The organism is Billgrantia bachuensis (genome assembly GCF_011742165.1).
In the GTDB taxonomy this organism is placed as follows: domain Bacteria; phylum Pseudomonadota; class Gammaproteobacteria; order Pseudomonadales; family Halomonadaceae; genus Halomonas; species Halomonas bachuensis.
The window spans coordinates 1-41,738 of sequence record NZ_JAAQTO010000041.1 but is presented as its reverse complement, the minus strand read 5'-3'; the positions used below and the strand labels follow the sequence as shown (position 1 = coordinate 41,738).

Annotated in this window: 33 protein-coding genes; 21 read left to right on the top strand and 12 right to left on the bottom strand. The window is 63.8% G+C overall.

What is annotated here, in order from left to right:
• Positions 1 to 391 precede the first annotated feature (391 nt).
• Positions 392 to 1,003 carry a superoxide dismutase gene (locus HBJ55_RS14945; RefSeq protein WP_167116523.1) on the top strand — a complete coding sequence of 204 codons (612 nt, stop codon included), beginning with the start codon at positions 392 to 394 and terminating at the stop codon, positions 1,001 to 1,003.
• A 72-nt stretch (positions 1,004 to 1,075) separates the two neighbouring features.
• On the opposite strand, the gene HBJ55_RS14940 is transcribed toward HBJ55_RS14945, so the two are convergent.
• Positions 1,076 to 1,843, bottom strand: coding sequence for an ATP-binding cassette domain-containing protein (locus tag HBJ55_RS14940; protein WP_167116520.1), 768 nt, complete (start codon positions 1,841 to 1,843; stop codon positions 1,076 to 1,078).
• An 86-nt stretch (positions 1,844 to 1,929) separates the two neighbouring features.
• A complete protein-coding gene (locus tag HBJ55_RS14935; RefSeq protein WP_240936138.1) occupies positions 1,930 to 2,208 on the bottom strand; it encodes a hypothetical protein in 279 nt (92 codons plus the stop codon).
• A gap of 345 nt (positions 2,209 to 2,553) precedes the next feature.
• On the opposite strand from HBJ55_RS14935, the gene fhuB reads away from it, so the two are divergent.
• Positions 2,554 to 4,539 carry a Fe(3+)-hydroxamate ABC transporter permease FhuB gene (gene fhuB, locus HBJ55_RS14930; protein WP_206022661.1) on the top strand — a complete coding sequence of 662 codons (1,986 nt, stop codon included), beginning with the start codon at positions 2,554 to 2,556 and terminating at the stop codon, positions 4,537 to 4,539.
• A 31-nt stretch (positions 4,540 to 4,570) separates the two neighbouring features.
• Here the strand turns inward: fhuB and HBJ55_RS14925 are convergent, their stop codons facing one another.
• The 3 genes from HBJ55_RS14925 to HBJ55_RS14915 are packed head-to-tail and all read right to left on the bottom strand — an operon-like array spanning position 4,571 to position 7,243.
• On the bottom strand, positions 4,571 to 5,446 hold the full coding sequence (locus HBJ55_RS14925; protein ID WP_167116512.1) for an ABC transporter substrate-binding protein: 876 nt from the start codon (positions 5,444 to 5,446) through the stop codon (positions 4,571 to 4,573).
• Between the two features lie 22 nt (positions 5,447 to 5,468).
• Positions 5,469 to 6,404, bottom strand: coding sequence for a ferredoxin family protein (locus HBJ55_RS14920; RefSeq protein ID WP_167116509.1), 936 nt, complete (start codon positions 6,402 to 6,404; stop codon positions 5,469 to 5,471).
• Positions 6,401 to 7,243, bottom strand: a complete 843-nt coding sequence (locus tag HBJ55_RS14915) for an ABC transporter ATP-binding protein (RefSeq protein WP_167116506.1) — start codon at positions 7,241 to 7,243, stop codon at positions 6,401 to 6,403. Before HBJ55_RS14915 ends, HBJ55_RS14920 begins: the two co-directional genes overlap by 4 nt.
• A gap of 184 nt (positions 7,244 to 7,427) precedes the next feature.
• On the opposite strand from HBJ55_RS14915, the gene HBJ55_RS14910 reads away from it, so the two are divergent.
• Genes HBJ55_RS14910 through HBJ55_RS14865 form a run of 10 tightly spaced genes read left to right on the top strand, consistent with a single transcriptional unit; the run spans position 7,428 to position 20,187 of the window.
• Entirely contained in the window at positions 7,428 to 8,870 is a 1,443-nt protein-coding gene (locus HBJ55_RS14910; protein ID WP_167116503.1) for a DHA2 family efflux MFS transporter permease subunit, read from the top strand.
• Between the two features lie 22 nt (positions 8,871 to 8,892).
• Positions 8,893 to 10,653 carry an IucA/IucC family protein gene (locus HBJ55_RS14905; protein ID WP_167116500.1) on the top strand — a complete coding sequence of 587 codons (1,761 nt, stop codon included), beginning with the start codon at positions 8,893 to 8,895 and terminating at the stop codon, positions 10,651 to 10,653.
• Between the two features lie 4 nt (positions 10,654 to 10,657).
• Positions 10,658 to 12,493, top strand: a complete 1,836-nt coding sequence (locus HBJ55_RS14900; protein WP_167116497.1) for an IucA/IucC family protein — start codon at positions 10,658 to 10,660, stop codon at positions 12,491 to 12,493.
• Positions 12,494 to 12,502: 9 nt separating this feature from the next.
• A complete protein-coding gene (locus HBJ55_RS14895; RefSeq protein ID WP_167116494.1) occupies positions 12,503 to 13,279 on the top strand; it encodes an aldolase/citrate lyase family protein in 777 nt (258 codons plus the stop codon).
• Positions 13,276 to 14,550 carry a type III PLP-dependent enzyme gene (locus HBJ55_RS14890; protein ID WP_167116491.1) on the top strand — a complete coding sequence of 425 codons (1,275 nt, stop codon included), beginning with the start codon at positions 13,276 to 13,278 and terminating at the stop codon, positions 14,548 to 14,550. The genes HBJ55_RS14895 and HBJ55_RS14890 overlap by 4 nt, the downstream gene beginning before the upstream one ends.
• Positions 14,547 to 16,508: an IucA/IucC family protein gene (locus HBJ55_RS14885; protein ID WP_167116488.1), complete on the top strand. Its 1,962-nt coding sequence runs from the start codon at positions 14,547 to 14,549 to the stop codon at positions 16,506 to 16,508. Before HBJ55_RS14890 ends, HBJ55_RS14885 begins: the two co-directional genes overlap by 4 nt.
• A gap of 31 nt (positions 16,509 to 16,539) precedes the next feature.
• Entirely contained in the window at positions 16,540 to 17,502 is a 963-nt protein-coding gene (locus tag HBJ55_RS14880) for an ABC transporter substrate-binding protein (RefSeq protein ID WP_167116485.1), read from the top strand.
• The gene (locus HBJ55_RS14875) at positions 17,496 to 18,500 is read left to right on the top strand and encodes a FecCD family ABC transporter permease (protein ID WP_167116482.1); all 1,005 of its coding nucleotides are present in this window, start codon (positions 17,496 to 17,498) and stop codon (positions 18,498 to 18,500) included. The genes HBJ55_RS14880 and HBJ55_RS14875 overlap by 7 nt, the downstream gene beginning before the upstream one ends.
• Positions 18,497 to 19,531, top strand: coding sequence for a FecCD family ABC transporter permease (locus HBJ55_RS14870; protein ID WP_167116479.1), 1,035 nt, complete (start codon positions 18,497 to 18,499; stop codon positions 19,529 to 19,531). The genes HBJ55_RS14875 and HBJ55_RS14870 overlap by 4 nt, the downstream gene beginning before the upstream one ends.
• Positions 19,532 to 19,563: 32 nt before the next feature.
• Positions 19,564 to 20,187 (top strand): RraA family protein, encoded by a 624-nt coding sequence (locus HBJ55_RS14865; RefSeq protein ID WP_167116476.1) that lies wholly within the window; start codon positions 19,564 to 19,566, stop codon positions 20,185 to 20,187.
• An 81-nt stretch (positions 20,188 to 20,268) separates the two neighbouring features.
• Here HBJ55_RS14865 and HBJ55_RS14860 read toward each other — a convergent pair whose 3' ends face one another.
• Complete coding sequence (locus tag HBJ55_RS14860) at positions 20,269 to 22,416, bottom strand: TonB-dependent receptor (protein WP_167116473.1); 2,148 nt, start codon at positions 22,414 to 22,416, stop codon at positions 20,269 to 20,271.
• Positions 22,417 to 22,638: 222 nt separating this feature from the next.
• Between HBJ55_RS14860 and HBJ55_RS14855 the strand changes: the two genes are divergently transcribed.
• A complete protein-coding gene (locus tag HBJ55_RS14855) occupies positions 22,639 to 24,702 on the top strand; it encodes a TonB-dependent siderophore receptor (protein ID WP_167116471.1) in 2,064 nt (687 codons plus the stop codon).
• An 85-nt stretch (positions 24,703 to 24,787) separates the two neighbouring features.
• On the opposite strand, the gene HBJ55_RS14850 is transcribed toward HBJ55_RS14855, so the two are convergent.
• The 4 genes from HBJ55_RS14850 to HBJ55_RS14835 form a co-directional block, all read right to left on the bottom strand.
• Positions 24,788 to 26,890 (bottom strand): TonB-dependent siderophore receptor, encoded by a 2,103-nt coding sequence (locus HBJ55_RS14850; RefSeq protein WP_167116468.1) that lies wholly within the window; start codon positions 26,888 to 26,890, stop codon positions 24,788 to 24,790.
• Positions 26,891 to 26,992: 102 nt separating this feature from the next.
• Entirely contained in the window at positions 26,993 to 27,931 is a 939-nt protein-coding gene (locus HBJ55_RS14845; RefSeq protein ID WP_167116465.1) for a helix-turn-helix transcriptional regulator, read from the bottom strand.
• Between the two features lie 136 nt (positions 27,932 to 28,067).
• A complete protein-coding gene (locus HBJ55_RS14840) occupies positions 28,068 to 30,179 on the bottom strand; it encodes a TonB-dependent receptor (protein ID WP_167116463.1) in 2,112 nt (703 codons plus the stop codon).
• Between the two features lie 221 nt (positions 30,180 to 30,400).
• The gene (locus tag HBJ55_RS14835; RefSeq protein ID WP_167116460.1) at positions 30,401 to 33,454 is read right to left on the bottom strand and encodes a cellulose binding domain-containing protein; all 3,054 of its coding nucleotides are present in this window, start codon (positions 33,452 to 33,454) and stop codon (positions 30,401 to 30,403) included.
• A gap of 380 nt (positions 33,455 to 33,834) precedes the next feature.
• Between HBJ55_RS14835 and HBJ55_RS14830 the strand changes: the two genes are divergently transcribed.
• From HBJ55_RS14830 to HBJ55_RS14805, 6 genes are read left to right on the top strand one after another with little or no spacing between them, the layout of a single operon-like run.
• Positions 33,835 to 34,602 carry a DUF3450 domain-containing protein gene (locus HBJ55_RS14830; protein ID WP_338072029.1) on the top strand — a complete coding sequence of 256 codons (768 nt, stop codon included), beginning with the start codon at positions 33,835 to 33,837 and terminating at the stop codon, positions 34,600 to 34,602.
• The gene (locus HBJ55_RS14825; protein ID WP_167116457.1) at positions 34,599 to 35,981 is read left to right on the top strand and encodes a MotA/TolQ/ExbB proton channel family protein; all 1,383 of its coding nucleotides are present in this window, start codon (positions 34,599 to 34,601) and stop codon (positions 35,979 to 35,981) included. The genes HBJ55_RS14830 and HBJ55_RS14825 overlap by 4 nt, the downstream gene beginning before the upstream one ends.
• Positions 35,929 to 36,498 carry a MotA/TolQ/ExbB proton channel family protein gene (locus HBJ55_RS14820; RefSeq protein WP_167116455.1) on the top strand — a complete coding sequence of 190 codons (570 nt, stop codon included), beginning with the start codon at positions 35,929 to 35,931 and terminating at the stop codon, positions 36,496 to 36,498. The genes HBJ55_RS14825 and HBJ55_RS14820 overlap by 53 nt, the downstream gene beginning before the upstream one ends.
• Positions 36,491 to 36,898: an ExbD/TolR family protein gene (locus HBJ55_RS14815; RefSeq protein WP_167116452.1), complete on the top strand. Its 408-nt coding sequence runs from the start codon at positions 36,491 to 36,493 to the stop codon at positions 36,896 to 36,898. Before HBJ55_RS14820 ends, HBJ55_RS14815 begins: the two co-directional genes overlap by 8 nt.
• Complete coding sequence (locus HBJ55_RS14810; protein WP_167116449.1) at positions 36,895 to 37,650, top strand: TonB family protein; 756 nt, start codon at positions 36,895 to 36,897, stop codon at positions 37,648 to 37,650. Before HBJ55_RS14815 ends, HBJ55_RS14810 begins: the two co-directional genes overlap by 4 nt.
• 4 nt (positions 37,651 to 37,654) lie before the next feature.
• Complete coding sequence (locus HBJ55_RS14805) at positions 37,655 to 38,734, top strand: tetratricopeptide repeat protein (protein ID WP_167116446.1); 1,080 nt, start codon at positions 37,655 to 37,657, stop codon at positions 38,732 to 38,734.
• Between the two features lie 35 nt (positions 38,735 to 38,769).
• Here HBJ55_RS14805 and xthA read toward each other — a convergent pair whose 3' ends face one another.
• Together xthA and HBJ55_RS14795 are read right to left on the bottom strand one after the other, a co-directional pair.
• On the bottom strand, positions 38,770 to 39,600 hold the full coding sequence (xthA, locus tag HBJ55_RS14800) for an exodeoxyribonuclease III (RefSeq protein WP_167116526.1): 831 nt from the start codon (positions 39,598 to 39,600) through the stop codon (positions 38,770 to 38,772).
• Positions 39,600 to 39,848: a hypothetical protein gene (locus tag HBJ55_RS14795; RefSeq protein ID WP_167116444.1), complete on the bottom strand. Its 249-nt coding sequence runs from the start codon at positions 39,846 to 39,848 to the stop codon at positions 39,600 to 39,602. The genes xthA and HBJ55_RS14795 overlap by 1 nt, the downstream gene beginning before the upstream one ends.
• A gap of 227 nt (positions 39,849 to 40,075) precedes the next feature.
• On the opposite strand from HBJ55_RS14795, the gene rhlB reads away from it, so the two are divergent.
• On the top strand, positions 40,076 to 41,350 hold the full coding sequence (rhlB, locus tag HBJ55_RS14790) for an ATP-dependent RNA helicase RhlB (protein ID WP_167116441.1): 1,275 nt from the start codon (positions 40,076 to 40,078) through the stop codon (positions 41,348 to 41,350).
• A 5-nt stretch (positions 41,351 to 41,355) separates the two neighbouring features.
• The coding region (locus tag HBJ55_RS14785) for a DEAD/DEAH box helicase (protein ID WP_167116438.1) at positions 41,356 to 41,738 on the top strand (383 nt) is incomplete at its 3' end.

Sequence of the window (41,738 nt, the reverse complement as noted above, 5' to 3'; positions counted from 1 at the left end):
ACAAGGACGAGGAGGCGCCGATCTTCCAGGTGGCCGATTACGGCCTGGTGGGCGACCTGTTCGAGATCCTGCCGGAGTTGGAAAGCAAGTTGTAAAGAAGATCTCGATCTCCCAGGTAGCGCTCCCGATAGTCAGCGGCCTGGTGGGTGATCTGCTCGAGATCCTGCCGGCGCTGGAAAGCAAGCTGTAAGCTCTGTGCTAGCGCATTGAAAGCCGGCCCTAGGTGGCCGGCTTTCGACATGTTGACGCCCGCCACCTGCGGTTCATTAGGCTTGGCTATATCGAAATTTCAAATTCGCTATTAGCGTCAAGCGCCAGCTTTTGCCATGCTAGATGGTTGAAGTCGTGGACGAACGTCCCTGAACTCAATCGCCTTCATGGAGGAGCGAATATGCCGCATACACTGCCCGAGCTTCCTTACGCCTATGACGCGCTCGAGCCACACATCGACGCTATGACCATGGAAATCCATCACTCGCGTCACCACAAGACCTACGTCGACAAGCTCAATGCCGCCCTGGAGGGCACCGGACTGGAAGACTTGCCGGTAGACGAGCTGATGGCCAGCATCGATCGGGTGCCTGAAGCGAAGCGGCAGGAAGTCATCAACAATGGAGGCGGCCATTCCAACCACTCGAAGTTCTGGCAGATGATGTCGCCGAACGGTGGCGGACAGCCCCAAGGTAAGGTGGCTCAAGCCATCGACAGCGAGCTGGGCGGCTTCGATGCCTTCAAGGAGGCCTTGACCAAGGCGGCCTTGGGCCGCTTCGGCAGTGGCTGGGCCTGGCTGAGCGTGACGCCTGAGAAGAAGCTGGTGGTCGAGAACACCCTGAACCAGGACAGCCCGCACATGCACGGCAACACCCCGGTACTGGGTCTGGACGTTTGGGAGCACGCCTACTACCTGAAGTATCAGAACAAGCGCCCCGACTACGTGAACGCCTTCTTCAACGTGATCAACTGGGAGGACGTGGAACGCCGCTACCAGCAGGCCACTTCATGACCTGAACGCAACGGTATTGTTCCGAATCGCCGCAGCCCTTGGCTGCGGCGAGTTTCGTTTGGAGTTTCTGACTCAGCATGCCACGGCGATTCGATGTTCACCGCTGGGGTGGGGCATGACCTGCATGGGCAGGCCGTAGATGGCTTCCAGTGTGGCGTCGGTCATCATCTCGTCGGGCGAGCCGTGGGCCAGCAATCGGCCGCTATGCAGCGCGAGCAGCTCATCGCAATAGCGCGAGGCCATGTTGATGTCGTGAAGCACGATGATCACGCATAGCTTCAGTTCGTCGCACAGCTTGCGAATCAGTGCCAGCACCTCCATCTGGTGGGCGATATCAAGTGCCGCCAACGGCTCATCCAGCAGCAGGAAACGACTCTCCTGGGCCAGCAGCATGGCCAGCCATACGCGCTGGCGCTCGCCGCCGGAGAGAGTATCCACTAGGCGGTCGGCAAAGGCCTCGGTGTGGCTGAGTTCGATGGCCCGCTCGATCGCTGCCTTGTCCGCGGCCGTATGTCGCCCCAGCAGGCCATGCCAGGGGTAGCGGCCGAAGGCGATCAATTCGCGACCGGTCAAGTTCTCCGCACTGGGCAAATGCTGGGGCAGGTAGGCGACACGTCGGGCAAATTCGCGCTGACCCCAGTCGCTCAAGAGCCGTTCGTCGAGCCGAATTTCGCCTTGGCTCACTGGTTGCTGCTGGGCAAGCAGCTTGACCAGCGTCGATTTGCCCGAGCCGTTATGGCCGATCAAACCGTAGACCTTGCTCTCCACAAAGCAGTGTTCGACGGGCTTCAGTAGCAGTTTGCCATCGATTTCGAAGGTGGCGCCCTTGACTTCGAACATGCTGGATTCCTTGATGGGTTTCGATCTATACAGGGTAAACGAGAATCGTTGCCCTTATCTACCGGGTAAATCAAGCTCGGCTGTGCTTACCATCCCAGCCAGCTACGCAGCCGTCGCGCGGGTGATGCTGAATGACTCGCAGAGGTGCGCTTGGCACTGCCCGAAAGTTGCACCGTGGCTTGCTTCAGCGGTGCCATGATGGCTTCCAGGTGATGCTGGCAGAGCTGGCGGTCGAGGGCGGCCGGGCATTGCGCCATGAGCAGGCCACAGTGGTAGGTGGCGGTATCCAGCAACTGGCAAGCCTCCTTGAACGGGGCGGCTTCCCATCGGCAGCGCTGCAGCTCACTGAGGAGCATGCGAAGCATCTGTGCATCCAACCAGCATGGGGTTTCGTCTAGCTTGGCGGAGGTAGCCACCGTGTTCTGGATAGCCTGGAAGGAGACGTGCAGAAAGACGCAGGTGTAATAAAGCTGGGAGCGTTCTGCGGCCATAAGGAACCCCAAAAGATCTCAATGAGATTTATTTGCATTTTTATCGGTGGGCGTGATGCTGTCAACCAATGAAACGATGCAGTTTAACTGATAATCGTTTTCAGATAAGATCTCGTCCAGCGATACATCTTCAAGAGAAAGAGCCGGAAGCATGACCGATGAAAGCATGCTGCAGAGAATGAGGCCGAAGCCAAGTGGCTGTCGGCATGGATGGTGGGGATGACGGGAAATACGATACGTGCCGTTTCGCCGGCGCTGACCTGCTGGCTGTTGAGCCTGCCGCTGCTGGTGCTGTTCTGGCTTGGCCTCGAGGCCCAGGGAGGGCTGGCGCTGGGTCTGAAGTCCCTGCTATTTCCGTCGTACGAGGAAGTCGACCAACTGCTATTGCACTATGCCTGGTGGCCGAGGCTCTCCATCGCACTGTTGGCGGGTGGTGGCCTGGCGCTGGCGGGCGTGCTGATGCAACAGGTGCTGCGTAATCCCCTGGCTTCGCCGACTACACTGGGCGTGGCATCGGGCGCCAACCTGGCGCTGATGGCGGCGACCTTGTTGGCCCCGGGACTACTGGACATTGGTCGCGAGTGGGTGGCGCTGGCCGGTGGCGGGCTGGCGATGGGGCTGGTGTTCATGCTGGCCTGGCGACGTGGGCTGGCGCCCATCGTGGTGGTGCTGGCTGGGCTGGTGGTCAACCTCTATCTGGGGGCATTGGCCACGGCCTTGTTATTGTTCAATCATGAGGCACTGTCGGGCTTATTGATCTGGGGGGCTGGATCGCTGGCCCAGAGCGGCTGGGACGGCGTGGCGACCTTATGGCCGCGATTAGCCATCGGTACCGTGGTTGCCTGGTTCCTGTTGCGTCCAATGGCGGTGCTGGAGCTGGATGACGCCAGCGCCAAGAGCCTGGGCGTATCGCTCAAGTATCTGCGCTTTGCCGGGATGGGACTGGCGGTCTTCATTACCGCCAGCGTCGTCAGCGTAGTGGGGGTCATCGGTTTCATCGGCCTGGCGGCACCCAATATCGTGCGCATGGCCGGGGCGCGGCGTCTTTACCAGCGCTTGTTGTGGGGCACGCTGCTGGGCGCGGTGCTGCTGGCCACCACCGATCTGCTGTTGCAGAGCTTCACCGGTGTGCTGCCGACGTTGATTCCCACCGGTGCGGTGACCGGTGCCCTGGGAGCGCCGCTGATGATGTGGCTGATCCCGCGCTTGAAGCTGCAGGGTGATCGGGCGCCGCAGCCGGCAGCCGTGCTGGTGAACCGACATCCCGCCCCCGGGCGTCTGGCTGTTCGTCTGGCCATTGGCTTGCTGCTGGCCATCGGCTTGGGGTTGCTGCTGGGGCAGGGGGTGAATGGCTGGTACTGGCTGTCGCCGGACAATTGGAGCGTCATGCAGTGGCGCATGCCCCGGGTGGTGGCGGCGGCGGCCAGCGGCTTGATGCTGGCGGTGGCCGGCACGCTGCTGCAGCGCCTCTCCGCCAACCCAATGGCCAGCCCGGAGGTGCTGGGGATCAGCGGTGGCTGTGCCATCGCCTTGATTCTGGGTATTTTCCTGCTCCCTGCTCCAACCAGTGGGATGCTGGTCGGAATCGGCACCCTGGGTGCCTTTGCCACCTTGCTGGTTCTGGTGATGCTCAATCGGCGCAGCGGTTTCGTGCCCGAGCGCCTACTGCTCACCGGGGTGGCGGTCACTGCGCTGTTCGATGCCGTGCGCAGCGTGATGCTGGCAGGTGGCGATCCGCGCGGGCAGCAGGTCATCGCCTGGCTGGCCGGTTCGACCTATTATGTCGACCTTACTAGCGCCCTGGCGGTTGGAACACTGGCGGCACTGCTGACGTTGTGTACTCTGTCGCTCACTCGCTGGCTGGACATCCTGCCATTGGGTGCCTCCACCACACAGGCGTTGGGTATCGCGCTCAATCGCGCCCGTTTGCTGTTGCTGCTGGTGGTGGCCCTGTTGACGGCATGCGCCACCCTGGTGGTAGGTCCGCTCTCTTTCATCGGGCTGCTGGCGCCGCACATGGCCAGGCTGCTGGGTCTGTCGCGGGCGCGACAGCATCTGCTGGGGGCGGCACTGGTGGGAATGTTGCTAATGGTGCTGGCCGATTGGGTGGGTCGCCAGATCATCTTCCCCTACGAGATACCAGCCGGCCTGGTTGCCTCGCTGATCGGTGGCGCCTACTTCATGTGGGGGCTGAGGAGACTTTGAACAAGGCCCGTCAGCAGTCGATGTCAGGCTTTCAGGCATCGGGGGAGCGAACCAGCGCGGCTACCAGCAGCTCGGCGAAGCGCTGCGCCGAGGGCAGGGCGCCGAAGCTCCATACTGGCGGCAGGGTGATCAAGTTGCCATCGCGAACGCTGGGGTGGTGCTGCCAGAGGGCGCTATCGGCAATTTTCTCCTCGGCGCCGACGGGGTAGGGTTCCACAACCACCAAGCGTGCCTCCAACTCGAGCAGTTCTTCCAGACCGACCAGCGAGAACCCCCAATAGTTGGTTTCCCCCTGCCAGGCGTTCTCCAGGCCCAGGCGATCCATCACGGCCTGGAACAGGCCATGTTCGCCGAAGGCCCGCACATGCCGCTCATCCATGAACTGCACGATCAGCAAGGGGGGCGCTTCTTCCGGCAGCGCTTGACGCAGTGACTCGAAACGCGCTTCGGTAGCCGCTATCAGCGCTTCGGCTTCATCGCGGCGATCGCTTGCCATGCCAAGTTCTCGGGTCAGGGTGAGTATCTGATTCCAGGTATCTCCCTGCGGCGTGTAGATCTCCCGGGTATCGACCGCTCCGATCCGCTCCAGGCGAGGCGCCAGATGCCCGAACATGGGGGATATTAGAATGGTTTCCGGATCGAGGTGCGCAAGCAGCTCGACATTGGGCTGCGAGCGAAGCCCGATATCCAGGACATTACCAGGCAGCGGGGGCTCGCCGACCCAGTTGTGATAATCCTCTACCTGGGCGACGGCGTCAGGGGCAGCGTCCAGGGCCACCAGCGTTTCCGCCAGGGTCCAGTCGAGCGTGGCCAGGCCGTTGCTGCTGGCCAAGGATGGCGTGGCTGCCAGGCATAGCCAGCCGATTATCCCGGCCAGTCGGGGCAAAAGAGAGAACGATTTGTGCATGGTGTGACTCGAGACATAGAGTTCAAGAAGGCGGTTTTGCCATTTCAATGGCCTCGACCTGTGTCGCTACCCACACTTGGCTTGCCGAGGGTGGAGCTTCAGTCAAGTCGGCACAGGTATCGTAGCGGCGCAGCATTCTCGGCCCGCAGCTGACCGCGAGCCGTCCCGAGGCGTTGGTGCTGCGCCAATCCACCTCCAGCCGCCAATGGCTCGCCGCCTCGCCGCTTGGCTGCTCGACCGACACGTTGCCATGGATGCCTCTGGCTGCCAGCCACTCCATCGCGGCGACCTGGGCGCACTGTTGCATGGGGCTGAGGCGCGAGTCACCGCGGTAGCAGGGCAAGTAGGGGCGACCCGCTATCTCGCTTTCGAGCAGCGGCAGAACGTCCTCCTCGTTGATGCGGCCATACTTGCGCAGGGCAGGAAAGACCACGGCACTGGCTGCCAACCGGCAGCCGCCCAGATGGGTGCTCTCCCATACCTCGAAGGGCAGGGCACGCTCCGCTACCGCTGCGTCCAGCGCCTTGTAGGTGGCATAGCCGAACTTGGCGCAGCACTTGTCCTTTTTGCCATGGGTGCAGCAGAGCAGCAACGGGCCGGCAGGAGGGGACGCTTCCCAGCTTGTTAACGGCTCGTCTCGCCCCAGCGCGTCCAGAAAGACGGGCAGCTCCTCGCGTGTTACCTCGAAACGGCGATTCTCGGGCATCAAGTAGAGGCAGTGGCGTTCGCTGGGCTGGTCGCGCCGATGAATCAAGTTGACCCGCCGCCCCGCCTCGGCGATGGCTTCCAGCCGAGTCATCACCGCGTCGGACATGTCGCTGGCCTGGCGCAGGCTGCGCTGCCATTTCGCCCGCGGCCAGCTGAGCAGCAGGTTGCGCTCGGCGTGGGCGGCGCTGCCTGCCAGGGGGTCGCCCAGCGCGAGGCTTTCCAGAGCACAGAAACGATGGGTGGCACTCATGCCGGCAGCTCCTCCTGGCGCCTGGTCGGGGAGGCGGCGCTGCCCAGAGCCGGGATGCAGACCGGCCGGCCGGTACTGGAAGCATGGATCACTTCGGCATCGAGATCGAAGACTCGCTTCAGGTTCGCCGCGGTGAAGACCGCCTCTGGGGGGCCGCTATGCTCGATGCGGCCGTCACGCATCATCACCAGCACATCGGCATGGGCGGCGGCCAGGTTGAGGTCGTGAAGTACTACCAGCAGGGTTCGGCCACGTTCGTGGGCCAGCCGTACGAGCAGCTCCAGCAGGTCGACCTGGACCTTGAGATCAAGAAAGGTGGTCGGCTCGTCAAGCAGGATAAGATCGGTGTCTTGTGCCAGCACCATGGCGATCCAGCAACGTTGGCGCTGGCCGCCGGAAAGGGCATCGACCTGCCGCTCGGCAAAGTCTGCGACCCGGGCCACGGCCATGGCCTCCGCGACTGCCCTTTCGTCCTGCTTCGACCACTGGCGCCACAGTCGCTGGTGGGGGAAACGCCCCATCCCGACAAGCTCGCGTACCGTCATGCCTTCGGGTGCCGTGGGGCTCTGGGGCAGGACGCCCAAGCGATGGGCGATGTCCCGAGTGCGATAGCGGTGTATCTCCTGACCGTCGAGCAGCACGCGACCTCGCTGTGGCGTCAGCGTGCGGGCCAGGGTCTTGAGCAGCGTGGACTTACCGCTGCCGTTGGGGCCTAGCAGCACCGTGAGGCGGCCCTCGGCGACGCGAAAATCGACGTTCTCGAGAACGCGACGATCCTGGTAGCCGGCGGTCAGGCCTTCGCTCAGTAGGCGGCAAGCTTGGGAGCGAGAAGTGTTCATCGGCGTCATCACAGCTTGAATACAGACGACGAGTATAAGCGTTTCTCATTTCCGATGCGACGTATTACATATAATTACCAAATGCTTTTGATAACTATTTGTATTTAAGCATCAGCTGTGCCAGCCTTGCGGCATCGTCAAGGTTCGTCCCCATTCAACCGCATGGGGCTAGGGAAGAAAGGATATGTCATCCAGGGATAATGCCGCGCGTCGAGTGCTTGTCACCGTGCTGCTGGGAGCCTTTACCGTCAGTCTCAATAACAGCGCCTTGAATCTGGCGATTCCCGAACTCATGCGGGTGTTCAATGCCACTGCCATCCAGGTGAGCTGGGTCATGACCCTGTTCCTGGTAGCCATGGGCATGACCATGCCGCTGACCGGCTTTCTCTCCAAGCGCTGGGGGATGCGGCGCTTTTACCTGCTGGGGCTGTGGCTGTTCCTGTTGGCTTCGCTGCTGGGTGCGCTGGCCACGAGCCTGGCCTGGATATTGGCGGCACGCGCCCTCCAGGGCGTCGCCGCCGGCCTGATGATTCCGCTCTCTCTGCCGCTGATCTTCGCCGCCTGGCCCGCCGGACGGCGTGGGCGAGTCACCGGAATCTGGGGCCTTGCGGTAATGATTGCGCCAGCAATCGGGCCAGGCGTTGGCGGGCTGCTGCTGGAAATGAGTTCCTGGCAGGCCCTGTTCCTGATGAACCTTCCCGTTGCCATCCTGGCGCTGGCAAGCGGTCATCTCTGCCTCGAGGAGGGTGAACGCGACCGCGAACATCGCTTCGATCTACTTGGTTTCGTGCTGGTGACCCTGGGCGTGGGCGGGGTGCTTGCCGCCCTGGGCGACATGAACTCGCCTGCCGACCTGCTCGAGGCTGCGCACTGGGTGCCGCTGGGCCTTGGGTTTACGCTGTTGATCGTCTTCGTCCGGGTCGAGCATCGCGTTTCGCATCCGCTACTCGAGCTCCGCCTGTTCGCCATCCCCCCCTTCCGTGCCAGTGTGCTCATCGCCTGCGCCCAGGCCGTCGCCACCTTCGGTTGTCTGCTGCTGATTCCGATCTGGATGCAGCGTGTCCAGGGCTACGACGCCCTCACGACCGGACTGTCGTTCCTGCCCACCGCGCTGATGGCGGCTATCTGCTCACCTTGGGCAGGGCGTCTTGCCGACGGCCGCTGGGCGCGGCATGCGGTGGCGGGGGGCTTGGTGGTATCGGCAATGGCATTGATAGGTCTGGCTGCGCTGGGACATCAAGCCCCCCTGTGGCTGATCGGCATATTGATGGCCTCGCGCGGGGTCGGGCTTGGCTTCGGCTACCTGCCGGCGACCACGATCGGTCTCAACGCCGTGGGAGATGCGCGTGTCGCCCAGGCCTCGGCAATGAACAATCTGGGCCGTCGGCTCGCTTCGGCGCTGGGCGTCGCCATGCTGGCCCTGCACCACGATCTGCGTACGTCGCACCTCGCCGCCGGGGGGGTAGGTCCCGAAGCGGCCGCCCTGGCGGCATTGAGCGAGTCCTTTCTCGTCCTGGCTGCCCTGATTCTCGTGGCAACGCCGCTGGCGTTGTCGCTTCCTTCCAACCGCCGTGAGGTAACGCCAGCCCATGATTCACATCGAGCTACCCAGATTTCCCGCAAGTGAGCGGGAGGCCAGTCAGGCCGCGATGCCGACTCCGCGCGCGAGCTGTCCCTCCTATGCCAGTCATCTGCAGGCCAAGGAGACCACCCTGCGCGCATTGCTCAACAGTTACCTGCGCGAGACGGGATGCCACGATCCGCGTCATGCCGAGACCGGCCTGGTGGCGTCGCTACTCGATGTCGGCGATCCTTTTCGCCTGCAATTATCCGCAGGCGAGCTGGTCGGCACACTACGTGACTTCTCCCTGTCGGGGCAGCATCGCTATGGTGCGGCCTTCTACCTGCGCGACGGCCAAGGGCGAGTGACACCTCTCGACATGCAGGACATTATCCAGCGGCTGCTGGAATCTTTGAGTGAGCCGGCAACCGACAATACCCACGAGCTACGGCTGTGGGACATGCGCGACAAGATCAACAACAGTTTTACCCGCATGGCGGCGCATATCGATGACTTCCACCACCATCGTGGCACCGCACCGGAAGCGGCGTTGGACTTCATCGCTGCCGAGCAGTCGCTCTACCTCGGGCATCCGTTCCATCCCTTCCCCAAATGCTCCCAGGGTGTGGAACGACGCGCCTTCGACGACTACAGCCCCGAGCGCGGTGCCTGCTTCCAACTGCATTACCTGGCCGTGCGCCGCGACTTGCTGGTGGAGGCGTGGCTCGATGGGCCTGAAGACAGCCTGGCTGACGCCGTGCATGAGGTGGCTCGGCAATGGCTCGGCGAACGCTACGCCCACTATGCCTTGCTACCTATCCATCCCTGGCAGGCGGGTTACCTGCTGAGTCAGCCGGACATTCTCCTGCTGCTGGAGGAGGGGCTGCTCGTCGATCTTGGCGCTCAGGGACCGCTGGCCTATCCCACTTCCTCGGTGCGCTCGGTATGGCTGCCGGAAACCGGCCAGGGCTACAAACTGCCGCTGCAGGTACGCATCACCAATCTGATTCGTGAGAACACAATCGAGCAGTCGCGCCGTACGCTGGACGCCGCACGGCTCATTCATCGGCTTCGCGGTGAGCTGGAGAGCGACGCCTTCCAGGTGGTGATGGAGACCGGCTATCGCACCCTGGACCCTGAGCACCCGGCGCTTGACAGCCATCGCGCTGCTGCCTTCACGGTGATCTATCGACCCATGCCGGTGGAGGCACAGGATGCCTGCGTACTCGCCTCGCTGCTGGAACCCTATCCCGGCGAGGTGGAGCCCAAGCTGATTGCCGCGATTCGCCATGGTGCAGGCGGCGAGGTGGACCTGGATCGCTGGTTCGCGGCCTATCTGGAGGTCTCGCTGGTACCGATTCTCGAGATTCTGGCGCGCACCGGTGTCAGCTTCGAGGCCCATCTGCAGAACAGCCTGTTGCGTCTGGAACGGGGCTGGCCCTCCACGCTCTACGTGCGCGATCTGGAGGGTGTGAGCCTGGACCGCGAGCGGGTAACCCGCCTGGCGGCGTGGCCTTCGCTTGGCATCGCGGCGGATAGCCCGCTGCTCTACTCGCCGGAGGTCGCCTGGCGGCGCACGCAGTACTACTTCTTCGTCAATCACCTTGGAGGCGTGGTAAACGCCTTGGCTACTCACCTCGGCGTCGACGAGGGGCGCTTCTGGCGCCAGGTGGGCAATTGCCTGGAGCGACTGCATGAAGCGGGGGACTCACGCCTTACGGCCTATGCCGAAGACCTGCTGCAGGCAGATCACTGGCCGGCCAAGGCCAATCTGCTCAGCTGCTTCCGACAGCGAGGTGCAAGTCCGTTGTTCGTCGATATCGTCAACCCCATCAAGCGAGTTGGATGACCCCATGGAAGCGACCCTACGATCCCCGCAAACGAGCGTCGACCTCGGGCAACTACCGTCGTCGCCGGAGTACTTACGCGTGCAGCAGCGGGTGCTGCGCCAGTTCATCCAAGGCCTGCTGTTCGAAGCGGTCCTGCCTGTCGTCGAGGAGGCGTCTGGGCCGGGTGAGCAGCGCGCGTTCTCGCTGACGGGGCGTGACGTTCAAGGGCGTGAGGTGAGCTATACCGCCTGGGGCGCACGCAAGGTGAGCTTCGGTCGGATCCGGCTAGCGACCCGACCCGTTCAGCGCCGCGATGCGAACGGCCATCAGCGCGAGGCGACCCTGGTCGGCTTCATGGCCGAAGTGGTGGGCGCAGTGGTCCCCGCAGAACGCTTGCCTTTCCTGATGGAAGAGCTGCAGCAGACCCTGCTCAAGGATGCCCAGTCGCGGATATTGAGCGGCATGCCGACCTCCCCGGACCTTACGTGGGACCATGATGCCTGGGAAGGGTGGTTGCAGGAGGGCCATCCCTATCACCCGAGCTACAAGTCACGGCTCGGCTTCACTCTTGACGATAACGCGGCCTATGGCCCCGAGTTCCGCCGGGACGTCCGGCCGGTCTGGCTGGCTGTGGCTCATGAGCATTGCCGGGTCTCACTGTCGGCTTCGCTGAGCCTGGCTGCCTTCCTGCGCGAGGAACTGGGCGAGGCGACGCTGGCACGCTTCCGGCGCCTGCTCGTCGCGGCGGCACGGCGCCCGCAGGAATACGTATTCCTGCCGGTTCATCCCTGGCAGTGGAGTCACGTCATCCTACCCACCTTCCAGGCCGAGCTGGCCGATGGGCGGCTCTGTTACCTGGGCACTGGCGACGACGCCTACCTGGCTCAGCAGTCGATCCGCACCCTGGCCAATGCCAGCCGGCCCCGACGGGCCAACCTCAAGCTGGCGTTGAGCATCGTCAACACATCCACCAGCCGCATCCTGGCTGCCCATACCGTGGAGAACAGTGCGCGCATCAGCGACTGGCTGCATGATCTGGTGACGCGTGACGAAGCGGCGCGCGAGTGCGGGGTCATCATCCTGCGTGAGGTGCTGGGAGTGGCCTATGACGCCTCGCGCCTGGCCGAGCCGCAGTGCAGTCTGGCCTACGGCACCCTGGGCGCCGTATGGCGCGAGAGCCTGCACCGTTACCTGCATCCGGGCGAACGCGCGCTGGCCTTCAACGGCCTGACCCAACTGGCCGCCACGGGGGTGCCGATGCTCGACGGCTGGGTGCGGCACCATGGAGTGGCGGCCTGGACCCGGCGCCTGCTCGAGGTCACGGTGACGCCGCTGATTCACCTACTCTACGCTCACGGCATCGGCCTGGAATCACATGGCCAGAACATCCTGCTGATCCATTGCGACGGCTGGCCTGAACGCATCGCGCTCAAGGACTTCCATGATGGGGTGCGCTACAGCCCGGCGCTGCTGGCCGAGCCCGAGCGCGCGCCCTGCCTGGTACCTGAGCCGGCCAGCCACGCTGCCGTCAATCGCAACTCCTATATCCAGACAGAAAGTGCCGACGAGGTGCGCGACTTCACCTACGACGCCTTCGTCTTCATAGCCCTCACCGAGCTCTGCCTGTGCCTGGAGCAGCACTACGACCTGTCGGAGGAAAGCTTCTGGGCGATGACCGCGGAAGTCATCCGGGCTTACCAGGCGGAGCATCCTGCGCTGAAGCCGCGTTTCGCACTGTTCGATCTCTTCGCGCCGACGGTGAGCATCGAGGAGCTGACCAAGCGACGGCTATTCGGTGATGCCGAGAAGCGCTTCGCCACACGTGACAACCCCCTGCATCCCTATCGGCCAGGCGCCTGAGGAGAGCCAGTGTTGACGCCCAATGAACTCAAGCGCCGATTGGCGCGAGGCGAGACGGCGCTTGGCCTATTCGCCTCGATTCCTACGGCTGTAACCGTCGAGATGATCGGTCAGGCCGGCTTCGACTTCGTCATCCTCGATACCGAGCACACCTTGGTGAACCCCGAGACCCTGGAGCACATGCTGCGTGCCGCAGAGCTCGCCGGGCTCACGGCGCTGGTGCGGGTGTCGCGCCCCGACCCGGCCATCGTGGTACCGCTGCTCGATGGCGGTGCCCGGGGCATCGTTCTTGCCGACGTGCGCGGCCCCGAGCCCCTGCAGGCGCTAAACGAATGCCTGCGCTTCCATCCACTGGGGCGGCGCGGCATGAACAGCGGCCGCCCCGGGCGCTTCGGGGCCGACGATCTGGTCGACTACCTGCAACGCGCCAACGACGAGCTCATGCTGGTGCCGATGATCGAGAGCCAGGAAGGGGTGGAGAACCTCCCGGCCATCCTGGGCGTGCCCGGTGTGGACATGCTGCTCGAGGGTGCCGCTGACCTGTCGCAGTCGCTGGGCTTGCCCTGGCAGACTGAGGCGCCGGAGGTGCACGAGGCGCTGGAGCGTATCCATGCTGCTTGCCAGATTGCCGAGGTGCCGTTCTGCGCGATCCCTCGCAGCGCCGCTCTGCGCGACTACTGGCGCGAGAAGGGCGTGCATGCCTTCGTGCTGGGCGATGAGCGCGGCACTGCCTTTCGTGCCCTGCAAGCGAAGCTGATCCCCTATCGCGAGGAGGCGAGACCATGACCAGCGCCGCGGCCAAGATTCTGGCTCAGGCGCCCTGGAGCCTGCCCTCCGAGGCGATCAGGCGTTGCCTGGCAGCTCTCGCCGAACCGGCTCCCGACGGTACGCGCGAGCCGGTCTGTGCCTTTCTCTACGATCTGGCGGCGCTGCGCGAGCACGTCAGCGCCATGCTGGCGGGGCTGCCGCAGCCCTGCCGGCTCTATTACGCCGTCAAGGCCAACCCCGACCGACGCCTGATCACGACCCTGTTGCCCCTGGTGGCCGGGTTCGAAGCCGCCTCGATCGGAGAGATTCGCCGTATCCGCGAGGTCAGCGACTCGGCACCGGTGATCTTCGGCGGCCCCGGCAAGAAGGATGCCGAACTCGAGGAGGCGCTCGCCCTCGGCGTGGAGCGCATTCACGTCGAGAGCTTGCACGAACTGCGCCGGCTCAACCTGATTGCCGAGCGCCGTGGCAGGGTAGTGCCGATCCTGCTGCGGGTGAACCTGCACGATACCTTGCCCGAAGCCACCGTCACCATGGCCGGGCGGGCCACCCAGTTCGGCATCGATGAGCCGCAGGTGGAAGAAGCCATTGAAGAGGCCCGGTGCAGCCCGGCACTGCGGCTTGACGGATTCCACATGCACTCGATCTCCAACAACCTCGATGCGCGCCTGCATGCTCGGCTGGTAGCCACCTACCTGGCGCGGGTGCGGGGCTGGGCCGAGCGCTTCGACCTTGAGATCCGCTGCGTCGATGCCGGCGGCGGCTTTGGCGTCTCCTACGACGAGCGCCCGGACTTCGACTGGGGACTCTTCGTCGAGGCACTGCGGCCACTGCTCGCCGCCGACCCGCTGCCCGGGGCGGAACTGCTGTTCGAACCGGGACGCTACATTGCCGCCTTCTGCGGCTACTACGTTGCCGAGGTCATCGACCTCAAGCAAAGCCATGGGCGACACTTTGCCATCCTGCGCGGCGGTACTCATCACTTCCGTCTGCCCGCTTCCTGGCAGCACGACCATCCCTTCGAGGTGGCGCCATGCCACCACTGGCCCTATCCCTTTCCGCGCCCTGCGCTCGAGGGCCAACGCGTGACTCTGGCCGGCGAGCTTTGTACGCCCAAGGACGTGCTGGCCCGGGAAGTGACCGTGGCAAGGCTGAGGGTCGCCGATCTGGTGCTCTTCCATCGTGCCGGCGCCTACGGCTGGACCATCTCGCATCATGATTTCCTGGGCCATGCCCATCCCCGGCACCTCTACCTCGACTGCCACGACGACAAGGAGCTTGTTCGATGATTGCATTTTCTTCAGCGACCGATTCGGATCCTGCCGAAGCAGGGCGCCTCGCCGAGGCGCGGCTGCTGGGCGATCTCGTCGACACGCTGCTGGCCGAAGGTTTTCTCGACGACCAGCCCGTCGACTGGCCGCCGCCGGATACGCTGCCTGCCACTCAGGCCTGGCCACCGGAGACACAGTGGCTGCGTTGGTGGACGGAGCGCCAGAAGGGAGAGGCGGTGTTGATTCCGCTGCGCAGTGCGATATTGCCGTCGCACCGGCATATCGCGGCAGCCGGCGTGTTCGCGGCGAGCTACCGCGACGATGGCACCCTTGCCACCTGGAGGCGCCTGGCGCCGGCCGAGCTGCTCGAGTTCGTGGTGAAGCACTGCCTGGACGACGCTCAGCGTCAGCAGCCGGGCGTGGCCAATGTGCGTCGCCTGTTGAACACGACCCTGTGGCAGACCCGCCAGTCCATCGCCGAGGCGGCGCCATTGGACATGCCGCCGGCGCATTCCGCGGCGGCGAGCCTGCGTGTCCTGGAGCGTCGTGCCGCTCTGCGCGACCGGCCTTTTCATCCCCTGGCCAAGGCCAAGGAAGGGCTCGACGAGGCGAGCCATCGGTGCCATGCGGCGGAGTTCGCAAAAACTATCCGCATGCGCTGGCTGGCCATGCGGCGAGACTGCCTGACGGGCGGCAGTGGAGCGGCGCCGGGGGCGTCCGAGCCGGCGGATCTGCTGCTGGATGATACCGCGCGCAGCAAGCTCGAAGAGGAGATGGTGCGGCGCGGCCTGAACCCACGCAGCTACCTGGCGCTGCCGGTGCATCCCTGGCAGTTCGAACACGGCTTGCCGCGCTATCTTGCTGCCATGTTGGCGGCAGAGGAGGGGGTGGCACTAGAGATAGCTGCCGGCGACTTCACGGCGACTTCCTCGCTGCGCTCGCTGGCCCCGCTGAACGAGGGCCGCTTCCACCTCAAGCTGCCGATGGCGGTATTCTCGCTGGGTGCCGCGCGCTACCTGCCGGCGGTCAAGCTGCTCAACGGCGAGCGTGGCCAGACGTTGCTCGAGCAGGCCAGGGCGCGGGATCCGGAACTCCAGGCACGGTTGTACCTGTGCGACGAGCGCCGCTGGTGGTCCTACCTGCCGCAGGGTAGCGGGCTGTTCGACGACCCACCCCGACACTTGGGGGCACTGGCGCGGGAGTATCCAGCTGCGCTGCTGGGGGACCCCTCGGTGCGCCTGGTGCCGATGGCGGCGCTGGGTGTATCGAGCGCTCAGATGGAGCATGTTGGCGAGCACCCCTTCGACGCATGGCGGCAGCAGCGTGGATGGAGCGACACCGAAGCGACAGCGATCGCTCTGTTCGGTGAAGTGTGCGATACCTTCTTCGATATCGCGCTGCGCCTTTACCGCCTGGGGTTGATGCCGGAGATTCATGGCCAGAACGCCGTACTGGTATGTCGTGACGGTCGCCTCGACGGGCTGTTGCTGCGTGATCACGACTCGGTGCGCCTGCATCGTCCGTGGCTGGACCGTCACGGCATCGACGACCCGTGCTACCACATTCGCCCGGGCTATTCGAACAGCCTCTACAACGACACTCCGCAGGACCTGCTGTTCTATCTCCAGACGCTGGGCATCCAGGTCAACCTGCTGGCCATCGTCGAGAGCCTGTCGCGGCATTATGCTCATCTTGGCTTGGCGGAAGCGCGATTATGGAGTGAGATGCGCACTCGCCTGGAAGCGCGGATTGCTACCCTGCCGTTCGACGCCGAGCAGCGACGCACCTTGCATGCCGTGCTGTTTGAAGCAACGCGCTGGCCGTTGAAGTGCGTGCTGCGGCCGTTGTTCGAGCAGCAAGGAGTGCCAGGCAGCATGCCTTCGGGCAAGTCGAGCCTGGCCAATCCGTTCCATACCTTGGAATCGAACAGGCAGGAGCGGGATGTCACGTGCGTTGTCGGTGCCGAACCTGTATAAAGGTCGCCGACTCCGGTAACGAATGATTCTCATGCTCTTCTTGCGCACCTGCCGCCGCTTCACCGCGCTGACGCTGTTGTCGAGCTGCCTGACCCTGGCGGCCCACGCCGAGGCGGCGCGCAGCGTCGAACACTCCCTGGGCGAAGCTCGCATCACAGGCCAGCCGCAGCGTATCGTAACGCTCTACCAGGGCGCCACCGATACTGCGCTGGCGTTGGGGCTAGAGCCGGTCGGGGTGGTCGAGTCGTGGCTCGAGCGCCCCATGTATCGCTACCTGCGCGACAGGCTGCCCGCAGGCGTACGCTACCTGGGGCTGGAGACCCAGCCGGACCTGGAGGCGGTGGCGGGGCTCGCGCCCGACCTGGTTGTGGGAGCCCGCTATCGCCATGCCGCCGTGTATCCACTGCTCTCGCGCATCGCACCGACGGTGATTGCCGATACCGCCCACGACGTCGAGGCCATGCTCGAGCTGATGGGCGAGGCAACCGGCCGTGAAGTCGAGGCCCAGGCGCTGCTCGCCGAGTGGCGGGCACGCGTAGCCGACTTCCGCTGTCGTGCCGAGGCCCGGCTGGGCGACGCCTGGCCGCAGCGGGTCTCTGTGGTCAGTTTCCGCGGCGATCATGTACGCCTCTACTACGATGGCTTTGCCCGAAGCGTTCTCGACCAACTGGGGTTTCTGCGACCGGCTGGGCAACAGGGCAGCGGCTGGGGTATCAAGCTGGTCAGTCGCGAGACCCTGCCGGCCCTGGATGCCGACGCGATCTTCGTCTTCATGCGTGACGATGCGGCGGTGGCCGAACTTCACCGCGAATGGACGGCGCATCCGTTGTGGCAAAGTCTCGATGCGGTGGAGCAGGGGCGTGTCTACTACGTCGATCCGGTGATCTGGAGCATGGGCGCCGGCATCCTGGCCGCCCATCGGCTGCTGGACGAACTCTACGACCACTACGAACTGCACGACGCCGTGCGCCAAGGAGAGGGCAGGGCATGCTGACTACCCCTTCGGCCAGGCTACTTGGGTTGATGGCAGGAGCGCTCTTGGCACTTGCTGCCGGTCTGGCCAGCTTGGCATTGGGCGCCACTACGATTGCGCCGGGTACACTGGTGGAGGCCTTCCTCGCGCCCGATCCGGGGTCGGTGCAACATCTGATCCTGCGTACCGAGCGCCTGCCCCGCGCGCTGATCGCCGCCGTGGTGGGTGCCAGCCTGGCGGTAGCCGGCGCCCTAATGCAGACGCTGACGCGTAACGCCCTGGCGGCGCCGAGCATTCTCGGCATCAATGCCGGCGCCATGTGTTTCGTGGTGATGGCGAGCAGCGTCTTTGCTTTGCGCTCGCCCTTGGCGCTGGCCTGGGTGGCCTTCCTCGGCGCCCTGGTGGCGGCGCTGCTGGTCGTGCTGCTGGGGCGCGGACGCGATGGTGGCTTCTCACCGTTGCGGGTAGTACTGGGCGGGGTGGCGGTCACTGCCCTGTTCGTCGCACTGGCTCAAGGGCTCCTGATCGTCGACCAGGAGGGCTTCGAAAGCCTGCTGCTGTGGCTGGCGGGCTCGGTGGCGGGGCGTGGTCTGGAAATGGTGACGCCGTTGTTGCCGTTCTTCCTGGTCGCCGCCGGCGTCTGCCTGCTGCTGGTGCGTCAGCTCAACCTGTTGGTGCTGGATGACGAGGTGGTCAAGGGCTTGGGACAGCGTACCGCCCGGGTCAAGCTACTGGCCGGGGCCGCGGTCATCGTTCTGGCCGGCGGGGCCGTGGCGCTGGCCGGGATGATCGGCTTCGTCGGGCTGATCGTGCCGCACATGGTGCGCGCCCTGTTCGGCCGCGATCATCGCTGGGTGCTGCCCGGCTGTGCCCTGCTCGGTGCCGGCCTGCTGCTGGCTGCCGACACCCTGGCGCGTTTCCTGATGCCGCCCCAGGAGGTACCGGTGGGGGTGATGACGGCGCTCCTCGGGACGCCGTTTTTCCTCTATCTCGCTCGCCGCAGGAGCCTGGCGCCATGAGCCCTCCCGTCGTTGTGCGCACAGCAGGAGGGCGTCTCTCCCTGCGCCTCGAGCGCCGCACCCTGGCGGTGACGCTACTGTTGGCGCTGGTGCTCACGGGCAGTGCCCTGGCCTCGCTGAGCCTGGGGAGTCAGGCGACCTCACTTGGGGCAGTGCTGGAGGCGCTGCTGGTTCCCGAGCGAAGCGACATCGTTCTGATCGTCCATGAGATCCGCCTGCCTCGGGTGGTGCTGGCGATACTCGTCGGAGCCTGCCTGGGGGTGGCCGGGTTGCTGCTGCAGGGGCTGGTACGCAATCCGCTGGCCTCGCCGGACGTGATCGGCATCACTGGCGGCGCCTCGCTGGCGGCGGTCTGCTTCCTGGCGCTGGGTGGGGCGGCGCTGGGCGAAGCCTGGCTACCCTTGGCGGCGCTGGGCGGCGCACTGCTGGTGGCGCTGGCCATCATCGTTCTGACGGGGCGCGGCGTGACCCCGGCGCGGCTAGTGTTGATCGGCATCGGTATTGCCGCCGCGCTGGGCGCGGGCACTACGCTGGTGCTGGTGCTCGCTGCCGATACGACGGCGATGCAGGCCTATGTATGGCTGACCGGAAGCCTCTATGCCGCACAGTGGCGCGAGGTGGCGGTGCTTGTCCCTTGGGCACTGGTGGGCTTGCCCCTGGCGCTGGTGCTGGCGCGACGCCTGGATGTACTGGCGCTGGGCGACGAGTTGGCCATAGGGCTCGGCACGGCGCTGCAGGGTAGTCGCCTGGCCCTGCTGCTGCTGTCCGTGGCGTTGGCCGGCGCAGCGGTGGCCTTTGCCGGCGGGCTGAGCTTCGTTGGGCTGCTTGCCCCGCATATCGCGCGACGATTGTCAGTGCGTGGCCATACCGGCCTGGTACCGGTGACCGCTCTTGTCGGAGCCCTGATCGTGCTGCATGCCGATCTGCTTGGGCGAATCGCCTTCCTGCCCCGGGACCTGCCCGCAGGCATCTTCGTTGCCGGCATCGGCGCCCCGTTCTTCGTCTACCTGCTATACCGCTGGCGAAGCTGAGCGCCAGCCGGCGATGACAAGGAGTCTCGAGCATGTTCGATATTCGTCAGCGGGTGTCGGGCGCTTCGCCCGAGTTGCTGGCCTGCTACCGCGAGGTTGCGACTTCCACCTTGGGTCACTTTACCGACTTGGGTGCCATCACCGACCTCACGCCGCTGCGCCATCCCACACGGCTTCTGGGCAGTGCCCTGACGGTGCGCATTCCGCATCTCGATGGCAGCGTGATTCGCCAGGCGCTGGAAATGGCCGAACCTGGGGACGTGCTGGTGATCGATGTTGCCGGCGATGAGCGGCGCGCCTGCTGGGGCGAGCTGCGTACCTATGCGGCCCTGCGCAAGGGACTGGCCGGCGTGGTGACCTCGGGACGGGTGACCGATACGGCCGAGCTGGTACGGCTGGGGCTGCCCATTTATTCGCGTGGATCAAGCCCGCTGACCACACGCGCCCAGGACCTGGAGGGAGAGGTCAACGTGGCGGTGGCCATCGATGGCGTGGCGATCTCGCCGGGCGATCTGATCGTCGGCGACGACGACGGCCTCTTCGCGCTCACACCGGCACGCGCCGAGGCATTGTTGGCGCCTGTACTCGACAAGCAGGCGCGAGAAGCGGAGCGTCGGCGGGAGCTCATGGCCGCGCACCCCGAGTGGTGGCGCTGAGGCTAGGGAAGATCAAACAACGAAAAAGGCGGCGCCAAGGCGCCGCCAAACAGTAAGCCAGGTCCGTTTCAGGACGAGGAATCAGAAGTCGAGCTGATAGCCGAGGGTGAAGGTGCGTCCGCGGCCTTTGAAGAACAGGTCGTCCTCAAGCGCCGGAGACTGGGGGAACGATTGAGAATAGTAGGTCAAATAATCCTCATCGGTCAGGTTCTCGATACCCAGAGTGGCACGGCCCACGGGCAACTGGTAGGCCAAGGAGGCGTCAATCAGGTAGTAGCCGTCGAACTCGAGGTCTGGGTCATCGAAGCTGCGATCACGGTAGTAGCTGCCCTGCAAGTGAGTGGACAACTTATCGCTCCAGCCGGCGCTCCAGGCCAGGCGCAGTGTGTCCGGGGCAATGTCACGACCTGTCATCTTGGTATCCACGCTGCCGTCGCCATCCGTATCCGACTTGCCTTCGGCATGGGCATAGGAGAGTCGCAGACTGTGGGCATCGTTCAACTGGGCATCGCCGGTAATCTCGAAGCCCTGAATCTCGGTCCTCTCCCGCTCGACTCGGTAGTTGCCCTGAGCATCGGGTTCGATGCGCTGGCCGAGGTCGGCGTTGGACTCGTAGTAGCTCAGCTCTAGGCCGTAGCGGTCCCAGTCAAAGCGCGCCCCGATCTCGCGATTGTCGGTGACGATGGGAGAGAGGTCGATGAGTGTGTCGACATCCTGGCCCGGTACTTTGACGCCACGTAGTACACGGCCCACGTCGGGCATACCGAAGCCCTGGGAATAGTTGGCGTAGAGCTGCGCCCAGTCGGTGGCCTGGTAGACCAGACCCAGATTGTACAGTGTCTCGTTGAAGCTCGGATTACCGCCGTCGACGGTAACGTTGTCCTGGGTAACGTTACTGCGGTCAATGGTCGAGAAAGTGTCCACGTCGAGCTCGGCGTATTCGTGGCGCACGCCGGCATGCAGGGTCAACGGGTCGGCCAGTTGGAACTCGCCCTGGACGAAGGGTGCCAGGTTGCGGAAGCGGCTCTCCGGCACATAGTTGCGGTCGGTCTGCACCAGAACCTGGCGGGTATCGTCCTGGATCAGGTCCAGGCCGGTAGTCAGGGCCAGGCGATCGTCGAACAGGCCGCGGCGGTTCAGAGTGAACTTGGCGCCCATTTTATCGGACTCGTTGCGGGTCTGATCGTACCGCGTCCCGCCATTCCCGTCCGGGTAGGGAAAGGAACCGAGGGTCGTGGGATCGAACTGGGCGCGGAAGCGCTGGCGGTACACTTGAGCATCCAGTTCGTTGCCGAACCAGTCGGCATGGGAATAGGCGAGACGAGCCATGGTGACCTCGTTGTAACCGGGCTCGCCTTCGGGATTGCCCTTGCGGGCCGTGGTCGGGACGCCCTCGGCGCGATTACCGGCCACTGGCACGTAGTCGTCGCCAACTTCGAGGTCGAAATGGTTGAGCGAGAACACGATGTTCTGATCGTCGTCGAGCCAGTAGCCGAGCTTACCGAAGAGGTCGTAGCTCGTGGAGTTCTGCACTTCACCGTGGTAAGCCATGCCGACGACTTCGTCATTGCCATCGTAGAAGACACCACGCTCCTGGCGAGTGATGGCGCCCAGGAAGTCCCAGTCGCCGCTCTGGCCGCTGATACGGTAGTTCAGCTTGTGACCGAGGCCATCCGACTGGCCGTCGTCGTCGCTGGTCAGGCTGATGCCGGCATGCTGATTGATTTCGCCGGCCTCGGCGCGCTTGGTGACGTAGTTGATGATGCCGCCGGTGGCGCCCAGGCCATGCTCGGCACTGGCGCCATGGATCACCTCGATGCGCTCGACCATGGATAAATCGATGGTGTAGCTATCTCGCGAGCTGTCACGCAGCGGGTTGCTTTGGGGCACGCCGTCGATCAGGAACAGAGCGTCGCGGCCGCGGAAGGTCTCACCGGCATTGTTGAGTTTCTGGCGACTGGGTGAGTAGGACGGAATCAGATTGCTGAGCACCTGGCCGGGATCGTTGGTAATGGCCAACTGCTGCTCGATCTGCTCGCGGGTAATGACGGTGACCTTCTGAGGCGTCTCGCCGGCTTGGCTACGATTGCGGGTGGCGGTGATCACCAGCGGGTTGAGATCGCGTGAGGCGCCGGTCTCGTTGGCATCGGTCTGAGCGAAGGCCAATCCCGGCAGGGCGGAGCCGAGCATCACCGGCGCCAGCCAGGCGATATGCGTCTTGTGGGTCATTGGATGTCGTTCCCTTGCTTGCTGTTGGGTTATCCAGTCGCCGCGATGACGACCATGCAGAGCCATGTCCAGGCGCGGAAACAATAATGGTTTGCATTCGATTTTTCAAATGCCAAATCAAGCTGTATGATTTTCGATGCTATTTGTCATAGATTGTCATTGGTGCGCGGCGATGCCGTTCTGCTGTCTCTCCTAACCCAAGCACTCAGAGGACACTCACGCATGTCCAACCTTCTTCCCTGCTCCCGGCCGACCGCACTGGCTGAGGCGGTACGACTCGCACTTGGTCTCACGATGGGGGGCGTCCTGATCGGCATGGCGACGCCGGCGTTAGCCCAAGAGGAAACTCTCGAAACGGATACCCTGGTTGTCGTTGGTGCCGCCCTGAAGGTGGCATCGCCGCTGGTCGAGACACCACGCCCGGTCTCACTGGTCGAACGGGAGGAGCTGGATGAGCGTAATGTCCAGCGGCTCGACGAAACGTTTCGCTACCGCTCGGGGGTGTTGGCGGGGCACTACGGTGCTGACAACAACACCGACTGGTTCAAGGTGCGTGGTTTCGATCAGGCGACTTATCAGGATGGGCTTCGAATTTACCGCGAAGGCTATTTCCAGTGGTTGCCTGAGCCCTACGGGCTAGAGCGGGTTGAGATTTTCAAGGGCCCGGCCTCGATACTGTATGGAGAGGCTCCTTCAGGTGGTCTCGTCAATGCCGTCAGCAAGCGTCCCACGGCCGAATCGCGTGGAGAAATCGAAGTGCAGGGCGGCAATCGAAACCACCGCCAGTTCGCCTTCGATTCGTCTGGTCCGGCCACCGAGGCCGGCGATGTACGCTACCGCGTCGTTGGGCTGTACAAGGAACGTGACGGTGATCTGAGCGATACCGATAACGAACGTTTCTATTTGGCGCCCAGCTTTGAGTGGGATCTATCGGATCATACCTGGTTAACGGTGCTGGCCAGCTTTCAGCGAGACGACGGTATCCCTGTCAACCCGTTCAAACTGCCCTATGGAACCGTGCACGACACTCCCTTTGGCCGTGTGGATCCGCAGACCAATTATGGAGCACCTGAGTACGACAAGGACGAGCACACCCAGACGGCTATCGGCTACGAGTTTCGTCATGCTGTCGACGACACTTGGAATTTTGAGCAGGATTTTCGCTACAGCCATCTCGATCTTGACTTGCGCAGCACCTACATGATGATGCAAAACGGCGAGCGAACGGCATCTCGAGGGCATCTGCAGCGCGATGGTGAAATCGATAGCTTCACCATCGATAACCGCCTGGTCGGCAAGTGGTATACGGATCGAATGGAAAACACCCTATTGCTCGGGGTGGACTATCAGGATCTCAACCTGAATAGCCGAGAGTTCGATAACTTCTTCTACGATAGCGTAGATATCTTTGACCCCCAGAGTGATATCGCCCCGGTGCCCGGCGATCAATTGACGGGCCGACGGATTGACAAGGATCAACTGGGGCTCTATTTGCAGGATCAACTGCGTGTCGATGACCGGTGGGTGCTGCTGGGTAGCGTACGTTACGACAATGCCGATGTACGCAACGAATCCGAAGGCCTGAACGTAACGGTGGACGAAACTCAAGCGTCCACTTCATTCTCCGGTGGTATCATGTACCTCGGTGAGAAGGGGTTAAATCCCTATCTGAGCTATACCGAATCCTTCCAGCCGATAGCGACTACGGATGCCTCTGGCGCCGTTTTCGAAGAGGTGGAAGGCAAGCAGTGGGAACTGGGCATCAAATATGCGCCATCGAATTGGGATGGTTATGTCACGGCGGCGGTATTCGATCTCGAGGAGTCGAATTCCTTTGCTACCGCTCCTGGCGGCTACCAGACTCAGGAAGGTGAAAGAACGGCTGCTGGGTTCGAGCTGGAAAGTGTGGGTTATATCACGGATAACCTGCAACTATCGGCCGCCTATACCTACACGGATGCACGCAATGCCGAGGACAATCGTGCCGCATTGATTCCGCGACATATGGCATCGGCGTGGATCAATTACGATTTCGCTAATAGCGGCCTGAACGGATTGCAGGTCGCCGCGGGCGTTCGTCATGTAGGGCAATCGGTCGATGGTAGCACTACCGTACCCGATTACACCGTCGGCGACGCGATGGTGAGCTACGCCATCAATCAGAACTGGACGGCACAGATCAACGTGAATAACGTCACCAACGAAGAGTATGTCGCCAGCTGTGATTTCTGGTGCTACTACGGCGAGTCGCGCAGCGTGATCGGCAGCCTCAGCTATCGCTGGTAACGCTTTTACTACTCCCAACTACTGCGCATGAAGGATGAATGCCCGGCTTCGTGCCGGGCATTGTCGTTTGTTATGGCCTGAAAAATTAGAAGGCGTAGCTCAGCGTACCAAGCACCCCTCGCTCTGCGCCGAAGTAGCAGAACTCGAGCGAGTTGCAGGAGGCGACGTACTCTTCGTCGGTTAGGTTGGTGACATTGAGGCGTGCACTCATGCCGTCGAGTCCGACACGGCCAAGGTCGTAGCCCAGGGTGGCGTCCACCAGCGTGTATTCCGGCACTTCGGCGGTATTGGCGCGATCGGCCTGGATGTCGGCGTAATGGCGTACGCCGAGACCCGCATCGAGTCCGGTGAGCAAGCCCGAATCGAAGGCATAGTGTCCCCATAGGCTGGCCTGATGGCGCGGCGCGTAGATGGCGCGGTTACCCTCGTTGCCATCGTCGCTGCGCTTGTAGGTGATGTCGGTATAGCTGTAGCTCGCCTGCAGGCGCAGATTGTCGGTCAGGTGAGTGTAGGCCTCCAGCTCCAGGCCTTCGGACTGGATCTCGCCCACGGCGCGGTAGGGGTCGGTGGGCTGCTCCTTGGTCGCCACGTTCTCCTGGTTGATCTGGAATAGAGCCACGCTGTAGCGATCCTGGGTACCCGCCGGCTGGTATTTCAAACCCGTCTCGATCTGTTTGCCCTCCATCGGGGGCAGGAGGTCGCCTTCGGCATCGACGAAGCTGGTCGGGGTGAAGGCGGTGGAGTAGCTGAGGTACGGCGCCACCCCATTGTCGAACAGGTAGAGCAGGCCGGCGCGTCCGCTGAACTGGGTGTCGTCGAGTGCGCTGGAATCGCCGCTGTCCAGGTTGGTATTGGCGATATCGACCCAGTCGTAGCGTCCGCCTAGTGTCAGGCGCCAGTTGCCCATGGCCATCTGGTCCTGGAGGTAGAGGCCGGTCTGCCTAAGCTCGTGGTCCTCGCGCAAGGGAGCGTACATGGCGATCGGCGCGGCGCCGTACTGCGGGTCGAAGGCATCGATGTTGGGGAAGGCGCCCGATGGCCAGCTTACTTGGTTGTCGCGGCGCTGATAGTCGGCGCCGACCAGTACGGTATGGTCGATGAAGCCGGTGGCGAGATTGGCCTCGAGTTGGTTGTCCAATGTCCAGGCTTCCAGCGACTCGTCGGCACCGGAGTAGTAGCGGATCAGTTCGCTATCGCTGCCGGGCGCCCAGCCGTAGGCATACACCTGGTTGAGTACCACGTCTGCGTTGAGATAGTCCAAGCGCTGCCGGCCCGTCCAGGCCTCGCTGAAGCGATGTTCCAGCTCGTAGCCCAGCATGCGTTGGGTTCGCTGGTAGCGGTCGTACTCGTCCTCACCTTCGAAGAAGCTATTGGCGATGCGACGACCGTTGCGGTCCACCACGGTGCCTTCATAGGGCAGCCCGGCATGATAACCGCCCTCTGGGTCCTGCTGCAGGTAGGCTTTGAGGGTCAGGCTGGTGGCGTCGCTCACGTCCCAGGTCAGCGATGGTGCAATGGCGTAGCGTTCCTCCTCGATGGGGCCGAACTGGGTATCGGCGGCTCGCGCCAGGCCCACGAGTCGATAGGCCACGCGCTGCTGCTCGCCAAGCGGGCCCGTCACGTCGAAGGCTGCGCTGCGCTGGGCGTTGGTGCCTGCGGAAAGGCGCAGCTCGCCGCCTTGCTGGAACTGGGGGCGCTTGCTGGTAAGCGCGACGACGCCGCCCGGCGAAGCCTGGCCGTAGAGTACCGACGCCGGCCCGCGCACCACCTCGATGCTGTCGAGAAACCAGGGGTCTATCGTCATCGAGCTGTGCGAGTTGGTATCGCCCATCAGCTTGAGACCGTCGAGGAAGGTATTGCTCAGGCTGCCGTCCGAGAAACCGCGCAGCACCAGGTAGTCGAAGCGATTGGAGGCTCCAATCTGGTTGGTAAAGACGCCGGGGCTGTAATCCAGGGTCCTCTGTACGGTGCGTGCGCCGCGGCTCTCCCATTCTTCGCGTTCGATGCGGGAGGTGGCCTGGGGCGTTTCGTTGAACGGCGTCTCGGTCTTGGTCGCTGCCTGGCCGGTAACGGTCAGCGTTTCCAGAGTATCGGTGTGTGCGGCCTGTGGCTGTTGAGCCTGGGCGTTAGCCACGACAAGGGCAGACACGAGCGAGATGACCAGTGCCAGTGGGTGAGGTGTCGACATGCAGGTTCCTCTGCGGAAAACGTCTCATCAGGTAATGAGAATTATTCCATTAAAATAGAGGTCTTGTTCTATGCGTGCTGTCCAATTTTCTCTGCGTGAAGTTCAAGCAGAGCGATGGAGGGAACTCGGCGGGTAGCCGTAGCGCTGGCGAAAAGCGGTGGCGAAATTGTTGGCGTGCAGATAGCCTGCACACTGCGCGGCGTGCGCGACATCGTGACCCTGTAGAAGCATCTCGCGGGCAAGTTCCAGGCGTCGCTCGCGCAAGTAATCGAAGACAGGGCAGCCGTATGCCGCCTGAAATTTGCGGCGAAGGGTGGCGGTGCTCATCGAGGCAAGCTTGGCCAGCGACGCCAGGCTGTGCGGCTGGTCCGGACACGCCTGCAGCTGTTCACGGACCCGTTCCAAGCGTTGCCACTCACCCGGAGAGAACCGGGCGGTTGGTACGTCGAGCTCCGGCGGTAGGCCATACGCCAGAAGCTGTAGCGCCAGGCCCTCCCACTGCAGGCGAGAGGCAATGCCGGCGAGCGGTGAAGTCAAGGCCTGCTCCAGCATCTGCTGCAAGCCGGGTGGCAGCGACCAGGCATGCAGGCTCGAGCCTGGCCGCAGCGGTTTGCCGCCGAGCGCGTCAATCAGGCGCGGCGCATCCAGCGCCAAAGTCAGGGCGCGTATACGCTGGTTGGGCGGTTGCATGGCTTGCAAGCCTTCGCGTTCGTTCAGGCTTACGCTCAAGGCCATGCCGGCAGTGAAATCGAGGCGTTTCTCTCCCAAGACGACGTCGGCGCGACCCTCGAGCATGACGATGATCGAAAGCGGGGCAGGGCGACAAGAACGGGAATCGTAGCGCTGTAGTACTTCGATGTCCGAAGCCACCAACTGCATGCCGGGCCTGGGCTCGAGCTCCTGGATACGCCCGTGCAGGACCGGGACCTGTCCGGCTGCACGATGCTGGGTAGGGAAGCGATAATCGATACCGTAGCGCTCGCCGTAGGCGGTGAGATCGCTAGAGGTATGGGTGCGGGAGGGGACGAGGCCCATGCTCATGTCGTCATCCCTCGATGGTAGTGAAGATCATGTGTCAGGCGAGCCGGCATCATCCCCTGCGGCGACCAGATAGGGCTGGCGCTAGGTAAGAGGTATGGCGTGTTCTCGCCGGTTCGCCTGGGCATATGCTTGTGCCTCAGTAATCCACAGACCAAGTCAGGGTGTAGGTGCGGCCCCGACCCTGATAATCGTAAAGATACTCGGGGCCGTAGTAGGGCGAATAGAACATCGCGGCGCGCTGTCCCCATACGGTCGAGTAGCTTTCATCTAGCAGATTCTGCACGCCGAGGCTGAACTTGCCGAAGTCGGTCTGTTGGCTGAGGGCCAAGTCCAGCGTGGTGTTGCCCTCGATCTCCCTCTCGGCGCCATCCTCCAGGTCGAAGGTGTGATTGGCCTGGAGCCGCGCCGAGCGAATCCTGTCCGACCAGCTGACGAAGGCCGTGGCCGAGGAGAGCGAGGCATAGCGTGCGTCACGCTTTTCCCAATCGCCGTCATCGTCCTGCTGCTCGGAGCGAACCAGATGCAGCGTGCCGCCGGCTTCGAAGCCGTTGTCGAAGTAGCGGGTCAGGGCGCCTTCGAAGCCATAGTCGCGCTTCTGTTCGTCGACCACGGTGACGCTCAGATCCTCGGCGTTCTCTACCGCTTTGTCAGACCAGGCATAGTAGATCGCAGCCTGGGTCAGCCAGTCGCCACCGCGATACCGCCAGCCCAGCTCGACCTGATCGGTCTCGATAGCAGACAGCGGATTGTTGGCAACGCTGACATCAGGGCTCTTACCGTAATACTTGGCTGGGTCGGGCAGCTCGAAACCTTGGCTGTAGCGCAGCCAGCTCTGTGTGCCGTTCCCAAAATTATAGAGGGCACTGGCGTTGAGTAGAGTGGCGTCGTAGTCGTTCGCCCCACCAGGAATGCCATTGAAGTCATCAACCTCTACGTCCGAGTGCTGGCGGCGAGCGCCGGCCGAGAGCTTGAGTGCCTCGCTTGCCTGCCAGTCGCTCTGGAGGAAAACAGAGTACGTGTCTATCCGGTAGCCAGGGTAGCGTGGGAAAACATCTGCCTGCTGCTGTACCAGACCGCCGGTGCGGTCGGTAACGGACCGGTCGAAAGTCATCTGGCTGGCGTTGAAACTTTCGCGGTCAATATCCAGGCCGTAGGTGAGACCGACGTTGTCGGTCAAGCGGGCGTCGAATAGTGCCTTGAGGCCGCTGAGTCGGGTGTTCTGCTTGGAGGCTGCGAAGTCATAGGCCTCGGGTGCCTGCCAATTGGGTGTGGGGTAGGGGAAAGCCTGGAAGCTGGACTCCTCCTCGCGATGGTAGGCCTGCAGGTAGAAATTCTGACCCAGCAGATCGGCATGGTGATACTGCAGATTGATCATGCGACGATCAGTAGCCGGGTCCCGGTCGGAACGATAGCCGTTGCGAATCTCGGCGTCCTCGAGGTTGGGTGTGGCCGCATCGAGGTTGGGAAAGTAGATTCCACGATCGCCCTCGAAGCGCGAGCGATAGAGTTGAGCGCCCAGCTCCAGGGTCTGGTCGTCGTCCAGCAGGAACGTCAGATTGCCGAGCACGTCGATGCTGCGATTGTCCTGAAGATCGGTTTGAGCCAGATCGGGAAAGATTTCCTCGCCGTTACCGTCGTAGTGGCGTCCGTTATCCTGATAGGCGGTACCGAGATAGGCCTGAACACGATCGTTACCACCGCTGATCGACTGAGCGATGCGTCGATCAAGATCGTCGCTGCCGCCGAAGCCACTGGTAAGTCCGGCTTCAGTGCGCCAATCGGGGCCGCCGACATCCCCTTTGCGCGTAATAATATTGATAATGCCGCCGGTCGCACCGCCGCCGTAAAGGCTGTTGGCACCGGAGAGCACTTCGATGCGTTCGATGTTGAACGGGTCGATGGAATCGAACTGGCGGGAGAGACCGCGCGAGCTGTTCATGGACACGCCATCGATCAGGACCTGGACGGACCTGCCACGCAGGTTTTGGCCATAGTTGGTGCGCCCCTGAGGCGCCATGTCCAGCCCCGGCACCAAGCGGCCCAGCGCTGTCTTGAGGTCGGCACCTGCCTCGATCTGCTGCTGGAGTTCTTCCTTCTCGATGAGCCAGGCGGCGCCGGGAATTTGGCTTATCTGGGTCGGCGTGCGTGAACCTACTACCACCATGGTTTCCTGTTGCTCTTGGGCCTGGAGCGGCAGGGCAGCGGCCCCGGCAACGAGGGCGACGCAAATCGAATGTCGATTGTTCATCTTGGTCCCTTGCTGGTTTTTTGGCGAGTGCTCTGGGTGGCCTCGCTCAGCGGAAGCAAGCATAGCAGCAGAAATTCAAATATCAATGAGAGAGATTAGCATTAAGGTCGTATTATAGGGGCGTTCCGTTCGTTTCAGTGTGACGTCGAGAACATTGCTGAAGAACAGTAGCCCTAATGAAACGCCCGACACATGGTCGGGCGTGGGTTCGCTTGCTGTGCCTAGAGCACGAAGTCGTCGGCACGCAGGCTGTCAACGCCGAGCACCGAGATTTGCAGATCGACGACGCCATCGCCGTTGACGTCGCCCTGGATCAGGCCACCCTCGCTGCGCAACTCGCCAGCAGTGCCGCTGAAGGCGGCGTTGCCGACCCAGGCGAACGCCTGCCCGCCTTCGGTGGCAAGATCGGCGTCGATGCCCGAGAGGTCGACCAGGTCACCTTCGTCGCGATCGAAGTCGACGATTATGTCGCTATCGAAGGCCGTGGACTCGAAGGTCGAGAGGTAGACGAAGCGGTCGCCTCCCTCGCCGCCGGTCAGGCTGTCGGCGCCCAGGCCACCGTAGAGGGTATCGCTGGCCGCTGTGCCCACAAGGGCGTCGTCGCTTTCGCCGCCGATGAGGCCATCGTCTGCCACTGTGGGTATGCCAACCAGCTCGCCTTCGGCGTTGAGGTTCTCGGGTAGAGCATAGCTGTCATCGCGTACCTTGTAGGAGACGCGCCACGTCTCGCCGGGCTCCAGCACCGTGCCGCCATTGATAGCGTTCACGACATAGCCTTCGTCAGTGGCGGTATATTCACCGTTCCATATGTCGGTGATGGTCCCCGGCAGGTTGAAGCTCACCGATGGCTGCTCGATGATGACGTCCGAGGTGTTGGTGACCAGTACTTCGGTCATGTAGCCGCCCGACCAGGTCTTGGTGATATTGCTGGTGAGCACTAGAAAATCCGCCGCCGTGGGGTCGGGATCGAGCGCATCGAGCAGCGCGGGATCCGCCGCTTCGCCGGCAACCAGCACCTCCGGGTGCAGCGTCAGTTCGGTGCCGTTCAAGGCGAGCGAGGTAGGCGCTTCACTGGTAGGCGCGTACGCCTTGAAAGAGAAGCGCATGACACTGTCTGCCTTTAGCGCATCACTGCCGTCGTAGGCGATCCGATACGTGTCGCCGTCACGCTCCAGCAGAGTGGCACCATAGAAGGTGGTAATCTCCGCAGGCAGCGCGAAGGTGATCTCGGGGCTCGCCACATCGCTGTCCGAGTGGTTGGCGATCTCCACGCGCATCACATAGCCGCTTGACCAGCGGCTGACCACGCTCAGCACCACTCCCATTTCGCTGGCGGTGATAGTGGGCTCGTCCACTGGCTCTTCGGCAACCACCGGTTCGGATTCGATGGTGCTCGAGGCCGGAGACGACACGGTAGTGTCGTTGGTGTCCTGTTCCGAGTCGGCGAGGATATCCGCTGGCGTGGGGACGCTCGGTGCTTCTCCCTGGGAGAGGGTGCGAGTAGCGGCATCGAGTACGATGCCATCGGCGAACAGCATTCTTTCGATGCCGAGCAACGTATCGGTGTCTCCGCCGCCGCCCGCAAGCTGAATGCTGCCGTCGTCGCCGAACCGAACGGCGTAGGCGTCGTAGTTCTGTTCCATGTGGGCGATGTCGAAGCCGGCACCACCCTCGAGAACGTCATTGCCGAGTCCGCCGCGCAGGATGTCGTCACCGGCGCCGCCAATGAGCTTGTCATGGCCCAAGGCCCCGTCGAGATAGACGCCGTTGTCGGTCCCCTGGACGACGTCATCGCGGCGTGAGCCGACCACGTAATCGAAGCGGATCTGGTTGGCACCGGCCTCGGTGATGGCGCCGAAGGTCTCGCCGCCATCGTTGTACCACATCACGGGTGAGAGGCCGTCGGCATCGGCGTCGCGAATCGACTGTTCGACATGCACGGTGTTGCCGTGATCCTGGCCGCCATGGAAGTTGATGTCGCGGTCGGTGGCACGCACGTGGATATCGTTGCCCACCGAGGAGCGCCACGAGGAGAACAGCACGCTATGGCGCATGCCCGTGTCCTCGAGCTGGGTGAAGACGCCGTCGTAGCTCTCGCGCAGCTCGAACGCATAGCCGTTGCCGCCGCTGCCCTTATTGAAGGCACCGTGCGCGCCGAGTGAGTCGGCATGCAGATCGAGGGAGAGGGCGAACTCGAAGGCGGTGGAGGGGCCATTGATTACCTCGATGTCGCTGACCTGCGCGCCCACCGTGCCGTTCAGCTTGATCGCTTGGTAATGGGTCAGGTCGGAGAGCGTATTGCTGAACTCGGCCTTGTCGGGAGAGCCCAATTCGTAGCCCACCGTGAAGCCCTGTAGGGTCACGTTCTCCAGCGCATCGTAACGCTGTACCTTGGCTGCGCCGCCATCGAAGTCGAAGTGCACGCCGCGATCGAGGGTGACGGTGCCGCCGTCGACAGCAACCACCGTGGCCATGCTGGTGCGCAACGGAGCATTCAGTTTCTGCCAGGAGGTATCGCCGATCTCGGCGAAGTACTCTTCCGTGTTGTCCTGCCAGATGCGTACGATATCGCCCGCTTGCAGGCCATGGTCCGTCTTGAGCGATAAGGTGTCGTCGCCGATGGCGGCGTTCTGCTTGAGGTAACCGGCGAATTGGGTCGCCTTGCTCTCCACGAGGAAGGCATGCGCACTGCCGGAGGCGAGGGCTTCATCGGTGAAGGTAATGCGCGTCTCGTCGCGTCCGGCCCCCACGATGCCGATGTCGGAGCGCGAGACGGTGATCATGGCGTCGAATCGATAATCGCCGGCGGCAAGGTGCAGGACGGCGCCCTCCGGGGCGGCGTCGATCAGCGCCTGCAGCTCGGCGGCAGTGATCTCGGGGCCGACGGTGGCTTCGCCATTGCCGTCGAACGGGCTGGGCTCGACCAACTGGATCTCGGCGACCAGCAGCGTTTCCGCTTCGGGGGAGAACTCGGGAATGGCGCCGTTGACCGTCAGTTCGGAAGGCATCATGCCGCTCTCGGTCAGCACCTTGAACTTGAATCGCACGGTCTCGCCCGGGGCGATATCGTTGTTAGTGTCGGCGTCGACAATGGTATAGCGGCCATCGGTTTGACCATCGATGACTCCATCCCAGATATCGGTAATGGTGCCGTCGAGTGTGAATTCGACCCGATAGTCGACGATCGATTGGGTTCCTTGGTTGGTGATGAAGATCTCCATCACGAAGCCGCCGTTCCACTGGCTGCTGAGAGAGACATCGATGAAGGGACGCATGAAGCTACCGCCATTGCTAGGAATGAAGCAGGCCGCCGGGGGCGGGTAGAGTGTCGGCTGCGGTAGAAGACAAGCACCTGCGAGTGCAAGGGATTGCGCTCGCTTGGCCGGGCAGTCATTCGCCCACTGTCGTCCCTGGCATCGTTCTAACGGACAGGACGGTATAAATATAACGTTCCGCTTCGTTTCGCTTGGGAAGAAAAGCGTACATTTCTTTACGCAATTCCGGTCCGATCACGGGCATCTGGGGAGCTCAGTCAGACGAATTGGGGTCGTTGAGGCGTGGCTTGGTGTATTGATAACAATTATCATTAGTGGCATCATCTGACGCCGCCCAACCCAAGGCGACCGTTCGCCATTCACGTCTCGGGAGTTAGCCAGTGAGATCGTTTCGCCACCCCTGCCTCGTGAGCCTGCTCTGGCTGGGCTTTGTTTCCGTGGCCCTTGCCGACCCCGAAGTCCGCAATGAAGCCAGGCAGGCTCAGCACAGCCAGGCCGAGCTGCAGTCGCGCATCGATGCAGCCGACGACGAGATGCGTGCCATGCTCGAGGAGTTGCGCGAGCTGGAGCGCGCCGAACGGCGCCTGGTCCGGGAGAACACCGAACTCGCCCCGCGAATCGAGCGGCAGGCGGACACCCTGAGCCGCCGTGAGCAGGCCCTGGATACCTTGGAAGAGACGCGCGATGCCCTGCCGGGGCTACAGGAGCGGATGATCGAGCGGCTCGAGCAGTGGGTCGAGAACGACATGCCTTTCCTGCGTGAGGAGCGTCTGGCACGAGTAGCCAGCCTGCGCTCCCAGGCCGGCGAATTGTCCTCCGCCGAGCGTTGGGAGCGAATCGTCGAGGCCTGGCGCGCCGAACTGGAGTACGGGCGCGAAGTCGATGCCTGGCGCGGCTATCTCGGCGACGGAGAGTCGCGCCGCGAGGTGGATTACCTGCGTCTGGGCCGGGTGGGCTTCTACTACCTCACTCCGGACGGCCGCGCCGGACGCGTGTGGCAGGCCGATGCGGGTAGCTGGGCCGCGCTGGACGAGGCCCAGCGACGCGATGTGCGTAACGGATTGCGCATTGCGCGTGATCGCCGTGCACCGGAACTGCTCAGCGTGCCGCTATCGCAGCCACTCGAGTCAGCGGAGGACGACACATGAAGGCGACACGTTTTGCTGTGGGTTTGCTGGCCGCGCTCTGGCTTAGCGTTGGTCTGGCTCAGGCTCAGTCACCCGCCCAGTCGGACCCGCTCGAGAGCCTGCGTGCCGAACGCGAAGCTGCCGAGAGCCGCGACCGCGCGCGTTTGGCCGAGCTGGTCGAGGATCGCGAGGCGCTCGAGGCAGCGCTGGAGGAGGCGCGCGCCTCGCATGCCGAGGCCGAAGCGCGTAACGCAGAATTACAGGAGAGGGCGCGCGATCAGGCCGAGCGAGCCGAAGCGCTCGAAACGCGCCAGGATGAACAAGGCGACGATCTCGAGGCGATCCTGGCTTCGCTGAAGCGGCACAGCGGCGAACTGCGCGACAGTCTGGCTGACAGCTGGCTGGTCCTTGGCGGTGCCGAGCTTCCGCCGCGCCTCGACGACGCCGAGGTACTCGAGCTCGAACAACTGGAGGCATTTGCCGACAGCCTGATCGTGCTGACTGTCGACACCGGTCGCGTGGTCCGTTTCGAGGCGCCGGTAGCGGATGCCAGCGGTGAAATCCTGCCCCGTGAAGTCGTGCGCCTGGGTGACTTCGCCGCTTTTACTGATAGTCACCTGCTGCAGCGTGGTGTCGACGGCGAGGCGCTGTCGGTGGTCGAGCGCACTCCGCCTGAAGTGACCGGCAGTCTGGCGGCTTTTCATGCCGGCGAATCGCGCGAGCTTTCGCTGGACCCGACCCGGGGCGAGGTGATGGCGGCCCTGGCCCAGCGCCCCAGCCTGCTCGAGCGCTTCCATCAAGGCGGGGCCGTGGGCTACGTGGTGGTCGGGCTGGGCGTCATCGGCCTGCTGGTGGCGCTGCTGCAGTATGCCTACCTATTGAAAGTGAGCCTGGCCATGCGCCGCCAGCTGCGCGATCTCGGTACGCTGCGTGAAGACAACCCGCTCGGCCGCGTCCTGCAGCGCTTCCGTGCGCTGCAGGACGACCCCGTGCCGGAAGCGTTGGAGGCCCGCCTCGATGAAGCCGTGCTTGCCGAACTGCCGCGCCTCGAGCGCGGCCAGCCGATGGTCAAGCTGCTGGCTGCCGTGGCGCCGCTGCTGGGGCTGCTGGGCACCGTGACCGGAATGATCGTGACCTTCCAGGCGATCACCGTATTCGGAACCGGCGATCCGCAGTTGATGGCCGGCGGTATCAGCCAGGCGTTGGTGACCACCGTGCTGGGCCTGATCACCGCCGTGCCGCTGCTATTCGCTCATACCGCTTTGGCGGGCCGCAGCAGACAATTGGCGGGCCTGGTCGAGGGGCAGGCGAGCGCGGCGCTGGCCGAGCAGCTCGAGCAGCGTCCGCATGGGCCCGATAGCGTTACCGGGAGCGCGCGCCGTGATCCCGCTCTGGCTTGAACCGCTCGAACGCCTGGTCGAGGCGGGGGGGGCGGTTCTGGTAGTGATCGCCCTGGTGGCGATGCTGCTGTTCAGCCTGGCGCTGGAGCGGGTGTGGTACTTCCGCATCACCTATCGCCGGGCCAGGCGCGTTCTGATAGATCGCTGGGCGGCGCGCCAGGACCACCTGAGCTGGAGTGCGCTGACGCTGCGTGAAGCCTGGGCGCGGGAGCTGATCGGGCGCTTGCGCCGTCCGCTGCCGTGGCTTCGGCTGTTGGTGGCGCTGTGCCCGCTGCTGGGCCTGCTGGGTACCGTGACGGGCATGATCGCCGTCTTCGACAGCCTGGCCATGACCGACACCAGCCAGGCTAGAGCCATGGCCGATGGCGTGGCGCGTGCCACCCTGCCCACCCTGACGGGTATGGCAGTGGCGGTGGTAGGGCTGCTTTTCACCAGCCGTCTCGAGCACATCATTCGACGCGAGGATCAGCGGTTGCACGACCGCCTGGCCCGCGCCGTGGAGGATAACGATGCGTAGACGCCGCCTTGGCGCCGACGATGGCGAAGCCAGCGAAGTCAACCTGACCCCGATGCTGGACGTCGTCTTCATCATGCTGATCTTCTTCATCGTCACCACCAGCTTCATCAAGGAGAGCGGGGTGGAGATCGAGCGCCCCGAGTCGAGCGCCGCTTCGCCGCGGCCCGATGCCCAGGTGATGGTCGCCATCACGCCCGAAGGGGCGGTATGGGTCGATGGCCGCGCGGTGGATCTGCATCGTGTCGGTGGCGAGGTGGCCGGGCTGGTGAGCGACGACGGCTCGGTAGTGATCCAGGCCGACCGCGAGTCCACGACGGGTTTGTTGATCGAAGTCATGGATCGCATCCGCGAGGCCGGTGTGGAGCAGGTGGCGGTAGCCGCCAGCCGGAGCCGGCCGTGACACGCATTCCGTTTTCCTCGCTGGGTGGCGTGGCCCTGGCGCTGCTGCTGTTCTGGCTGCTGGGGCTGCTGGTCACGCCGCCAGAGGAGGAGTTCGACGTGCAGGACGTCAGCATGACGATGAGCATGGTCGAGGCGCCCGACGTCGTGGAGGAAGAGGTGGCGGAGCCCAGCGCCGAGCCACCGCCACCGCAGGCTGAGGCGGCGCCACCGCCACGGCCGGAGCCGTTGCCCCCGCTGGAAAGCAGCATCGCCATGCCCGAGCCGGAGCTGCCGCCCGAGCCGGTGGAAACGCCTGCGCTCGATACCAGCCTGCCCGAGCTGAGCGAAGCGCAGCCTGAGCCACCTCCCGAGCCTGCTCCAGAGCCTCAGCCTGAACCCGAGCCGGCCGCGGAACCGATGCCCGAGCCGAGCCCGTCACCGGCGGCGCCGAGCGCCGCGTCGGAGCCGGTAACCGAACAGGCCGCTCCCGCCGAGCAGGGACCGGTGGATGTGGGGCAGATCGCCCCGACCAGCCGAGTGCCTCCGGAGTACCCCTCTCGCGCGCAGCGTCGCGGTCTCGAGGGACACGTCGAGCTGCAGTTCCTGATTCGCCCCGACGGCAGCGTCGATCGCTCGTCGATCCGCGTCGTCGAATCGCAGCCGCGCAACGTCTTCGACTCGGCCGCCGAACAGGCCGTGGCGCGCTGGCAGTTCGAGCCGGCCAATGGGGTGCGCCGCGCTCGCCAGCGCCTCGAGTTCCAGTTGAGGTGATGGTATGACGGTTCGTATCGTGATCTGCCTATTGGGCTGTGTCGGATGGCTGCTGGTCGCCCCGGTGCTGGCCGACACACCGGCGCTGTCCGGCGACATCATCGCCGACCTCGAGCGGCTCCAGCACGAGCTGCAGCAGGGCGAGCACGACAGCGTGAGCGAGCGTGCCCGCGAACAGGCACGCCGCTTCGAAGGGGGCAATGCCGCTGATCGTTGGGCCAGCGCGCTCTATCGTCAGTTGGCGGCCGGTGGCGAAGCCGGTGCGGGGCGCCACGAAGTCGCTGCGGAGCAGTTGCGCCAGGCTCGCCGGATCCAGGAGGCGCCGCAATCCCAGCGCGATCGCTGGCTGCACGAAGAGGCAAGGCTGCGTCTGGCGTCAGGGCAGACCGAACAGGCGGTGGGGCTGCTGCTCGAGTGGCATGAGCGGCATGAAGGCAGCGTGGACGACCGTTGGCGCATGGCCCGCGCCTTGGCCGAGCTGGAGCGCTGGGACGAAGCCGCAGGCTGGGTCGAGCGTGCCCTGGCCGACGACCCGGACCCGAGCGAACGCCGGCAGGCGCTGGCTACAGCCGTATTCCAGCGAGCCGGGCGTGGCAAGGAGGCGCTGGCAAGCTTGGAAGCCGCACTGAACGAACAGTCTGAGCCCGAGGCGTGGCGGCATGCCGCGGCGCTGGCTCATGGACTGGGTGAGACGGGAAGGGCGGCGGCGATCTGGGAGGCCGGATGGCAACTGGGTGTGCTGGCTGGCGAGGACGACCTGCGCCAAAGAATCGAACTTCACTTGGCCGCCGGCACCCCGGCCCGGGCGGCTGAGTACCTGGAAGCGGCGCTAGCCGACGAGACGCTGCCCGACTCCCTGGCCAACCGCCGCCTGCTGGCCCGTGCCTGGGAAGAGGCCCGCGACCGCGAGCGGGCGCTGGAGGCTTGGCGCGCAGTCGCCGAGCGCAGCGATAGCGGCAAGGACTGGCAGCGCCTGGGCTTGCTGGCGCACGCCTGGGGGCGGCTCGAGCTGGCCCGGGAGGCCATGAAGCAGGCGCAAGATCACGGGGAAGACGTAGACCCGGGCTGGCTCTCGGCCCGCTAGGGAGGGAGTGTCCCAGCGGGCCGGGGCATGAGATTCTAGACCTCGAAGTCAGTCCATACCGGAGCATGGTCCGAAGGGCGCTCCATGCCGCGCAGATCGTAGTCGATGCCGGCATTGCGAACGCGCTCGGCCAGCGGTGGCGTGACCAGAATGTAGTCGATGCGCAGGCCGCGCCTGGGCTCGCGTTCGAAACCGCGGGAGCGATAGTCGAACCAACTGAAACGGTCGTCCACCTCGGGATAGCGCACCCGATAGCTGTCGCTGAGGCCCCACGCCTTGAGTGTGCCGAGCCACTCCCTCTCAATGGGCTGGAAGCTGGTCTTGCCCTCGCGCAGCCAGCGCTTGCGGCTGGCATCGCCGATACCGATGTCGATGTCCTCGGGGGAGATGTTGAAATCCCCCATCACTACCAGCCGCTCGTCGGGGCGGTGCCGTTCGCGCAACAGCTGGATCAACTGAGCGTAGAACTCACGCTTGTTGGGGAACTTGGTGGGGTGGTCGACGTTCTCGCCCTGGGGAAAGTAGCCGTTCCATACGGTCAACGTTTCGCCGTCGGCGGTGCGCAGCCTCACGCCGATCAGTCGCCGCTGGGACTCCTCGCCGTCGCTCGGAAAACCGAAGAAGACCTCTTCCGGTCCACTGGGGCATAGCGCCTTGTGGCACATCAGGGCGACGCCGTAGTGTCCCTTCTGGCCGTGGTAATGGACGTGATAGCCCATGGCCTCGACCGCTTCGCGAGGAAACTCGTCGTCGTGAACCTTGGTCTCTTGCAGGCCGATCACCAGTGGCTGGTGGGTGGCGATCAATGCCTCGAGCTGATGCATGCGGGCGCGCAGCCCGTTGATATTGAACGAGACCAAACGTATCACTCGTTGCGCTCCTCGGTAGACGTGTCATTGCGTTCAGGGTGAATGGCGATGCTTTCGCCCTGTTCCTGACGGGCCAGCTTGCGCTCTGCCTGCAGCTTGCGCTGCTGGCGTTTCTTCTGGGTAAAGCGGCGCGATGAGACCACCTGGTCGGGATTCTCATGGCGCCACTTCTTGTAGTCCTTGCGCTTGCCGGTGCGGATGGTCACCTTGTCGGCCAGCGAGCGTGTCTTCTTGCGGCGTGTCATCAGGCCTGGCTCCATGGGATGTCGAATGGCAGCAAAGCGCCATTCTACCAGTCCAATGCAAGAGGCGCGCCCTCGGCGCCATAGGCTGGTACAATATGCGGCTGTACGAAGTTCAGGAAACGCTGAACGAATCGACGAGCGAGTTGAAGCGCAATGCAGCGATTCGGTCTCGCAGGCATTCGTGCAGTGTTTCCTTCATCCATTGCTACGGACGTGATACATAGCCTATGAGCGAGTCGGAACAGACCACAGCCCCGGCCGAGAACCGCAAGCCCAAGCGTCGTCGTCGCAAGCCTCGGCGCCGCCAGTCGAGCTGGGACCTGCGCCAGTTTCAGGTGCCACCCGTGGCGGGCAAGTGGCGCTTTCACGACTTCGATTTACCCCTGCCGCTGATGCGCGCCATCCATGCCCTGGGTTTCGAGTACTGCACGCCGATCCAGGCCGAGGCGTTGACCCACACCCTGCTGGGTGGCGACGTGGTCGGCAAGGCCCAGACGGGGACCGGCAAGACCGCCGCCTTCCTGATCTCGATAATGGCCTACTTCCTCGAGGAGGAGACGCCTGAAGGTCAGAAGCCCGGTGCGCCGCGTGCGCTGATCGTGGCCCCGACCCGTGAGCTGGCCCTGCAGATCGAGAAGGACGCCAAGGCTCTGGCGCGCTTTACCGATCTCAACGTGGCCAGCGTCGTCGGCGGCATGGATTACCAGAAGCAGCGTGAGCAACTGGGCAAGAAGGTCGATATCCTGGTAGCTACACCGGGACGATTGCTCGATTTCCACGAGAAGCGCGATGCCGACCTTACCCAGGTCGAGGTGCTGGTGCTCGACGAAGCCGACCGCATGTTGTCGATGGGCTTCATTCCCGACGTCAAGCGCATCATTCGCCATACGCCAAAAAAGGAGGAGCGCCAGACTTTCCTTTTCTCGGCCACCTTCTCCCACGACATTCTCAACCTGGCAAGCCAGTGGACCCATGAGCCGGCCCACGTCGAGATCGAAGTCACGGTCGACAACAAGGCCAACATCGATCAGCGCGTCTACATGGTCGGCGATGATGACAAGGCGCGTCTGCTGGTCAACCTGCTCAAGCAGGAGAACTTCGACCGGGTGATGGTATTCGGCAACCGCCGCGACCTGGTGCGCAAGCTCGAGGGGCTGCTCAGGAAGGCCGACATCAATGTGGCCATGCTCTCCGGCGACGTACCGCAGAACCAGCGCATCAAGACGCTGGAGCGCTTCCGCGAGGGCGAGGTGCAGGTATTGGTGGCCACCGACGTGGCGGGTCGCGGCATCCATATCGAGGATGTCAGCCACGTGATCAACTACACCCTGCCCGAGGACCCGGAGGACTACGTCCACCGCATCGGCCGTACCGGCCGCGCCGGGGCTGCCGGGGTGTCGATCAGCTTCGTCGGTGAAGAGGATGCCTTCTCGTTGCCGGAAATCGAGCGCTACATACAGGACAAGCTGCCCTGCGTGCATCCGCCCGAGGGGCTGCTGTAACGCTCATGCTCGACGAGGCCGTCAAGGGCGAGATACAGGCCGCCTATCGCCGCGTACTGGAGGCCCAGGGGCTGACGCCACGCTACGGCCAGCGGCTGATGATCGCAGAGATCGCCCGCACGCTGGGCGCCATCGAGGCCGACGACGCCGGCCGGCGGGTCTCCGACGAGCACGTCTGTGTGCTCGAGGCCGGCACCGGTACCGGCAAGACCCTGGCCTACCTGCTGGCGGCGCTGCCCGTGGCCAAGGCCAAGGGCAAGCGGTTGGTGATTGCCACGGCCACCATCGCTCTGCAGGAGCAGGTACTGTTGCAGGACCTGCCGACCCTGAAGGCGCACAGCGGCCTCGATTTCGACTATGCCCTGGCCAAGGGGCGCGGGCGCTACCT

Bases quoted from the DNA above. Each gene is read 5' to 3' on its own strand.
- HBJ55_RS14945 (WP_167116523.1), top strand. From the start codon at position 392: ATGCCGCATACACTGCCCGAGCTTCCTTACGCCTATGACGCGCTCGAG.
- HBJ55_RS14940 (WP_167116520.1), bottom strand. From the start codon at position 1,843: ATGTTCGAAGTCAAGGGCGCCACCTTCGAAATCGATGGCAAACTGCTA.
- HBJ55_RS14935 (WP_240936138.1), bottom strand. From the start codon at position 2,208: ATGCTTCGCATGCTCCTCAGTGAGCTGCAGCGCTGCCGATGGGAAGCC.
- fhuB (WP_206022661.1), top strand. From the start codon at position 2,554: ATGACGGGAAATACGATACGTGCCGTTTCGCCGGCGCTGACCTGCTGG.
- HBJ55_RS14925 (WP_167116512.1), bottom strand. From the start codon at position 5,446: ATGCACAAATCGTTCTCTCTTTTGCCCCGACTGGCCGGGATAATCGGC.
- HBJ55_RS14920 (WP_167116509.1), bottom strand. From the start codon at position 6,404: ATGAGTGCCACCCATCGTTTCTGTGCTCTGGAAAGCCTCGCGCTGGGC.
- HBJ55_RS14915 (WP_167116506.1), bottom strand. From the start codon at position 7,243: ATGAACACTTCTCGCTCCCAAGCTTGCCGCCTACTGAGCGAAGGCCTG.
- HBJ55_RS14910 (WP_167116503.1), top strand. From the start codon at position 7,428: ATGTCATCCAGGGATAATGCCGCGCGTCGAGTGCTTGTCACCGTGCTG.
- HBJ55_RS14905 (WP_167116500.1), top strand. From the start codon at position 8,893: ATGCCGACTCCGCGCGCGAGCTGTCCCTCCTATGCCAGTCATCTGCAG.
- HBJ55_RS14900 (WP_167116497.1), top strand. From the start codon at position 10,658: ATGGAAGCGACCCTACGATCCCCGCAAACGAGCGTCGACCTCGGGCAA.
- HBJ55_RS14890 (WP_167116491.1), top strand. From the start codon at position 13,276: ATGACCAGCGCCGCGGCCAAGATTCTGGCTCAGGCGCCCTGGAGCCTG.
- HBJ55_RS14885 (WP_167116488.1), top strand. From the start codon at position 14,547: ATGATTGCATTTTCTTCAGCGACCGATTCGGATCCTGCCGAAGCAGGG.
- HBJ55_RS14880 (WP_167116485.1), top strand. From the start codon at position 16,540: ATGCTCTTCTTGCGCACCTGCCGCCGCTTCACCGCGCTGACGCTGTTG.
- HBJ55_RS14875 (WP_167116482.1), top strand. From the start codon at position 17,496: ATGCTGACTACCCCTTCGGCCAGGCTACTTGGGTTGATGGCAGGAGCG.
- HBJ55_RS14870 (WP_167116479.1), top strand. From the start codon at position 18,497: ATGAGCCCTCCCGTCGTTGTGCGCACAGCAGGAGGGCGTCTCTCCCTG.
- HBJ55_RS14865 (WP_167116476.1), top strand. From the start codon at position 19,564: ATGTTCGATATTCGTCAGCGGGTGTCGGGCGCTTCGCCCGAGTTGCTG.
- HBJ55_RS14860 (WP_167116473.1), bottom strand. From the start codon at position 22,416: ATGACCCACAAGACGCATATCGCCTGGCTGGCGCCGGTGATGCTCGGC.
- HBJ55_RS14855 (WP_167116471.1), top strand. From the start codon at position 22,639: ATGTCCAACCTTCTTCCCTGCTCCCGGCCGACCGCACTGGCTGAGGCG.
- HBJ55_RS14850 (WP_167116468.1), bottom strand. From the start codon at position 26,890: ATGTCGACACCTCACCCACTGGCACTGGTCATCTCGCTCGTGTCTGCC.
- HBJ55_RS14845 (WP_167116465.1), bottom strand. From the start codon at position 27,931: ATGAGCATGGGCCTCGTCCCCTCCCGCACCCATACCTCTAGCGATCTC.
- HBJ55_RS14840 (WP_167116463.1), bottom strand. From the start codon at position 30,179: ATGAACAATCGACATTCGATTTGCGTCGCCCTCGTTGCCGGGGCCGCT.
- HBJ55_RS14835 (WP_167116460.1), bottom strand. From the start codon at position 33,454: ATGCGTCCCTTCATCGATGTCTCTCTCAGCAGCCAGTGGAACGGCGGC.
- HBJ55_RS14825 (WP_167116457.1), top strand. From the start codon at position 34,599: ATGAAGGCGACACGTTTTGCTGTGGGTTTGCTGGCCGCGCTCTGGCTT.
- HBJ55_RS14820 (WP_167116455.1), top strand. From the start codon at position 35,929: ATGGGCCCGATAGCGTTACCGGGAGCGCGCGCCGTGATCCCGCTCTGG.
- HBJ55_RS14815 (WP_167116452.1), top strand. From the start codon at position 36,491: ATGCGTAGACGCCGCCTTGGCGCCGACGATGGCGAAGCCAGCGAAGTC.
- HBJ55_RS14805 (WP_167116446.1), top strand. From the start codon at position 37,655: ATGACGGTTCGTATCGTGATCTGCCTATTGGGCTGTGTCGGATGGCTG.
- HBJ55_RS14795 (WP_167116444.1), bottom strand. From the start codon at position 39,848: ATGACACGCCGCAAGAAGACACGCTCGCTGGCCGACAAGGTGACCATC.
- rhlB (WP_167116441.1), top strand. From the start codon at position 40,076: ATGAGCGAGTCGGAACAGACCACAGCCCCGGCCGAGAACCGCAAGCCC.